The sequence below is a fragment of the Actinoplanes sp. NPDC051494 genome (assembly GCF_044454705.1).
Classification (GTDB): domain Bacteria; phylum Actinomycetota; class Actinomycetes; order Mycobacteriales; family Micromonosporaceae; genus Actinoplanes.
In genome coordinates this window covers 111,452-166,492 of record NZ_JBITDZ010000005.1, presented here as the reverse complement: position 1 = coordinate 166,492, position 55,041 = coordinate 111,452, and the positions used below count along the sequence as shown (strand labels likewise).

Below are 55,041 nucleotides of genomic sequence, written 5' to 3'. Positions count from 1 at the left end.
GGAGACCGCCGAGCTGCTGTACGGCACGGCGCTGCTGGCCGAGGGCGGCGACCTGACCGACCCGGCCCGCTTCGCGAAACTGCTCGCGGACCGGCTCGCCCGCACGGTCTGACCGTCAGGACTGGCGGGTGACGGCCGTCCGGAACGCTTCCCGGACGGCCGTCGCCCCGGCGACCACCACGGCCGCGGCGCCGCGCACGGTGGCGGCGACCGGGCCGTGCGGTGGGACGCGTTCCTCGACGGCCTCCCACTCGGCGGGGGTCACCGGGAACGGATTGCCCCCACCGGACATGCGCAGCACCAGGGTGGTGGCGAACCGGGGGTCCTCGGACAGGGTCGCGCGCGCGATGGTCGTACCCGGGAACGTCTGGTCGAAGCGCACCGGGAGCAACCACCGGTCGTCCACGCCGCCGGGCCAGAACCGGTCGTCGGCCGCGCCGCGGCGGGGGACGCCGGTGATGACGCCGACCGCGACCACACCGCCGTCCCCGCCGCTGGTCCAGAGCGCGACCTGGTCGCCGGCGGTGATCGCGTCCCGGTGCCGGCGGATCGGCCAGGCGTCGGTGTGCCCGCCCGCGGCGAGGAAATCGTCGAGCGGCCACTTCTTCGGGTTCACCTGCAGCAACCAATGCGCCATGATCATGATTGTGGTCGCCCGGCGGGCACCGTGGGTGATGTTCCGGCAACGCCCACCTAGGGTGGACGGTATGAGTGTCCAGTCCACCGAGATCCACCTCGCCGCCCGCCCGCACGGCGCCCCCACCCTCGACGACTTCGCGACCGTGCGCACCGAGGTGCCCGATCCGGGCCCCGGTCAGATCCTCGTGCGCAATGCCCTGATGAGCGTCGACCCGTACATGCGGGGCCGGATGGACGACCGCAAGTCCTATGTGGCGCCGTTCGCGCTGGGTGCGCCGCTGGAGGGCGGCGCGGTCGGTGAGGTGGTGGCGTCCGGGGCGGACGGTTTCCGGGCCGGCGACCACGTGCTGCACGGTCTCGGCTGGCGGGAGTACGCCCTGCTCGACGCGCGCGGCGCCACCAAGGTCGACACCGGGGTGGCCCCGCTCGGGGCGTACCTGGGGATTCTCGGCATGATCGGCACGACCGCGTACGCCTGCCTGATGCGCACCGCCGAGTTCCGCAAGGGTGACGCGGTCTTCGTGTCCAGTGCGGCCGGCGCGGTCGGCTCGGTCGCCGGGCAGCTGGCCCGGATCAAGGGCGCGAGCCGGGTGATCGGCAGCGCCGGCTCCGCCGCCAAGGTCTCCTACCTGCTCGACGAGCTCGGCTTCGACGCCGCGTTCAACTATAGGGACGGCCCGGTCCGCGACCAGCTGGCGGCGGCCGCCCCCGACGGTATCGACGTGTACTTCGACAACGTCGGCGGCGACCACCTCGAAGCGGCCATCGCCCGGCTCAACGTGCACGGCAGGATCGGCGTCTGCGGCATGATCAGCGTCTACAACGCCACCGAGCCGGTGCCGGCGCCGCGCAACCTCGCCCAGGTCATCGGCAAACGCCTGACGCTGCGCGGCATGCTGGTCGCCGACCACCGCGACCTGCGCGACGAGTACCTCGCCGAGGCCGCCCCGCTGGTCGCCGACGGCACCCTCAAGCTGCGCGAGACGGTCCACGAGGGCATCGGCGATGCTCCGGCCGCGTTCCTGTCGATGCTCGGCGGCCAGGACACCGGCAAGGTCCTCGTGAGGCTTTAACCGGCGGCGATGTGCAGGACGGCGTCGGCCCCCTCGACCGTTGCCCGGTCGAGGGGGAAGTAGCCCTGCTCGGGGCGGGTGTCGGTGCGGGTGTCGCCGGGCTCGACCTCGGGTGCCGGGGTCAGGCCCCAGCCGGTGGTGCGGCGTTGCAGCCGGCCCTCGTACGTCCCGGGGTGGGGATCGGGCAGGCCGATCGTGTCGCCGCGGCCGAGGCTGCCGGCGATGAAGACGTAGCCGTCGTCCTGCATCGAGCTGAGGATGGCGCCCGCGCCGGCGAAGACGACGTCCTGGCCGGCGTTGCTCCAGCCGCTCGGGTTCCGCTGCAGGTGCAGGTTGTGGGCGAAGACCAGGGTGGGTCCGCGGCCGGCCTCGGCCGCCCGGATGTCGAGCAGGTTCCCGGCCATCAGCACGTCGCGGACCCCGGACAGGCGGGCGATCCGGTCGCTCTGCTCGGGCAGTGGCTCGGCGGCCTGCTTGTGGTACTGCAGCAGGCCGATCCCGGCGGTGAGGTGGGTCCGGGCCCGCCGCCACGCGTCGCGGGAGGTCGTCGCGATCAGCTGCGGCGCCCGCGCGTGCAGCGCGATCAGCAGGTCGTCGGCGACCGAGCGGAGCCGCGCGGCCTCGGCCGACGCGCCGATGGACGCGCGGTGGTCCAGGATCGCCTCGGTACGCTCCCACAGCGCGTCGTCCCCGGCGAGGTCCACGTCGGCGCCGAGGTAGTCGCGGGCGTGCTCCAGATAGGTCCGGGGGCTGGGTGCGGTCATGGTCTCGGTGGGGGCGTCGAAGCCGTGGAACGTCAGCCGTTCGTCGGCCGGCAGCCCGTCGTTGTGCTCGCGCATCCACGCGACGAGCTCCTGGTTGCCGTCCAGGTCGCCGAAGCCGTGCGAGAAGGCGGTGCGGTCGCCGGCTCCGGTCTGGACGAAGTCGTCGACGGCCAGCGCGGCGACCCGGTCGGTCTCGAGGGCGATCGACCGGAACCCCCGCTCCGCCAGCGTGGCGAACAGGTCGTTGCGGATCCGCGCGAACGCGGGCACCTGGTGGGTCGGTTCCCCGAGGGCGAGCAGGGAACACGAGGCGGGCACGAAGTCACGGATGTCCTGGTTCATGTCCGCCAAGCGTATCGTTGAAAGAACGGTTGAGGCTTCCGGAGCCGCTACCGTGGCAGCGTGACGGAAAGCTTCAAACCGGTCGACCTCGCGCGAGAGCACGGCCTGTCGGCCCAGGCGGTCCGCAACTACGAACGCGACGGTTTCCTGCCCGCCGCGGGACGCACGGCGAACGGCTACCGGGTCTACACGGCGGTGCACGCGGCGGCGTTGCGGGCGTTCCTGGCGCTGATCCCGGCGTACGGGCACGCGGCCGCCGGCCGGATCATGAACGCGCTGCACGACGACGATCTCGACGGCGCCCTGGACCTCATCGACCGGGGACACCAGCAGCTGAGCCGGGACCGCGCGACGCTGGCCGCGGTCCACGACGCGAGGCCGGGTGAGGCCGGGCCGCTGAGCATCGGCGAGCTCACCCGGCGGCTCGGGGTGAACCCGGCGACGGTGCGCGGCTGGGAGCGGGCCGGCATCCTCGTCCCGGTCCGGGACCCGGCCACCGGCTACCGGGTGTTCGGCCCGGCCGGGGTGCACGACGCGGAGCTGACGCACCTGCTGCGGCGCGGGGGATACCCGCTCGGCCGGATCGCCGCGGTGCTCGGGCGGATCCGCGCGGGGGGCGGGCGGGAAGCGGTGCTCGACTGGCACCGCAGGCTGACCGGGCGGGGCGTGGCCATGCTGCGCGCGGCCGCCGCGCTCAGCGCGTACCTGGAACTATTTGTCCCAGGCGGCCCGGACCGCGTCGATCTCCGCGCGGTGGCTGATCTCCCAGGGGCCGATCCGCGGCGCGAGCAGCTTCATCGCGGCTAGGTAGGCGGGCCGGCGGCAGTCGGTGTCCGCCTTGTAGGCCGCCCGGATCTGCTTGATCCCACGCTTCCAGGCCTTGCCGGGCCGGGCGCCGTCGACCGGGGCGTCGGCCCGCTGGAGCCGCGGGGTGAACAGGAAATCGGTGCGCTCGTCGACGTCGTAGCCGTAGCGGCTCTTCATGCAGCCCCGGTAGGGCCGCATCGCCGCGCGGACGGTGGGGTCGGCGAGGACCGGGCCGAGCAGGTCCGGGAAGCCGGAGAGCCGCTCGGCGCCGGCGGGCATGTCGAAGTCGTGGTAGAGCCGGTAGTCGTACCGCGACGAGCAGGCGTTGTAGGCCGCGACGTCCGCCGCGGGCACCGAGGGCTCGATGGCTCCCGCCCGTTCGAGCCGGGCGAACGCGAGCTCGTTGAGGATCTGCCGGCGCCCGCGGTCGGTGATGTCGTCGACCGTGGACCCGTATCCGCTGCCGTAGCCGAGATCCGCGTCGGTGAAGTCCGCGTAGAAACTCGTGAACGGCATCTTCCGGTACGGGTGACCGGCCGCCCGCATGCACGCCGCCTTGCCACCCTCGATGCGCCGGTAGTTGCGGCGTTCCGCCCGGCGCCGCTGGGTGACCGTGCCGGTGATCTCGATCGTCAGCCGGTCGAGCCGCGCCGCCGTGTCCGTGACCGAGGGGGCGCTGACCGAGGCGGTGGGCTGGGTGCCGGCCACTCCCGCGGCCGGCACGGCGAGAACGATCATGCCCCAGGCCAGCACCATCACGCGACGCATCATGACCCGTTGAACGAGCACGACGCGTCGCGGTGACGGATCAGCCGCTGCGCCGGTTGCCGTACTGCCGGGGGCTCTGGACGGAACCGCGGCCGACCGGCGGCTGGCCCTTGGCGAACGCCTCGGACCTGGTGCTGGTCTTGCCCTTCGCCCGGCGGGCGGCCCGGTTGGTGAAGACCTCGGTCTCCTCGCCGGCCTCAGGTTCTTCGGCGGGGGCACTTGATTCAGGCATCGGGTCTCCTGGCATGTGGATGGTGTTCCAGGCTATCTCACCGGCGGCCGGCCCCGCGCCGGATCACCTCCCCGCGGTAGGCCCGCGCCCGCACCAGAATGGTCACCGCCGCACCGGTGACAGCCGTACCCGCGGCGGCGGCCAGCACCGCGGCGGCGGCGCCCGAGCGGGTGGCGGCGAGAACCACCGAACCGGCCGTGACCAGGCCGGTGAAGCCCGTCGCCAGCCACCCGGCGACCACCCGGTCCAGGGCGAACAGCGGCCGGCGGGCGAGGGTCCAGGCCGCGAAGCCGGTCCAGCCCAGACCGATCAGGATCAGGACGGCGAACGCGATCGCGGTACGCGCCGCAAGTGGCCCGGGCTCGGTCGCCCACAGCAGGGTGAGCGTGGCGGCGGCGCCGAGCCCGGCGAGCCCCACCGCGACCGTGCCCAGCCGGCGGCGCAGCGACAGCCCGCGCACGATCGTCTCAGGGGTGTATCCGGGCCGGTCGGTCATGAGTCGTATCCCTTCGCGACGAGGTGGTCCCGCAGCAGCAGCCGGGCCCGGTGCAACCGGGACTTGACCGTGCCGGCCGGCACCCCGAGGATCTGCGCGCAGTCGTCCAGGGCCAGGTCGTGCAGGTAGAACAGCACCAGCACCTCACGTTCGCGCGGCGGCACCCCGGCGAGGCCGTCCTCCACCTCGGCCCGGTCCAGGGCCAGGTGCGCACTGTCCACGGTGCCCTCGTCCGGGGGTGGTGGCTCGGCCGGGGCGTACCTGCGGCGCAGGTGGTTCATCAAGGATCGCCGGACGATCGTGAACAACCAGGGGGCGAAGCGGTCCGGCTCCCGCAGGCGCGGCAGTGCCCGCAGCACCGCCGCCCAGGCTTCCTGGCTCACGTCGTCGGCCGGTCCGGGGGCGTCGAGCATCCGCCGCACGTACCGCCACACGGGCAGGTGCCAGCGCTCGACCAGGGCGGTCAGGGCCCGGCGGTCGCCGAGCTGGGCGCGGACCACCAGATCCGCGTCGTCGATCTGCATGACTGTTCAGTCGCGGGGGAGCCCGGCGAGGTTCACGCGTGCCATCGTTGAGAACCTGGTGCCCCGTCAACGAGAGTGAGTGTGCCGCTGTGCCGACGATCTTCACCCGCATCATCACCGGCGAGCTGCCCGGCCGGATCGTGTGGTCCGACGAGCGGGTCGCCGCGTTCCTCACCATCGCGCCGCTCACCCCCGGGCACACCCTGGTCGTGCCCCGGGCCGAGGTGGACGAATGGACCGACCTGGAGCCGGAGCTGGCCACCCACGTGCTGACGGTGAGCCACACGGTCGGCCGGGCGCTGAAGCGCGCGTTCGACGCGCCGCGGGTCGGGCTGGTGGTGGCCGGGTTCGAGGTGCCGCACGCGCACGTGCACGTCTTCCCGGCCACCGAGATGGCGGACTTCGACTTCGCCCGGGCGAACCCGGACGTGAGCCCCGAGGATCTGGACGCCAGCCACAAGCGCATCCTCGAGGCTCTGGAGCGTGACGTCTAGCGGTTCCGGCCCGGGCGGTGCTCACCGCCCGGGCCGCCGATCCGGGTGAACGTCATACCGCGTGCTGCAGCGCCCACTCGAGGGCCTTGTCGGCGACCTGTTCCCAGCCGGGCTCGGCGCAGGTCCAGTGTGAGCGGCCGTCGAACTCGAAGTATTCGGTGACGGTCGTCGTGCCCTTGTAGTGCTTGGCGTTGGACCGGTTCACCGACGGCGGCATGATGTGGTCCGCGCCGCCCGCGATGAACAGCAGCGGGGCCCGCTGTTCGTTGTGGAAGTTCACCCACGTCTCCTGCTTGCCCGGGGTGAAGTTCGCGAGCAGCCCGTAACTCCACACCCAGCTGCCCGGTGCCGCGATCGCATAGCGGTCGTAGGCCGCACGCGAGTCCTGCTCGGACAGCGTGTTGGTGAACGCGTAACGGAACTGTTCGGCGGTGAACCCGGCCGCCTGGTGCCGTTTCGCCGGGTTGTTCAGCACCGGGAACAGCGACTTGATCTGCGACGGCGGGTTGACCCGGATGCCCTCCGGCGGTGCCGAGTCGATCACCACGCCCGCCGCGCCGAGCCCGCGGTCGAGCAGCAGCTGGGTCAGGGTGCCACCGAACGAGTGCCCGATGATGATCGGCTTCTCGTCCAGCCCGGTGATGAGCTTCTCCAGGTGCGCCACGGTCTCGGGAACGGTGACGGTCGCGATCGGGGTCGGGTCGGCGCGCAGCGCCTCCACCTCCACCTCGAAGCCCGGGTACGCCGGGGTCAGCACCGTGTGCCCCTTGCCCTCGTAGTAGGGGACCCAGTGTTCCCAGCTGCGCGGGGTCATCCAGAGTCCGTGGACCAGAACGATCGTGCTCATGCGGTGTACTCCTCCACAAAGGCCAGCAGGTCCGTGCCGAGTTGCTGCTTGTGCGTGTCGGTGATGCCGTGCGGTGCTCCCGGGTACACGAGCAGTCGAGCATCCTTGATACGTGTCGCGGAAGCCTCCGCACCCACTGCGAAAGGAACGACCCGGTAGCCGTTCCCGGCGAGGAACAGCGCCTGCGCCTGCCAGCTGTCGGCGTTGAGCGGCCACCCGTGGCTGAGCACGACCGGGCGCCCGGCGCCTCAGTCCTCGTAGCGGATCTCGGCACCGTCTCCGGTGGTCACGAAAGGTATGCGCCGGTCGTCAGGCGGTGTTGCCGGTGGGGGTCAGCTCGACGGCCGGGTCGAGGTGCAGGATGCCGCCGAGGATCTGCCACACCTGGCCGGCCAGCCAGCCGGTCAGCGCGTCGAGGCCGGTCTCGTCGCGGTGGTCGAGCCACCACAGGACGCTGCCGTCGACCAGCCCGGCGATCCCGGCGATGACGTGGGCCGGCGGCCGGGCGTCGTGCCCGGCCGTGCCGAGGTACGACGTGACCGCGGCGAGCAACTCGTCGACGGCCGCGGGGGAGTCGAGCCCGGCCCGGAAACGGTAGAGGTTGGGATGGGCGACCGCCCACCCCAGCACCCGGCCGATGAGCCCGTGAATCACCTGCGGCGGGGTGCCCCGGGCGGTCAGCGACGGCCGGATCCACTCGCTGAGCAGCCGCGCGGCGTGCCGGCCGACCGCCCGGTCGAGGTCGTCCTTGCCGGTGAAGTGGCGGTAGACGTGTGGCCGGGGCAGCCCCGCCTGGTCGGCGATCGAGCCCAGCCCGGCGCCGGCGCCGTGTTCCTCGATGGCCCGGACCGCCGCCTCGACGATCCGTTGCCGCCGGTGCGCGCGCTCGTCCGCGGCTCCGGCGGCCCGTCGCGCGGCGATGGTGTCACGCATTCCGCAACATTAGCGGGGTACAGTCCGTACCCACGCCTGGGTACAGCCTGTACCCACCCGCTCGCCGGTGGAGGACCCCATGCCCGACCCCGCCCTGCTCCAAGACGTTCTCGACGGTCGCTGGGCCCACGTCCGGCAGGCCGCGCGCACCGAGCTCGCCGGCGCCCACTTCGCGACCGTGCACGGCGAGACCCTCGAGCAGGCCCGCGACCGGGTCTCCCGGCTGATCACCGAACTGCCCGCCGACCCGGGCGTGGCGGCCGGCTTCCCCGTCGAGTACGGCGGCAGCTCCGACCCCGGCGGCTCGGTGGTGGCCGCCGAGATGCTCGCCCAGCTCAACCTGTCGCTCATGGTCAAGGCCGGCGTGCAGTGGGGCCTGTTCGGCGGCGCTGTGGTGGCGCTCGGCACCCGGTACCACCACGACCGGTACCTGCGCGACATCATCTCCGCCGACCTCATGGGCTGTTTCGCGATGACCGAGACCGGCCACGGCTCCGACGTGCAGCAACTGCGCACCACCTGCGAGTACGACCCGGAGACCAAGACGTTCGACCTGCACACCCCGCACGACGCCGCCCGCAAGGACTATATCGGCAACGCGGCCCGCGACGGCCGGATGGCGGTCGTGTTCGCCCAGCTGATCACCGGTGGCCGGCGCTACGGCGTACACGCGTGGCTGGTCCCGATCCGCGACGGGGCCGGCCGCCCGCTGCCCGGTGTCACGCTCGGCGACGACGGGCACAAGGCCGGCCTGCCCGGCGTCGACAACGGCCGGATCGGCTTCGACCACGTACGGGTGCCCCGCGAGATGCTGCTCGACCGCTACGGCCAGGTCGCGCCGGACGGGACGTACTCCAGTTCGATCGAGAACGACACCCGGCGTTTCTTCACCATGCTCGGCACCCTCGTCCGCGGCCGCGTCGTGGTCGGCGGCTCGGCGGCCGCGGCGGCCAAGAACGCGCTCACCATCGCGGTGCGTTACGGCGAGACCCGCCGCCAGTTCACCGCGCCCGGCGGGAAGCGCGAGGTCGCCCTCAACGACTACCTCGCCCACCAGCGCATCCTGCTGACCGCGCTGGCCACCACGTACGCGCTGACGTTCGCCCAGGAGGAGCTGGTCGGCACCCTGCACGACGTCCAGACCGGCGCGGAACCGGCCGGCGAGCACCGCCAGCGCGAGCTCGAGTCCCGCGCGGCCGGTCTCAAGGCGGTGCAGACCTGGCACGCCACCCGCACCATCCAGGCCTGCCGGGAGGCCTGTGGCGGCGCCGGCTACCTCGCCGAGAACGCCCTGCCCGGGCTCAAGGCCGACACCGACGTGTTCACCACGTTCGAGGGTGACAACACCGTCCTGCTGCAACTGGTCGCCAAGGGCCTGCTCACCGGGTACCGCGACGCGTTCGGCTCCCTCGACGGCTGGGGCCGGGCCACGTTCGTCGCCGAGCAGGTCCGCGCCATGGTCCTGGAACGCACCGCGGCCCGTACGCTGATCCAGCGCCTCGTCGACGCCGTCCCCGGCCGCACCGAGGAGGTCGCGCTCACCGACCGCGGCTGGCACCTGGCCATGTTCGAGGACCGTGAGAAGCACCTGCTCGACGGCGCCATCCGCCGCCTGCGCAAAGGCGCGGCCACCAAGAAGGACCGGCCGTTCGACATCTTCAACGACGTCCAGGACCACGTGCTGCGCACCGCGTCGGCCCACATCGACCGGGTCGTCCTGGAGGCCTTCGTCGCCGGCGTCGACCGCGCGGCCGACCCCGCGGTCAAGGCCCTGCTGTCCAAGGTCTGCGACCTGTACGCGCTGACCACCATCGAGGCGGACAAAGGCTGGTTCCTGGAGCACCAGCGCCTCACCCCGGCCCGCTCCAAAGCGGTCACCGCCATGGTCAACGACCTGCTGCGCCAGCTCCGCCCGCACCTGCGGACCCTGGTCGACGCGTTCGCCGTCCCCGAGGAGTGGCTCAACGCCGCGATCCTGCGCGAGGAGCCGGCCCGCCAGCAGGCGATGGCCACCGAGGACGACACCCTGGTCGACGCCACCGCCACGGACCTGGCGGTGGCCCCGGCCCAGTGAGGTCGGGCCCAGTGAGGTCGGGCCCAGTGAGGGTGGGTCAGTTGGCGAGTTCGGAGAAGAAGACGCCGATGTTGCGGAACATGTCGACGACGCCGTCACCGATGCCGCGGGCGATGTCCGCCGCCGGGCCCGGATTGGTGCCGATATAGAAGACGACCAGGGCAAGGAGCACCCAGCCGAGGACCTTCTTCATGACTCACCTGTTCCATGATCTCGACATGACCCGGTGATCGTGACACATGTGAGCACGCCTCACCTGCAAACACGCGCGCTACCGGTCGGGGCCGAGCGCTGTGCGGGCCGCGGTGAGGATGCGCTGCGACAGGTCGGTGCCGGTGGTCGCGCGGGACAGCAGCAGCGCGCCCACCATCGTGGCGAGCGTGACGAGGTCCTCGTCGGTGGCGCCCGGGTCCTCGCCGGTGTGGTCCGGGTCCTCGTCGCTGTCGTCCGGGCCGAGCCAGCGGGCGAAGTCCTCGACGCCGCGCGCGAACGGCTCCCGGGCCGGGCTGTCCGGCCCCTCACGGGCGACGTCCGGCCCGAAGCCGGTGGTGGGGCAGCCGTTGCCGGGGTCGTCGCGGTGGGCGGGGGACAGGTAGTAGTCGAGCAGTTCGCGCCGGGCCGCGTCGTGGTCACCCGGGTGCCGCGCGTCCGCGCCGTGCAGACGGCCGGCCATGCCCGCGTACGCGTCCCCGACCGCCTCGGCGACCAGGGCCTCCTTGGACGCGAACCGCTTGTAGAACCCGCCGTGCGTCAGCCCGGCCGCTGCCATGAGGTCGGCGACGCTGACGCCCTGGACGCCGCGCTCGCGGAAGAGCCGAGCGGCGGTCTCGACCACGCGCTGCCGGTTCGCCTGTGCCTGTGCCTGCGATACCCGTGCCATGCCGACCATTGTATGACGCTCGTCATCTAACCTTGCGGCCATTAGATGTCGACCATAATCTAAACGCATGGACATCACGAACTCCGTAGCAGTCGTCACCGGCGCCAACCGTGGCCTCGGCCGCCGCTTCGCCGAACAGCTCATCGCCCGCGGCGCCAAGGTCTACGCGGCCGCCCGCAACCCCGAGGCGATCGACCTGGCGGGCGCCGTCGCCCTCCAGCTCGACGTGACCGACCCCGGGTCGGTGGCCCGGGCCGCCACGATCGCCTCGGACGCCACCCTCGTGGTCAACAACGCCGGCTCCGCGACCGGCGCCGACCTGCTCACCGGCGACCTCGACAAGATCCGCCTGGAGATGGAGACGCACTATTTCGGCACCCTCGCGGTCAGCCGGGCGTTCGCCCCCGTCCTCGAGGCGAACGGCGGCGGTGCGTACCTCAACGTCCTGTCCGTGCTGTCCTGGCTGCACCCGGGCGCGCTCGGCGGCTACACCGCGGCCAAGGCGGCCGAGTGGGCGCTGAGCGACGCCCTGCGCGACCAGCTCGCCCCGAAGGGCATCACGGTCACCTCCCTGCACGTCGGTTACATGGACACCGACATGGCCGCCGGCATCCCCGCCGACCAGAAGATCGACCCGGCGCTGGTGGCGGCCCTCGCGCTGGACGCGGTCGAGCAGGGCCGGCCGGAGATCCTCGCCGACGACCTGACCCGGCAGGTCAAGGTGGGCCTGGCCACGGCGCTCCAGTCCTGAGACCGGATCATGGATACGGTTGGGGCTCACCCGTTCGGGGTACGCCACCGCCATGTCCGTCTACGCCGCTGAGGCGATCACATCCGCAGGCTCCGGCCAACTGGTCCTCGCCGCGGTGCTCGGTATCGCCGTCGTCGTCCTGTTGATCGCCTGGGCCAAATGGCACCCGTTCCTCGCGCTGATCGTCGGGGCCGCCGTGCTCGGGCTCACCGCCGGGGCCGCCGCCGGCGCCACCGTCAAGTCGTTCACCGCCGGGGTCGGCAGCACCGTCGGCAGCGTCGGGTTGCTGATCGCGCTCGGTTCGATGATCGGGGCGCTGCTGGCCGAGTCCGGCGGGGCCGACGGCATCGTCAACGCGATCGTGCGGCGGTTCCACGGCAGTGCGCTGCCGTGGGCCATGGCCGGGGTGGCCGCGCTGATCGGCCTGCCGTTGTTCTTCGAGGTCGGCGTCGTGCTGCTGGTGCCGATCGTGCTGCTGGTCGCACAGCGCACCGGGGTCTCGCTGCTCAAGATCGGGATCCCGGCGCTGGCCGGGCTGTCGGTGCTGCACGGGCTGGTCCCGCCGCACCCGGGGCCGCTGGTCGCGGTGGCCAGCCTCAACGCCGACCTCGGCCTGACGCTGGCGTTCGGCCTGATCTGCGCGATCCCCACGGTGATCATCGCGGGCCCGGTGTTCGGCACGTTCATCGCCAAGCGGGTGCCGATCGCGATCCCCGCCGCGCGGGTCCCGGCGGCGCCGGTCGAGCCGGGCGGCGCGAGCCCGGCCGGCGACGACGCCGACGCCCCGGTGCGGGACCGGCGCAACCCGGGCGTCGTGCCGGCGGTGCTCACGATCCTGCTGCCCATCGTGCTGATGCTGCTGCGGGCCGTCGCGGAGCTGACCCTGGACGAGGGCACCACCGTCCGTACCGTGTTCGAGAACCTCGGTGAGCCGGTCGTGGCGCTGCTGTTCGGTGTGCTGCTCGCCATGTGGACGCTCGGCAAGCGGGCCGGCTTCGACCGGGCACAGACCTCGTCCGTGCTGGGTGGTGCGCTGCCGCCGATCGCCGGGATCCTGCTCATCGTGGCCGCGGGCGGCGGGTTCAAGCAGGTGCTGGTGGACGCCGGGGTCGGCAACGTGGTCGCCGACGCGGCCAAGGACGCGAACATCTCGGCGCTGGTGCTGGGCTTCCTGGTGGCGGTCGGCATCCGGGTCGCGACCGGTTCGGCGACCGTGGCCACGATCACCGCGGCCGGCATCGTCGCGCCGCTGGCCGCAACCCTGGACAAGCCCGAGGTCGCGCTGCTCGCGCTGGCCATCGGCAGCGGGTCACTGTTCTTCTCGCACGTCAACGACGCCGGGTTCTGGCTCGTCAAGGAGTACTTCGGGATGACCGTCGGGCAGACCATCAAGACGTGGTCGGTGATGGAGACGATCATCTCGGTGGTCGGTTTCGGCTGCGTGATGCTGCTGAGCCTCGTCGTGTAAAAGTGATCTTCGGCTCGCCCGTTTCTCAAGGTCGTCACAGGTCCGCGGGGAAACATGATGACCATGCGTAGACGGACTCTGTTGCTCGCCCTGGCGGGCGTCGCGGGCGGCGGGAGCCTCGCCGCCTGCACCGCGGAGACCGACATCGGTATGGCGGGGGCCACCACGGCGTCGGCGACCGCCGTGCCGATCCTCGCCTCCACCACGGCGTCGTCGCTGGCGCCGCAGTCCATCCGGACGGTGTACACGCCGCCGCCGGGCAGCGCGCCCGCCACGGCGTACGCGCTGGGCCGGCGGGTCCTGGCGTTCAGCCGCGGCGACCGGTCCCTGCCGACCACGGTCTGGTACCCGGCGGCCGGCACCGCGCCGGCGAACCCGGCCGCCGTCGACAACGCCGAACCGGCGGCGGGCCGGTTCCCGCTGGTGCTGTTCAGCCACGGCCTGACGTCGCAGCCGGACGACTACGCCGACATGCTGATGCGGTGGGCGCAGGCCGGGTTCGTGGTGGCCGGCCCGACGTATCCGAACACGTGGTACGGCGCGACCGCCTTCGACGCGAACGACATCGTGAACCAGCCGGCGGACGCCTCGCACGTCATCGACCTGCTGCTGGCGTCCGCGGGGGCGGTGACCGCGGCGATCGACCCGAACCGGATCGCCGCGGCCGGGCACTCGGCGGGTGGCATCACCACCGTCGGCCTGTTCAGCGCGCGCCGTGACGAGCGGCTCAAGGCCGGGATCGTGTTCGCCGGCACCGACTTCCAGGCGACGCCGTTGACCGGTCCCGCGGCGGCGATGATGTTCGTGCACGGCCGCAAGGACACCACCGTCACGTACGGCGCCGGTCACACCGTGTACGCGGCGGTCCCGTGGTCGCGGGCCATGCTGTCGATCACCGACGGCGGCCATGTGACCGGGAGCGACGACTTCGAGGCGACCACTGCCACCACGACGGAGTTCCTGCGCTACGCGCTGTACGGCGACGCCGCCGCGCGGACCCGGCTCCCCGGGGCGGCGGCGGTCGGCGACGTCGCCACGTTCGAGAACCAACTCTGATCCCGGTGTGTGATGTGCGCCGCGTCCGGGCGGTCCCGGACGCGAGTATCCGGGCGCCCGAGTGGGCATAACGGGCGCACAGGGCCAGGTCACGACCGCGTCCGACATGTAAGCAATTGGGGTGACCCTCGAAAGGCGGTGCCAGATCTCCGTGGCTAACGTTAAGCGGGTGACTTTCTGGACCCGAAAACGCGAACGCTCCCTTTTTGCCAACTCTGGATCGTTGGTGATCTGCGGTCTGCTGGCCGGCGTGGTGGTCGCGGCCGCCTCGTTCCCGGCCGTCGCGATGTCGGGCCTCGCGGCCAAGGCCGGTTCCGAGGGTTTCGCGGAGCTGCCGGACACGCTGGAGACGCTGTCCGCCCCGCAGGTCACCCGGATCTTCGCGTCCGACGGCAAGACCCAGATCGCGGTCATGTACGACGAGTTCCGCAGCGACGTGCCGCTCGACGAGATCTCGGTCAACATGCAGAACGCGATCGTGGCGGCCGAGGACCACCAGTTCTACGAGCACAACGGCGTCGACCTCAAGGGTGTGGCGCGCGCGTTCGTCAACAACAAGAACGGTGGCGCGCAGCAGGGCGCCTCGACGCTGACGATGCAGACCGTGCGGATGACGCTGGCCTACACGGCCAAGACGCCGAGCGAGGCGGTCAACGCCACGAAGGACTCCCCGGAGCGCAAGCTCACCGAGATGAAGTACGCGCTGCAGCTCGAGAAGGAGCTGACCAAGCAGGAGATCCTGGAGCGCTACCTGAACGTGGCGCCCTACGGCAACGGCGCCTACGGGGTGTACGCCGGCAGTCAGGTGTACTTCAAGAAGAAGCCGAAGGACCTGACGATCGGTGAGGCCGCGCTGCTGGCCGGCATGGTCAAGGCGCCCACCGCGTTCGACCCGACCACGCCCAGCGGCTACCCGCAGGCGCTGGACCGGCGCAACTACATCATCGACAACATGCTCGAGATGAAGTACATCACCGCGGACCAGGCGGCCGCGGCCAAAAAGGAGAAGCTGGCCCGTACCGCCAACCACCCCGGCAACGGCTGCACCCAGGTCGCCAAGAACAACTGGGGCTTCTTCTGCGACTACTTCTACCGCTGGTGGCTGGGTCAGGAGGAGTTCGGTGCCAACACGTACGAGCGTGAGCGCCAGCTCAAGAGCGGTGGCTACCGGGTCGTGACCTCACTGGACGTCAAGGCCCAGGCCTCGGCGCGCAAGGAGATCACCGATGTCATCGGCGACAACAACCGCAACGCGCTGATGCTGGCCGCGGTGCAGCCGGGCACCGGCCGGGTCCAGGCGCTCGCCGCGAACCGTAAGTACAAGCTGGACAACGAGAACAAGAACAAACTGAGCTCCAACCCGGACCTCGCCGAGCAGGGCATCCGCGGCACGTACCCGAACACCACCAACCCGATCATCACCGGTGGTGGCGACATCACCGGTTACCAGGCGGGTTCGGTGTTCAAGATGTTCACGATGGTCGCGGCGCTGGAGAACGGGTACGGCCTGGACCACTCGATCACCTCCGGTTCCACGTACAAGTCCGGGTACGTGATCGATCCGAGCTCGGACGCGGCCTGCCCGGGCACGCACTTCTACTGCCCGAAGAACGCCTCGGCGAGCGAGCAGGGCACCTTCAACATGTGGACCGGTTTCGGCAAGTCGGTGAACACCTATTTCGTGCCGCTGCAGGAGCAGGTCGGCGCGGACAAGGTGGTCGACGTGGCCAAGCGGTTCGGCATCCAGTTCCGGGCCGCCTCCGATGCGAAGCTGGTGGCCGACCCGGCCACGGCGCGCACGTTCGGCGCGTTCACGCTGGGCGTCACGTCGTCGACGCCGCTGGACATCGCGAACGCGTACGCCACGCTGGCCGGGGACGGCATGTACTGCAAGCCGACCCCGATCCAGAAGATCACCGCGGCCGACGGCAGCACGGTGAAAGCCGGCCAGCCGGAGTGCTCCCGGGTGACGTCGAAGGACGTGGCCCGTGAGGCGCTCGACGCGGCCCGCTGCCCGGTCGGCGACCAGGCCCAGCTCGGCACCTGCAACGGCTCGACCGAGCGCAACGCCCGCTCGGTCGTGGGTCACCCGGTCTTCGGCAAGACCGGCACCACCGACGCCGACAAGACCGCCGCCCTGGTGGTCGGCACCCGCTCCACGGTCGTGGCCGGCTACCTGGTCAACCCGGACTGGTCGAACCACACCGACAAGATGGACCACGACATCGTGAATCCGGCGGTCTACCGCACGGTGGCGGACTTCATGGAGGGCAAGCCTTCGGAGGAGTTCAAGAAACCGGGGGAGTGAAACTTCCGGTGGTCAACCGGGACGGGCCGGCAGCTGTACAGCTGCCGGCCCGTTTTTCTGTCTTGCGCGGCGCTCATGACCCGGGAGAGACTGCGGTAGCCCGTCCGGAACATGCCCGGAAGTTTCGGCCGGACGGGACAGGACTGACTGGAGGAGTCATGACCGTGCTGCACCCTGTTCCCGGCGGTTCGGTCGGCCGTTCCCGGTGGAGCGACCGCGACCTGGAGCCCGCCGAGCGGGCCGGCGCGCTGCTCGCCGAACTGACCCTCGAGGAGAAGATCGCGCAGCTCGGCAGCGTGTGGCACGGCTTCGCCGCGGACAACACCGGCGACGTGGCCCCCATGCAGGAGGTCTTCGCCGCCGGGTCGCGCTCGTTCGCCGACGCCGTCCGGGGCGGCATCGGGCACCTGACCCGGCCGTTCGGCACCGCCCCGGTCACCGCCGAGCAGGGCCGGCAGCGTGTCGCCGAGATGCAGACCGAGGTCGTCGCGGCGTCCCGGCTCGGCGTCCCGGCGATCGTGCACGAGGAGTGCCTCACCGGGTTCACCACGCTGGGCGCGACCGTGTACCCGTCGGCGCTGGCCTGGGCCGCCACGTTCGACCCGGAGCTGGTCGAGCGGATGGCGGCCGCGATCGCCGCGGACATGCGCGCGGTCGGCGTGCACCAGGGCCTGTCACCCGTGCTCGACGTGGTGCGCGACTACCGGTGGGGCCGGGTCGAGGAGACGCTCGGCGAGGACCCCTACCTGGTGGCGACGCTCGGCACCGCGTACGTGAAGGGCCTGGAACGTCAGGGTGTCGTCGCGACGCTCAAGCACTTCGCCGGGTATTCCGCGTCCCGGGCGGCCCGCAACCACGGCCCGGTCGCGATGGGCCCGCGGGAGCTGCGCGAGATCATCCTGCCGTCGTTCGAGACGGCGCTGCGCGCCGGCGGGGCCCGGTCGGTGATGAACTCGTACGCGGAGATCGACGGTATCCCGGTCGGCGCCGACCCGGCCCTGCTCACCGGCGTGCTGCGCGACGAGTGGGGCTTCGAGGGCGTGGTGGTCTCCGACTACTCCTCCATCGCGTTCCTCAAGAACATGCACCGGGTCGCGGACACCTTCCCCGAGGCCGGCGCGCTCGCCCTGGCCGCGGGCATCGACGTCGAACTGCCCGACACCCTCTGTTACGGCGAGGGCCTGGCGGATCTGGTGCGCTCGGGTCGCGTACCGGAGGAACTGGTCGACCGGGCCGCCCTGCGAGTGCTCCGGCAGAAGGCCGAGCTGGGTCTGCTGGACCCGGACTGGACCCCGCAGGGGTCCGTCGCATCGGGCGAGGGCATCGACTTCGACGCGCCGGCGAACCGGGAGATCGCCCGGGAACTGGCCGAACGCTCGGTGATCCTGCTGGCCGACGAGGGCGGCGTGCTGCCGCTCGCGCCGGATGCCCCGCCCCGGCGGATCGCCGTGATCGGGCCGTGCGCGGACGACCCGCAGGCGTTCATGGGCTGCTACTCGTACCCCAACCACGTGCTGGGTGACTACCCGGAGCTCGGTATCGGGCTCGAGGCCGACTCGCTCTGGACCGCCCTGCGCGCGGAGTTCCCCGGTGACACGTTCACGCTGAACGCCGGATGCCCGATCCGCGACGAGGACCGGTCCGGCTTCCCCGCGGCCCTGCGCGCCGCCGCGGACGCCGACCTGTGCGTCGTGGTGGTCGGCGACCGGGCCGGGCTGTTCGGCCGGGGCACCTCCGGCGAGGGCTGCGACGTGCCCGACCTGACCCTGCCCGGCGTCCAGTCGGAGCTGGTCACCGAGCTGCTGGACGGGGGCACCCCGGTGATCGTGGTGGTCGTCTCCGGCCGGCCGTACGCACTGGGCGCCTACGAGTCGGCCGCCGCGCTGGTCCAGGCGTTCATGCCGGGGGAAGAGGGCGGCGCGGCGATCGCCGGCGTGCTCTCCGGGCGGATCAACCCCAGCGGCAAGCTCCCGGTCCAGGTCCCGCGCCTGCCGGGGGGCCAGCCGGGCACGTATCTGCAGCCGCCGCTCGGCGCGTTCAGCGAGGGGGTCAGCAACCTGGATCCGACGGCGATGTTCGGTTTCGGTCACGGACTCTCCTACACCAGCTTCGCGTACGACGAGTTCGTGGTCAGCGCCCCGACCCTGGCGACCGACGGCTCGGTGCGGGTGTCGGTGCGGATCCGCAACACCGGTACCCGCGACGGCGCCGAGATCGTCCAGCTGTACCTGCACGACGTGCAGGCCGAGGTGACCCGCCCGTTGCAGCAGCTCACCGGGTTCGCCCGGGTCCCGCTCGCGGCCGGTGCGGCGGCCCGGGTCACGTTCACCCTGCACGCCGACCGCACCGCGTTCGTGGGCCGTGACCTGCGCCGGGTCGTCGATCCGGGGGAGATCGAGCTGTCCGCGGGCCCGTCGGTGACCGAGCTGCCCTGCCGGGCGACGGTGACCCTGACCGGTGAGCGCCGGGTCGTCGGCACCGACCGGGTCCTGCACACCCCGGTGGTCATCGACCCCGCCTGATCCGTCCCACGGGAGCGGCGGTGCGGTGCGCACCGCCGCTCCCGTGTGTCCGAACTGGAATCGTTGTGAGGCCGAGTCCCGCGATGCATTGACGCGTGCCGGTGCCAGCTGATGATCTGCAGGGACGGCCATGCCTCCCACCTGCCCCGCGGCGCCTTCCGTTCAGACCGCGGACGTCTGATCGTCTTCCGCCACTCTTCCGGCGGCTATCCGGCACTCCCATGATCCACACAGCGGCGGCGCCTTTCCGGTGTCCGCCGATGAGATGGAGGATTCAAGTGCGGACCCTGGCACGTACGACCGTCGCCCTGCTGGCGGTCACGACTTTCGCGGGCCTGACGGCCTGCGCCCCGCCCGAGAAGGAGAGCGCCTCGGCCGGCACCGGCGCGGCCACCGCGGCGAGCGCCGCCGACCTGGGCGGCCTGGACGCGCTGGTCGCCGCCGCGAAGAAGGAAGGCCAGCTCAACGTCATCGCGCTGCCGCCGACCTGGGCCAACTACGGCGCGATCATCAAGGCGTTCGGCGACAAGTACGGCATCACCGTCAACTCCGCCCAGCCGGACGCGTCGAGCCAGGACGAGATCAACGCCGCCGACCAGCTCAAGGGTCAGGACAAGGCGCCGGACGTGTTCGACCTCGGCGCTGCCGTGGCCAGCGCCAACGTGGCGAAGTTCGCCCCCTACAAGGTCGCCACCTGGGCCGACATCCCGGACGCGCTCAAGGATGCCAACGGCACCTGGACCAACGACTACGGCGGCTACATGTCGATCGGCTACGACAGTGCCAAGGTGCCCGCCCCGGCCTCCTTCGCCGACCTGCTCAAGGCCGAGTACAAGGGCAAGGTCGCGCTCAACGGCGACCCGACCCAGGCCGGTGCCGCGTTCTCCGGTGTCGTGGCGGCCTCGCTGGGCAACGGCGGCTCCGCCGACGACATCGCCCCGGGCGTCGAGTTCTTCGGCAAGCTCAAGAAGGCCGGCAACTTCCTGCCCGTCGACCCGACCCCGGCGACGATCGAGTCCGGGCAGACCTCGGTCGTGCTCGACTGGGACTACCTCAACGTCGCCCAGGGCACCAAGACCACCACGTGGAAGACCGTCGTGCCGGCCGGTGCGGTCGTCGGCTCCTACTACGTGCAGGCCATCAGCAAGGACGCGCCGCACCCCGCCGCCGCCCGGCTCTGGCAGGAGTTCCTCTACTCCGACGAGGGCCAGAACCTGTGGCTCGCCGGTGGCGCCCGCCCGGTGCGTGCCGAGGCGATGGTGAAGGCCGCGACGATCGACTCGGCAGCCTTCGCGGCGCTGCCCCCGGTCGAGGGCACCCCGGTGTTCCAGACCGAGGAGCAGACCACCAAGGCCAAGGAATACCTGACCGCCAACTGGGCCAAGGCCATCGGTTGAGAGCGGCGGCCCGCCTCCTCGGCACCGTGCCGTTCTTCGCGTACGTGGTGATCTTCCTGGTCATCCCCACCCTGGTGGTGGTGATCGGGGCGTTCACCGGCGACGGCGGCTTCACCCTGGACAACGTGACCGCGCTCGGGGACTCCTACATCCTCGAGGCGTTCGGGCGCAGCATCCTGCTCTCCGCGGTCACCGCGATCATCGGCGCGGTGCTGGGGGCGGTCCTCGCGTACGTCATCGCCACCGCGAAGCCCGGCGGCCCGCTGCGCCGGCTCGTCACGTCGGCGGCCGGGGTGCTGGCCCAGTTCGGCGGCGTCACCCTGGCGTTCGCGTTCCTGGCCACCATCGGTCTGTCCGGCTTCGTCACGGTGTTCCTGCGTGACCACCTGGGCACCGACATCTACTCCGGCGGGGTGTGGCTGTTCGAGCTGCCGGGGCTGATGCTCGTCTACACGTACTTCCAGATCCCGCTCATGGTCATCGTGTTCCTGCCCGCGCTCGACGGCATCAAACCGCAGTGGCGCGAGGCGACCGAGAGCCTCGGCGGCTCCACCTGGCACTACTGGACCCGGGTGGCCGGCCCGCTGCTGGCCCCGGCGTTCCTCGGGTCCACCTTGCTGCTGTTCGCCAACGCGTTCTCGGCGTACGCGACCGCGGCCGCCCTGGTCAGCCAGGGCGCCCCGATCGTGCCGCTGCAGATCCGCAGCGCGCTGACCAGCGAGGTCGTGCTCGGCCAGCAGAACCTCGGCAAGGCGATGGCGCTCGGCATGGTCGTCGTCGTAGCCGTGGTGATGACCCTGTACGCCGTGCTGCAGAAGAGGACCGCGCGATGGCTGGGGTGAGGGCCCGTGCCGCTACCCAAGCCTGGACTATCAGTCGGCGGAGCCGGCTACGCCGTCAGCGCGCGTTCCGCTGGGCCGTACTGATCGTGCTGGGGTTGTTCTTCCTGCTCCCGCTCGCCGCGATGCTGGAGTTCAGCACCCGCGGTGCCGGCGGCACCTGGTCCCTGCTGGTCGACTGGCCGCGACTGTCCACGACGTACCCGGACCTGGCCGACGGCATCGTCGCGTCGCTGGGCCAGGCGGTGCTGACCGCGCTGCTGATGCTGGTGCTGCTGGTGCCGACCGCGGTGTGGGTGCGGCTGCGACTGCCGAGACTGCGGCCGCTGATCGAGTTCCTCTGCCTGCTGCCGCTGACCATCCCGGCGATCGTGCTGGTGGTCGGGCTGGCCCCGGTGTACGCCTGGGTCAACTATTTCCTCGGCGGCTCGTCGCTGACGCTGACGTTCGCGTACACGATCCTGGTGCTGCCGTACGCGTACCGGGCGATCGACGCCGGGCTGTCCGCGATCGACGTGAAGACGCTCGCCGAGGCCGCCCGTGGCCTGGGCGCGAGCTGGTTCACCGTGATCGCCCGGGTGGTGCTGCCCAACATCCGCTCGGCGGTGCTGTCGGCGTCGTTCCTGACCGTCGCCCTGGTCCTCGGCGAGTTCACCATCGCGTCGCTGCTGAACCGCACCAACCTGCAGGTGGCGATCAACCTGCTCGGCAAGAGCAGCGCCACGATGTCGGTCGCGGTGTCGCTGGCGGCGCTGCTGCTGGCGTTCGTACTCCTCATGCTGTTGTCCCTGTTCGGCGACCGACGGAAGGCCTCCCGATGACGGGCGTGGCAGTGCACCTGAACGACCTGCGCCGCAGTTTCGGCCAGGTGGCGGCCCTGGACGGGCTCGACCTGCACATCGAGCCGGGCGAGCTGATCGCCCTGCTCGGCCCGTCCGGCTGCGGCAAGACCACCGCGCTGCGGATCCTCGCCGGCCTGGAGGACGCCGACACCGGCCGGGTCCTGGTCGGCGGCAAGGACATCACCGCGCTGCCGGCCAGCCGGCGCGACATGGGCATGGTGTTCCAGGCGTACAGCCTGTTCCCGCACCTGACCGCGCTGGAGAACGTCCAGTTCGGCCTCAAGCTGCGCAAGCGCGCGGCCGGGGGCCGGGCCGCCGAGATGCTCGACCTGGTCGGCATCGGCTCGCACGGCGCCCGATACCCGCACCAGCTCTCCGGCGGCCAGCAGCAGCGGGTCGCGCTGGCCCGGGCCCTCGCCATCGAGCCGCAGGTGCTGCTGCTCGACGAGCCGCTGTCCGCCCTGGACGCCAAGGTCCGGGTCCAGCTGCGCGACGAGATCCGCCGGATCCAGACCGAGGTCGGCACCACCACGCTGTTCGTCACCCACGACCAGGAGGAGGCGCTCGCGATCGCGGACCGGGTCGGCGTCATGCGCGCCGGGCGTCTCGAACAGCTCGCCGCGCCGCCGGAGGTCTACCTGCGCCCGGCGACCGCGTTCGTCGCGGACTTCGTCGGTCTCAGCAACCGCCTGCCGGGCCGCCTCGACGGCGACGCCGTCTCGGTGCTGGGCACCCGCCTTCCCCTGGTCCGGCCGGCGTCCGGCGGGCCCGGGGTCACCGCTCTGGTACGCCCGGAGTCCGTCGTCGTGGTGCCGGACGCCGACGGTGACGCCCGCGTGCTGACCACGGCGTTCCTGGGTGCGACCAGTCGCGTCACGGTGACCCGCGGCGACGACGTGATCGTCGCGCAGATCGGCGGCGACCTGCTCGCCGACCTCCCGCCCGGCGCCCCGGTCCGCGTCGAGCTGCGTCCGGTCCCGGTGGCCCTGCTGCAATAGTGGCCCTGCTGGAGTAAAGATCCATTTTCATCTATATGCTCTCCCTCTTCGAGCGGTGCTGCGGAGGTGGGGCGGATGATCGGTTCGACCGAGAGCGACCAGGCCACGGCGGGCTGGTTCGAGGTGATGCACGCGTTCGCGACGGCGACCGGGGGCGGGCACAGCGACACCGCCGCGGGCGGCACCCGCCTGTTCGTCACCGCGAACGACATCTCCCTGGAGAACGGCGTGTTCAGCCCGGCCGCGCCCGACGAGCGGGAGATCGCCGGGCTCGCCCGGCGGATGCCCGGTTTCGGGTGGGACTTCTGCCTGCAGGTGCGCGGCGAGCCCACCCCCGGCGTGCTGCGCATCGCGGCGGAGCACAAGCTGGGCGAACGTGAGGTGCTGCCGCTGATGGTCTGCCCGGCGACCGACGTCCGGTACGCGGACGCCCCGGCCGCCGGGGTGAGGATCAGCAGGGCGGACCCGGTCGACGGTGACCGCTACGCCGCGACCATGGCGGCGGCGTTCGAGGCACCCCGGGCGGTGTTCGGCACGCTGCTGGAAAGCCAGCTGAGGGCCACCGGCTGCACCGGTTACCTCGTCGAGCGGGACGGGGTCGCGATCGGCACCGGCCTGGGCGCCCGGACCGGGGACCAGGTCGGCGTCTACAACGTCGGCATCCGGCCGGAGCACCGCCGGCGGGGGCTCGGCCGGGCGGTCACCGAGCGGATCCTGCGGGACGGCTTCGCCGACGGCGCCACCACGGCCTTCCTGCAGTCCAGCGACACCGCCGTGACCCTGTACGAGGCGATGGGCTTCCACACCGTCGAACACTGGACCTACCTGTACTAAGTGGCCGGGCGGTACTCCACCTCCGGGCGGCCCGGGCTGCCGTAGCGGGGGGTGCGCAGCACCCGGCCCGCGTCGGCGAGGTGTTCGAGGTACCGGCGGGCGGTCACCCGGGACGTGCCGATGCGGGCCGCGACCTCGGCCGCCGAGAACCCGGCCGGGGCGGTCAGCCCGCGCAGCGCGGCGAGCACCAGGTCCAGGGTGTGCTCGTCGAGCCCCTTGGGCAGGCTGTCGTGCGGGGAGCCGCGCAACGTGGCGAACGCCCGGTCGATCTCGTGCTGGGCCGCGATCTCGCCGCTGCCCGGCAGCTGGTCGCGGTACAGCGCGTACCGGTCGAGCTTGTCGCGGAACGCCGCGAACGTGAACGGCTTCAGCAGGTAGTGGGTGACCCCCAGGGCGACCGCCTGGCGGACCGTGGCTACGTCGCGCGCCGAGGTCACCGCCAGCACGTCGGTGCCGCTGCCCGCGGTGCGCAGCGCGCGGGCCACCTCGAGCCCGTGCTTGTCCGGCAGGTTGAGGTCGAGCAGGATCAGGTCCACCGGCCCGGCGCGCAACGCCGCCATCGCGTCCCGCGCGGTGTGGGCCACCCCGACGACCTCGAAACCCGGGACCTTCTGGGTGTACGCCCGGTGCGCCTCGGCGATCAGCGGTTCGTCGTCGACCACGAGGACCCGGATCGGGTTCATGACGGCACTGGCAGACGCACCGTCAGCACGGCGCCCCGCCCGTCCGGCCCGGCCGTGATCGCGTAACTGCCGCCGTACCGGTCGGCGACCTGCCGGACCAGCGACAGGCCGACGCCGCGTCCCTCGCCCGGTTTGGTCGACCAGCCCCGGCGGAACGCCGCGGCGGCCTGCTCGGGGGTCAGCCCCGGTCCCGTGTCGCTCACCCTGACCAGCACCTCGTCCTCCTCCTGGCGCACCAGCACGCGCACCCGCCGCGGCGGGGCGGCCAGCGCCACCGCCTCGAGCGCGTTGTCCACCAGATTGCCGACCACCGTGAGCAGATCGCGGCTGGGCAGCCGTTCCCCGGTGATCCGTGACTCCTTCACCACGGTCAGTTCGACCCCGCGTTCACCGGCCTGCGCGGATTTCCCGAGCAGCAGCGCCGCCAGGGCCGGCTCGCCGACCGCGCCCATCACCTGGTCGGTCAGCTGCTGGGCCAGGGCCAGCTCGGCGGTCGCGAGCTCGATGGCGTCGTCGGGGCGGCCGAGCTCGACCATGGTGAGCACGGTGTGCAGCCGGTTCGCCGCCTCGTGGGCCTGGGCCTGCAGGGCCGCGGTCAGCCCGCGCACCGAGTCGAGCTCGCCGGTCAGCTCCCGCAGCTCGGTGTGGTCGCGCAGGGTGAGCACGGTGCCGACCACGCGGCCCTCGAAGCGGGTCTCGCGCTGGCTGGCCACCAGCACCCGGTCACCGGCCAGGACCGGCTCGTCCACCGTGGCGCGCCGCGACGCGATCAGGTCGGCCGCCTCACGGGGCAGACCCAGGTCCGCCGCCGGGCCGTCCGTGTCAGCATTCTCCGGTACGCCGAGAAGTCGCCGTCCCTCGTCGTTGATCAGGGCCACCCGGCCGTCGCGGTCGATCACCAGGAGCCCCTCGCGCACGGAGTGCAGCACCGCGTCGTAGTACTCGTACATCCGGGTGATCTCGGCCGGGCCGAGCCCGCGGGTCTGGCGCCGCAGCCGGCGGCTCAGCAGCCAGGAACCGGCGCCGGCGAGCAGCATCGCGACGGCGGTCGCGGCGGCCACCACCGGGATCTGGCGCAGCAGGCTGTCGTTGATCGCCTTCGTGGTGATCCCGACCGAGACGAGCCCGACGATCCGGCCGTCCGCGGCGCGGATCGGCACGACGGTGCGCACCGAGTCACCGAGGCTGCCCCGGAACTCCTCCACGACGACACCCCCGGCCAGCGCCGCGTCGACCGAGCCGGCGAACTTCTGCCCGATCAGCGCGGTGGTCCGGTGCGTGTAGCGGGTGCGGTCCGGTGCCATCACCACGATGAAGTCGGTGCCGGTGGCCCGGCGGGTGGCCTCGGCGTACGGCTGCAGCACGGCCGTCGGGTCGCTGGTGCGCAGCGCGTCGGCGACCGCGGGGGAGCGGGCCATCGTCTCGGCCACGGCGCCCACCTGCAGGACCGCCGCGGTGCGCGCGTCACGGCGGGCGAGCAGAAAAGCGCCGGCGGCACCGCTGACCACGAGCAGTGTCACCACCATGACCTGCAGTGCGAACAGCTGACCCGCGATGCTCCACGATTTCCGGTCTGACATAGCCGCGTTTCCGGTCGATGAACAGAATGAACGCAATGGTGCTCTCCGATGAGACCCAGACCACAGTCTGCGGCATGGCAATCCAGACCACCGCTCCGGCCAGGCGGGACCGCACACACTTCCTCTACGTGGCGGTGATCGCCGCGGTCGCGCTCGGCATCGCCGTCGGTTTCCTCTTTCCCGACGTCGCCAAAGAGCTCAAGCCGATCGGTACCGGCTTCGTCAACCTGATCAAGATGATGATCGGCCCGGTCATCTTCTGCACGATCGTGCTGGGCGTCGGCTCGGTGCGCCAGGCCGCCCGGGTCGGCAAGGTCGGCGGCCTCGCGCTCGGCTACTTCCTGACCATGTCCACGGTGGCGCTGATCATCGGCCTGATCGTCGGTAACATCGTGCACCCCGGCTCCGGCCTGCACCTGACCCCCGACGCCGCGGCGGCCGGGCAGAAGGCCGTCGGCACCGCCGGCGGGGAGGGCACGGCCGACTTCCTGCTCGGCATCATCCCCACCACGCTGGTCTCGTCGCTCACCGAGGGCCAGGTCCTGCAGGCGTTGCTGGTCGCGCTGCTGGTCGGCTTCGCCGTGCAGACGATGGGTACGCGCGGCGAGCCCATCCTGCGGGCCATCGGCCTGTTCCAGCGGCTGGTGTTCAAGATCCTGTCCATGATCATGTGGCTGGCCCCGATCGGCGCGTTCGGCGCGATCGCGGCGGTGGTCGGCGAGACCGGCGTCGACGCGCTCAAGAGCCTCGCGCAGATCATGCTCGGCTTCTATGCCACCTGCGCCATCTTCGTGTTCGGCATCCTCGCCGCGATGCTCTGGCTGTTCGCCCGGATCAACCTGTTCGCGCTGCTCAAGTACCTCGGCCGCGAGTTCCTGCTGATCCTGTCGACATCGTCGTCGGAGTCGGCGCTGCCCCGGCTCATCGCCAAGATGGAACACTTCGGCGTCAGCAAGCCGGTCGTCGGCATCACCGTCCCGACCGGCTACTCGTTCAACCTGGACGGGACGGCGATCTACCTGACGATGGCGTCGTTGTTCATCGCCCAGGCCCTCGACAAGCCGCTCGCGATCGGTGAGCAGATCTCCCTGCTGCTCTTCATGATCATCGCCTCCAAGGGCGCGGCGGGCGTCACCGGCGCCGGCATCGCCACCCTCGCCGGCGGCCTGCAGAGCCACCGCCCCGAACTCCTCGACGGCGTCGGCCTGATCGTCGGCATCGACCGCTTCATGTCCGAGGCCCGGGCCCTGACGAACTTCGCCGGCAACGCGGTCGCCACGGTCCTGATCGGCAACTGGACCGGCGAATTCGACCGGGCCAAGGCCCACGCGGTCCTCGCCGGCGACGACCCCTTCGACGAATCCACCATGGTCGACGACGACCACGGCACCCCCGCCGACCCGGACCCCAGCCAGGCGACCGCGGTCAGCACTCCCGCGGCCACCCCGGTGCCACCCGGCAGCGACCCGGTCCGCTGACGTCCGCCCACCCATCCTCCGGCCCTCTTACCGTTCCTTTCCCGCCGCCCGTCGGCAGGACCGCCCCTCGGCAGGACTGCCCCGCCCGCCCGGACCTCCCGGCGCGGCGGGGCGGGCCCGTGAGACGGTCCGGTGCCGGGTGGGAACCCGGTTGCCGTGGCCGGGGGTGCGGGCAGGATGGTGGCATGAAGCTTCATGACGCTATCACCGGCCGGCTGCGAGACTTCGTCGAGGCGCAGCCGATGTTCTTCGTGGCCACCGCCCCGGCCGGCCCCGGGGGCCACGTGAACGTCTCGCCGAAGGGCATGGGCGGCACGTTCGTGGTGTTGGACGAGCACCGGGTCGCCTACCTCGATTACCACGGCAGCGGCGCGGAGACCACGGCCCACCTCGCCGAGAACGGCCGGATCACCATCATGTTCTGCGCGTTCCAGGGCCCGCCGAACATCGTCCGGCTGCACGGCACCGGCCGCGTCGTGCCCCGCACCGACGACGCGTTCCCAGCGAAGCTGGCATTGTTCCCGGACGCACCGGACACGCACGGTGCCCGCGCGGTCGTCGAGATCGACGTCCACCGGGTCAGCGACTCGTGCGGTTACTCGGTGCCGCTGATGGCGTACGAGGGCGACCGCGACACCCTGCTGCGCTGGAGCGGACGCAGGACCGACGACGACCTGGCGGCCTACCGGGCGAAGAAGAACACCACCAGCATCGACGGCCTCCCGGCGTTCCGGGGCTGACCGTCACAGGTACAGATCGACGCCGGTGCTGTTCGAGAGCTGAGCGGCCGCGACCGCTGGCAGGCGCGAGCCCATCAGCTGCTGGAGCAGGTCGGCCTGAGCGCTGACCTGGGTCTGCTCGGCCGGCGCGGAGGGCGTGGCGGCCCCCGTGGCGACCCGGAAGGCGAACATCGCGCCCGCACCGACGGAACTGATCGCTGTCATGGAGGCGACCATCGGCCGGCCCCGGCCCGATGTGAGGAATATCGCCGTCCGGCCCGTCGACCTGGTGGAACACCGAATGACCCGCCCTGCCACGCCGGCCCTCTCACAGCCCCGGCGTGGCAGGACGGGCCGTCTACTTGCCGAACCCGGCGGTCAGGCCGCTGAGGAGCTGGCGGCGGCCGATGGCGTATAGCGCCAGGATCGGGACGGTGCTGAGCACGACCGAGGCGAGGACCGCCGGGACGTTGACGCCGTACTGGTCCTGGAAGGCCCAGAGGGCGAGCGGCATCGTGCGCTGGTCGGGGCTCTGGGTGAGGATCAGCGGGAGCAGGAAGCCGTTCCAGATGCCCAGGCCGTTGTAGATGATCACGGTGACCAGGGCCGGGCGGGTCAGCGGGAGGGCGAGGTGCCACAGCGTGCCCCACTCGGTGGCGCCGTCCATCCGCATGCTCTCGAACAGTTCACGGGGCACGTCGCGGATGAAGTTCGCGAGCACCAGCACCGACAGCGGGATCGCGAACGCAATCGAGGGCAGGATGATCGCGAGCAGGGTGTCGTACATCTGCAGTTTGATGATGATCAGATAGACCGGGATGATCACCGCTTGCAGCGGGATGGCGAGACCCAGCAGGAACAGCGAGTTGGTCAGCCGCAGGAAGCGGCTGCGGGCCCCGGCCCGGATGATCGCGTACGCGGCCATGAACGAGACCGCCACGGCCGGCAGGACCGCGCCGAGGGTGACGATCGCGCTGTTGGTGAAGTACCGCAGGAAGTTGGCCTCGATGACGCTGCGGTAGTTCTCGAGCGTCGGCTCGCTCGGCGGGACGAGCGGGTTCTCCACGAAGTACGTGCTCTGGGTCTTGAAGCTGGTGATGACGATCCAGTAGATCGGCAGCAGCACGATGATCAGCCACAGCCAGCCGGCGGCACCGCCGATCCAGTTCCGCTGCTTGCGGCGTCGTGGCCGTCCGGGGGGTGCGGTGCCGGGTCCGGGCGCCACGGTCACCGGCGGGGTGGTCATGGTCGCCACGTCAGGCTCCTTCCAGCTGGCTGTCGTCGCCGCTGCCCCCGCCGAGGCGGCGCAGGGCCAGGGCGAGGCCGAGACCGATGAACACCAGGATCACCGCGATGGCGCTGGCCGGGCCCATGAGGCTGGCCTTGAAACCGCTGCGGTACATCTCCAGGGCCAGGACCCGGGTCGCGTCGCCGGGGCCGCCGGCGGTGAGGACGAAGATGAGGTCGAAGAACGTCAGCGAGCCGACGACCATCAGCGTGGACGACGTGATGATCGTGTACTTGAGCTGCGGCAGCGTGATGCTGAAGAACTGGCGCAGCCGTCCGGCGCCGTCGATCTGGGCCGCTTCGTACAGCGAGACCGGGATCTGGCGTACCCCGCCCTGGTAGATCAGCGAGTGGAACGGGATGAACTGCCAGGAGACCACGAAGATGACCACGCCGACGGCGAGTTTGCTCTCGCCCAGCCAGTCCTGCGCGAGGATCGGCAGGCCGAGCCCGGCGCCGAGGCCGAAGTTCGGGTCGAGCAGGGCCTTGAACGTCAGCGCGATCGCGGCGGAGCTGAGCAGCAGCGGGATGAAGTACAGCACCGCCAGGAACTCCCGGTAGCGCTGGTGGCCGGCGAGGAACACGCCGATCAGCAGGCTGAGCGGGGTCTGGGCGAGCCACGACAGCCCCATGATGAGGAAGGTGACGGTGAGGGCGTGCGGCAGGCCCGGGTCGGAGAGCACCGCGTGCCAGCTGTCCAGCCCGGACGGCTGGATGGTGCCGATGCCGTCCCAGGTGGTGAAGCTGAGCGCCAGCACACCGAGCAGCGGGACCACGCCGAACCCCAGGAACATGAGCAGCGCGGGTATCGCCATCCAGGCGACGGGGCCGCTCCGCCCGCCGCTGTCAGGGGTGGGCGTGGCCACCCGTACGGGGGGCGGAGCGAGCGTCGTCATTTCCCGATGACCCCGTTCATGGCGGCGATGAACTGGTCGGGGCCGATGTCGAGCTGGAAGAGCTTGGCGATCTGGTCCAGCAGGGTCTCGGCGGCGGTCGGGGTGAGGGCCTGGTCCCAGGACTGGGCGAAGACCTTCGCGTTGACCGACGTGTCGTAGACGAACTTGAGGAACTCCGGGTCCTTCGAGGAGGCGATGGCCGCCTCGCTGCCCTTGACGACCGGCACGGAGCCGGTGTCGACGAACGACTTGATCTCGGTCTCGTCGAGCACCGCGGTGGTGAAGAACTTCTTGGCGGTCTCCTTCTGCTCCGCGGTGGCCTTGGAGGAGATGGCGAGATACTGCCCGGGGTTGCCGACGGTGTCGCTCGGGTCGCCCTTGCCGCCCTCGACCGGCGGGAACGTCATGTAGCCGAGCTTGCCGTCCTTGACGAAGTTGCCGCCGTCGGCGGCCATGCTGCCGTAGGTCCAGGTGCCGTGCACCATCATCGCGGCCTTGCCGGTGTAGAGCAGCGCCTGGTCGGCGTTGGCGTCGGCGGCGATCGAGGAGAAGCCCTTGATGAAGCCGCCGGCCTTGATGAGGTCCTGCATCTTGGTGAGGGCGTCCTTGGCGGCCGGGTTGGACCACGCGTTGGCCTCACCGTTGTAGGCCGCCTCGAACACCTCGGGGCCGCCGATGCGGTCGAAGAGGAACTCCAGCCACATCATGTTGGTCCAGCGGGACTGCCCGGCCAGCGAGAACGGCGCGACGTTCTTGGCCTTGAAGACCTCGACGAGGTTCATGACGTCGCCCCACGACTGCGGCGGCTGCGCCCCGGCGTTCGCGAAGACTTCCTTGTTGTAGAAGAGCACGATCGGCGCGACGGTTTCGGCCGGCATCGCGTAGATCTTGCCGTCGATGGTCGCCGGGCCGAACGAGGACGGGAACAGCTTCTCCTTGACCGCGGCGTTCTCGGTGAACCACGAGGTGAGGTCCTCGACCTGGCCGGCCTCGACCCAGCTCTTGAGGCCACCGCCGCCCCAGCCCCAGATCAGCGTCGGGGCCTGGCCGGCGCCGATCGCCGTCTTGATCTTCGCCTTGTACGCGTCGTTGGCGAACGCGGTCGGGGTGATCTTGTTGTCCGGGTTGGCCTTGTTGAACCGCTCGACGGTGGCACCCCGGATGCCCTCGTTGGGCTGGCCGGTGAGGTACCAGAAGCTGGTACCGCTGCCCTTGTCCCCACCGCCGGAGGTGCCGGGGCCGGAGCTGCCGCAGGCGGCGAGTGCCGCCGCGGCGCTGGTCCCGGCGACGAGGCTGAGGAAGTTACGTCGGTTTATCGGTGAGCGTTCCACGCTTTGTCTCCATGCTCGCGGAGCCGCGGTTTCTGCGGCGATCGGCCACTGGAAGTTTCGAAAAGAACTCGTAAGTTATCGAGAGATTTCGTTAACGTAGGGTTTCGGCCGGGGTGTGTCAAGGGTCTCAGTGGGCTTCGTTACGGACCGCGAAAAGGCGACTTGAGACGGGGTGGGATCGCTCCCATCCGGAACGCCCCGAAGATCACGGGGAGGTTACCGGTAACGGCGACCCGGATCCCGGAAGTTTCAGCGGCCGGTGGTGCTACTGCGCGTAATCAGTTCGGTGGGCAGTTCCACCCCGTGCGCGGGCAGGCCGGTGTCCCCGGTCAGCCGTAACACCGTGCGGGCGGCCAGTGCGCCCATCTCCAGCAGGGGCTGACGCACCGTGGTCAACGGGGGCGACGCCCACCGGGCCTCCGGGACGTCGTCGAAGCCGACCACACTCACGTCGTCCGGGACGCGCAACCCGCGCCGGCGGACCGCCTCGCAGGCCCCCAGCGCCATCTGGTCGCTGGCCGCGAAGATCGCCGTCGGCGGGTCGGCGAGAGCCAGCAGCCCGGCCGCCGCGGTGTATCCGGACTCGTGGTAGAAATCGCCCTGCCGCACCAGTGCCGGGTCCGCCACCAGGCCCGCCGCCTCGACGGCGGCCCGGTAACCGTCGAAGCGCGCCCGGCTGCACAGCACGTGCGGCGGGCCGCCGACGAACCCGATCCGCCGGTGCCCCAGGCGCAGCAGGTGCTCGGTCGCGCTCAGCGCGCCGGCCCAGTTCGTCGCCCCGATCGTCGGCACCCCCGCCCCGGCGGTCGCCACCGGGTCGACCACCACCAGCGGCACCCGCAGCCGGGAGAGCTCGGCGAGGACCCCGATGCTCAGCTCGGCGTTGGCGGCGATCACCCCGGCCGCCGACCGGGTACGCAGATTGCCCAGCCAGCGCTGCCACGCGGCGGGGGCACGGTGCACCGCCGAGACGACCGTGCCCACCCCGGCCGCCCGGGCGACGTCCTCGACGCCCCGGATCACCTCGATCGACCAGGGGCAGTAGAGATCATCGAAGACGATGTCCACCAGTGCCGTACGCCCGGAGCGGCGCGCGTCCCGGCGCCGGTAGCCGTGCTCGCGCAGCGCCGCCTCGACCCGGATCCGGGTCGGCGCCGCCACGTCGGGGTGCCCGTTGAGCACCCGGGAGACGGTCGGCACCGACACCCCGGCCGCCCGCGCCACCGCCGCCATGGTGACCCGGCGCATGTCGTCCACTGTGCATCCCCCGCCTCCGGAAGTTTCGGGTGGGTGGAAGTTCTTCCGGAACATAGGCGGGGAATCGATGACGGTCAAGCACGTCGCGGATATCCGAAACTATCGACGGTCGCGGATCACCCCGGCCCGTGGCGGTGAGCTGACCGCGGTTACCGGTCGCGGGGCGGGGCGGTGCTGTCGCGGACGATCAGCTCGGTCGCCAGCTCGACCCGGGGCGCCTCGATCTCGGCGCCCTGGGCCAGGCGCAGTGCGGTCCGGGCCGCCAGTGCGCCCATCTCGGCCAGCGGCTGGCGCACCGTGGTCAGCGGGGGAGAGGCCCAGCGTGCCTCCGGCAGGTCGTCGAAGCCGATCACGCTCAGATCGTCCGGCACGCGCAGTCCCTTGTGCCGGGCGGCCTCGTAGACCCCCAGCGCCATGGTGTCGCTGGACGCGAAGACGGCCGTCGGCGGCTCGGCCATCTCCAGCAGTGACATGCCACAGGTGTAGCCGGACTCGTACAGGAAATCGCCCTGCCGGATGAGGCTCTCGTCGGCGTGCTCGAGGCCGGCGCGGAATCCGTCCAGCCGGGCCCGGCTGCACAGCAGCTGTTTCGGTCCGGAGACGAAACCGATCCGGCGGTGCCCGAGCGACGTCAGGTGCTGGGTCGCGGACAGGCCACCGGCCCAGTTGGTCGCGCCGATCACCGGGATGTCCAGCGGGGCGCCGCCGGCCGGGTCGACCACCACCACCGGGATGTTGAGGCGCTGCAGCTCGGCGTAGACCGGTGTGGTCAGGTCCGAGGTCACGAAGATGACCCCGTCGGACTGGCGCGCGTACAGGTTCTGCAGCCACTGCCGGGTGGCGGCCGAGCGCCGGTGCACCGCCGAGACGACCGTGCCGACCCCGGCGGCGTGCATGACGTCCTCGACCCCGCGGATCAGTTCGACCGCCCACGGGCTGTCGAGGTCGTTGAAGACCAGATCGACCAGGGCCGCCCGGCCGGCCTGCTGGCGGGACGCGCGGCGCCGGTAGCCGTGCTGCTTGAGCAGCTTCTCGACCAGCTCACGAGTCTGCGGTGCGACGTCCGCGCGTCCGTTGAGGACCCGGGAGACGGTCGGGACCGAGACCCCGGCCTCGGTTGCGATCGCGGCGATGGTGACGCGGGCCACGGGTCAACTCCTCGTAAGTTTCGGTACCAAGTCCCGGAAGTATTCCGCACCGTCACCCGGCCCGCCACCTCCACCCGGCAACTCCGTGCGGAAACCCGTTACGTCGTCCGGACCGGTCAGGAATCGAGAAGCGACCGGCCGGGTGCCGGCCCTAGCGTGATCGCCATGAACAAACTGATCCGGCAGAGCCACCGCTGGCTGTCCCTGACCTTCGCGATCCTCGTCGTCATCGTCACGGTCGCGGTCGTGACCCAGGAGGAGCCGGCCCCGTGGGTCCTGCTGCTCCCGGTGCCGCCGCTCCTGCTGCTGCTCGCCAGTGGCCTGTACCTGTTCGTGCTGCCCTGCACCGGGAAACGGCGCGTGGCCGTCACGAAGTGAGCTCGGCCCACACGGCCAGGGAGACCTCCTCGGTGGGCAGGTTGCACCCGGCGAACGCGCTCGGCATCGGCTCCTCCTCGAGGAGCCGGTGCTTGACCGCGAGCTCGACCAGCTCCCGCTGCTCTCCGGTGAGGTCGGCGAAGCGCACCGGGTCGGCCGGCGGGCCGTCCGGGAACAGCAGGCCGATCAGCAACTCGACGATGTTGTAGTAGAAGCCCTCCGACCGGTGGTGCCGCAGCTTGTCGAACAGGATCCCGGTCAGCCGCGGGTTGTCGGCCGGGGACAGCGTCTCAAGCGCCCAGCAGGCGCCGTAGGAGGCCTCCCCGTGGAACGGCCAGTCGTCGATCCAGTCGTCCGGCTCGACGACGCAGGTGGTGAGCTCGGTGAGGATGTCGTCGTCCGGGGTGTCGGTGAGCTGGGCCAGCGCCATCAGCGCCGACAGGTGGGCGAGGCGGTGCGGGGCGTCGCGCCACAGGGCGAGCACGCGGTGCAGGGCCGGGTCGCCGACCTCGCCGCACTGCCCCGCCGCGATGCAGAGCGACGCGGCGGCCATCGGGCTGCTCTCGACGGTCAGCTGGGCCAGCAGTGCCGGCACGGCCGCCGGCGAGGGGTGCGCGGAGATCAGGTGTGCGGCGGCGGCGCGCAGGCGGGGGTCGGGGTCGTCCAGGAGCGTCACGTACGCCGTGAGCCCGGCCCCGACCGCCGTATAGGCCCGGACCTGCCAGCTGTGATCCGCGGTCGCGGGCGGATCCAGCTCCCCGGTGTGCCACGAGTAGTGCTCGGCCGGATCCGCAGGCCGGCGCGACAGCCGCCACTCGAACCGGCGCCGGGTCAGCTGCCACAGCGCCGGCCCGGAGGCGCGGGTCCGTTGCAGCGGGAACCGGTCGTTGTCGGAGATGAGCGCGAGCAGCTCGTAGGCCTCGTGGCGCCCGGCCGAACCGGGATCGGTCATGATCTCGATCAGGAACGGCACCGCGGCGACGCTGGCCTCATACTTCGCACCCTGGTGGGCGAGCATGTGCCCCAGCTCGGACCGCCCGAACGCACGCCGCTCGTCGTCGGGCGACCGCAGGGCCGCCAGCATCTCGGGGACATCGGTCGCCGGACCGTACGCACACGTGAGCGAATCGAACACCGGCCGAACCTAACAGCCGGGTACGACAGAAACGGCCCCTCACCGCCAGAGGTGATCATCGCCCCTGGTCGTCCGGGTCACCGTCCCGGGGCTCCCGAGGTCCCCGGGACGGGCGGTGCGGGTCAGCCGGGGCGGCGGGGGAGCCAGAGGGCGACCACCCCTCCGGCGGCGATGACCGCCGCGCCGACCAGGACGGCCGGGACGATGCCGTCGACGAAGGACTGGCTGGAGGTGTAGTCGCCGTTGGAGGTGAAGACCGAGGCCAGGACCGCCACGCCGACCGCGACGCCGAGTTCGCGGATGGTGTTGTTGGTGCCGGAGGCCACGCCGCGCTGCTGTTCGGTGACGCTGGACAGGGCCATGGTGCTGATCGGGGCGAACGTCAGGCCCATGCCGATGCCGGCCAGCGCGAACGCGACCACCAGGTCGCCGTAGGTCACCGTGGTGCTGGTGGCGAGCGCGATCCAGAGCACGCCCGCGGCGAGGGAGACCTGGCCCGCCACGATCAGGTTCCGCAGGCCGAGGCGGTCGGCGAAGATGCCCGCGAGCGGGGCCACCACCATCGGGGCCATGGTCCAGGGCAGCGTGCGCAGGCCGGCTTCGAGCGGGCTGAGGCCCTGGACGACCTGGAAGAACTGGGCGAGCAGGAAGACCGAGCCGAACGCGCCCGCCGAGAACGTCAGCGTGACGAGGGTGACCAGGCTGAAGCCGCGGGAGCGGAACAGTGACAGCGGCAGCATCGGGGCCGGGTTGCGCCACTGCCACAGCAGGAAACCGGCGATGAGGGCGGTGCCGCCGGCGAGCATGCCGAGCACCCGGCCGGAGGCCCAGCCGTGATCGGGTCCGTCGACGACGCCCCAGACGAGCAGCAGCATGCCGGCCGCGGACAGCACGAGGCCGAGCGGGTCGAGCCGGCGGGCGCCGCCGCGGGACTCGCGCAGGACGGTGGTGGCGAGGATGACCGCGATGACGCCGACCGGCACGTTGAGCCAGAAGATGTAGGACCAGTCGAGGCCCTCGACGACCGCGCCGCCGACGACCGGGCCGACCGCGACGCCGAGGCCGCTGATGCCGCCCCAGATGCCGACCGCGGCGTTGCGCATCCGGTCGGGGACGGCCTGGGCGAGCAGGGTCAGTGACAGCGGTGCCACGGCGGCGCCGCCGAGGCCCTGCACGGCGCGGGCGGCGGTGAGCATCCACGGCTCGGTGGCCAGGGCGGCCGCCGCCGAGGCCAGGGTGAACAGCACGATGCCGCCGACGAACATCCGCCGCCGGCCGATCCGGTCGCCGAGCGCGGCCGCGGTGAGCAGGAACGCGGCGAACGGCAGCGTGTACGCGTTGACGAACCACTGCAGGTCGGTGAGCGAGGCGCCGAGCTCGCTCTTGATGACCGGCAGTGCCGTGGTCACCACGAGGTTGTCGAGCGTGACCATGAAGATCGGGATGCCGACCGCGGCGAGGACCGCGGCGAGGGGCCGGTCGCCGCGCTGGGCGGCGGCCGGCGCCGGTGTGGCGAGCGTGGTCATAGGAGTTCCCAACAACTTGTTATCGACTGATAACTAGGAAGATAGTTATCCACTGATAACTTGTCAATGACAGGTTGTTATCGACTGATAAGCTCGTTCGGTGCCCAAGCAACGACTCACCGCCGAAGAGCGTCACGACCAGCTGATCAGGGCGGCCGTCACCGCGTTCACCACCGGGGGATACGCCGGAACCACCACCGACCAGGTCGCCCGTCTCGCCGGGGTCTCCCAGCCGTACGTGATCCGGCTCTTCGGCAGTAAGCAGGCCCTGTTCCTGGCCACCGTCCGGTATGCCGCCGACCGGGTCGAGGAGCGTTTCCACGAGGCGGCGCGCACCGACCCGACCATTCCCGGCCTGGGCAGGGCCTACGAGGACCTGCTCTCCGAACGGGACCTGATCACCGTCCTGCTGCACGGTTTCGCCGCGGGCGGGGACCCGGCCATCGGGCCGGCGGTGCGCACCTGTTACGGCGGGATCTACCGCACGGTCCAGGCGCTGACCGGGGCGTCCGCCGGCGAGATCCGCGGCTTCCTGGCCCAGGGCATGCTGCTCACGGTGCTCGGTGCCATGCGCGTCATCGGCCCCGACGCGGTGGTCCAGGAGTCGTGGATGACGGAGCTGCTGACGTACGAACAGGGTCCGGGGTCAGATGTTGTGCCGTAGGTAGGCGGGCTCGCGGAAACCGAGCATGGCCTCGGTCATCCGCACCGCGTCCACCGTGGCCGCGACGTCGTGCACGCGCACGATCCGCGCCCCGTTCAGGACACAGAAGACCACCGCGGCCAGGGTGCCGGACAGGCGTTCGCCCTGGCCAGCGTCGAGGGTCTCGCCGATGAAGTCCTTGTTGCTCACCGCCGCCAGCAGGGGATGGCCGATGTCCGCGATCTCCGGCAAACGGCGGGTGATGTCGAGGGTGTGCCGGGTGTTCTTGTTCAGATCGGGCCCGGGGTCGACGATGATCTGCTCCGGGCGCACCCCGTGCTCCAGGGCGAGCGCCACCCGCGACCGCAGGAAAGCGGCGACCTCGGCCACCACGTCGCCGTAGCGCGGACTCGGGTACGCCGTCCGCGGCGCCGCCAGGCTGTGCGTGATCACCAGCGTGGCGTCCGTGCCCGCGACCGCCTCGGCCATCCGCACGTCCCGCAGACCCGACGTGTCGTTCACGACGCCGGCGCCGGCCCGGATCGCCTCCCGGGCCACCTCGGGGCGGTAGGTGTCCACGGAGACCACCGCGAGACCCTGGGCCGCCTGCACCACCGGCAGCACCCGGTCGAGCTCCTCGGCGACGGACACCTCCGGCCCGGGGGCGAACGGCACCCCGCCGATGTCGATCCAGTCCGCGCCGGCCTCCGCCGCCGCGGTGACCGCCTCCTTCGCCTTCGCCAGCGCGAACGTACGCCCCCGGTCGTGGAACGAGTCCGGGGTCCGGTTGACGATCGCCATCACCGCGACCTGGCGGGAGAAGTCGTACGACCGGCCGCCGATGACCCGGTGCGCGCTGATCAGCGGGGGTTCGTAGTGGCTCACGTCGCGAGACTAACCCGCGCCCGGAGGTCCGGGATGCGGGGGTTCCCCACGATGATCCGGGAGCAATAGGCTGCAGGGCGTGACGGAGACGGGACTCGCGGTTGCCGATCTACGAGGCCCGTGGTGGTACCTGTGGTGGCTCGCCGGGCGGCAGAAGACCCGTATCCTGGCCGGGGCGCTGATCGGGTCCGCATGGATGGCCGGGCTGACGCTGCCGCCGTACCTGCTGGCCCAGGCGGTGGACCGTGGCCTGCAACGGCGTGACCTGCCGGTGCTCGCCGCGTGGGTGGCCGCCCTGCTGGTCGCCGGGCTGGTCAACGCCGGGCTCGGGCTGCTGCGGCACCGCACCATGACGCGGATCCGGCACGACGCCGCGTTCCGGACGATCCGCGCGGTGCTCGGTCACGCCGCCGGGCTGGGCTCCGCGCTGCCGCGGCGGGTCGGCGCGGGCGAGGTCGTCACGATCGGGGTGGCCGACGTGTGGGTGCTCGCGCAGGCGCTGACCGTCACCGGCCCGGGGATCGGGGCCGGCGTCGCGTACGGGATCGTCGCCGTCCTGCTCCTGCGGATCTCCCCGGTGCTGGCGGTGACGGTGCTGGCCGGCGTACCCGTGCTCGCGCTCGTGGTCGGACCCATGCTGCACCGCCTGCAGCGCACCGGGTTCCGCTACCGCGAGCATCAGGGCGCGCTCGCGGACCGGCTGGTCGACGTCGTCGGCGGCCTGCGGGTGCTCAACGGGCTCGGCGGCAAGGAGGGCTTCGCCGCCCGCTACCACCGGCAGTCGCGGGCGGTGACCCGGGAGGGCTACCGGGTGGGGGCGGTGACCAGCTGGATCCAGGCGCTCGGTGTCGGCCTGCCCGCGCTGTTCCTGGCCGTGGTGATCTGGCTGGCCGCCCGGATGGCCGTGGCCGGCACCATCACCGCCGGTGACCTGATCGCGGTCTGGGGATACGCCGCGATCCTCGTCGTCCCGGTCGCGTTCTTCATCGAGGGTGGTTTCGACATCGGCCACGCGCTGGTCGCCGGCCGCCGGGTCCTCGGCTTCCTGCGGCTGCCCGCCGAGGCCCCCCCGCGAGGGGCCGCCGCCGCGCTGCCCGTCATCACTGGCCGACCCGCGCTCCGGGGTGGTGGTCACGCCCGGGCTGTTCGCGGTGCTCGCCACCGCCCGCACCGCGGACGCGGCCGCGATCGTGGACCGGCTCGGCGGGTACGGGGCCACCGACGTCACGTGGGGCGGCGAGCGGGTCGACACCCTCGCGGTGCGGGACCGGGTGCTGGTCGCCGACCCGGAGGCGTACCTGTTCACCGGCACCCTGGGCGATGTCGTCGCGGGCCGGTTCGCCACCGACTTCGCCGAGGTGGAGTGGGCCCTGGCCGCCGCCTCGGCCGGCGACCTCCTGCGCGGGCTGCCCGACGGGGCCGCGTCGGTCGTCGCCGACCGGGGCAGCAACCTGTCCGGCGGCCAGCGTCAGCGGGTCCGGCTGGCCCGCGCCCTGCTCGCCGACCCGGAGATCCTGCTCGCGGTCGAACCGACGTCCGCGGTCGACGCGCACACCGAGGCGGCGATGGCCGAGCGGCTGCGCGCGGTGCGGGCCGGGCGGACCACACTGGTCACCACGACCTCGCCGGCGATGCTGGACCGCGCCGACGTCGTCTACTACCTCGTCGACGGCCGGGTCGCCGCCGCCGGCACGCACCGCGAGCTGCTGGGTGCCGAACCCGGGTACCGCGCCCTGGTCACCCGGACGGCGGGTGCGGCCGCGACCACCGGGGCCGCGTGGTGACCCCACTGCCGGTCGCCGGGCGGGGCCGGGCCCGGTCGGCCGCGTTCGCCCTGCTGCGCGACGACGGGCGGGCGGTCACCGGGGTGGTCGTGCTCAACATGGTCGCCGCGACCGCCGCGCTGGCCGGGCCGTGGCTGCTCGGCCACATCGTCGACGTGGTCGTGCGCGGCGGCGCCTCGGTCCGGGTGGTGGACCGGCTCGCCCTGGCGATCCTGCTGTGCACCGCCGTGCAGCTGCTGCTGTCCCGCTCGGCACTGGCCGCCGGCTACCGCTTCGGGGAACGTACGGCGGCCCGGGTCCGGGAACGGTTCCTCGACCGGATCCTGGCCCTGCCGCCCGCGGTGGCCGAGCGGGTGCCCGCCGGTGACCTCGCCGCCCGGGGCACCGTCGACGTGGGCACGGTGGCCACCACGTTGCGCGACGCGGTGCCGGAGGTGCTCATCGCCGCCGGGCAGGGCGTGCTCATCCTGGCGGCGGTGTTCCTCGTGGACCCGGTGCTGGGACTGGCCGGGACGCTGTGCCTGTCCGGGATCGGTTTCGCCACCCGCTGGTACCTGCGCCGGGCGCCCGCCGCGTACCTCGACGAGGGCGAGGCCGGGTCCGCGCTGGCGGACGAGCTCACGGCGGCGGTCGCGGGTGCCCGTACGGTCGAGGCCCTGGGCCTGCGGGAACGCCGCGCCGACGCGGGCCGGGTCGCGCTGGACCGGGCCGGCACCACCCGCCTGCGTACGTTGTTCCTGCGCAACGTGTTCTATCCCGCGGTGGACGTGTCGTTCGTACTGCCGGTCGTGGCGGTGCTGCTGCTCGGCGGTGTCATGTACATGCACGGCCAGCTCACGCTGGGTCAGGTCGCGGCCGCCGCGCTGTACCTGCGCCAGCTCGCCATCCCGATGGACACCGTGCTGATCTGGCTGGAACAGCTGCAGGCCAGCGGTGCGTCGTTCGCGCGCCTGGAAGGTCTCGCGGGCCTGCGGCCGGCCCCGGGAACCGGCGGTGAGCACGGCCCGCTCCCGGCCGGGGACCGGATCGAGGTACGCGACGTGCGGTACGCGTACGACGACGGCGACGTCCTGCGCGGGGTGGACCTGACCGTGCGCCCGGGGGAACGCCTCGCCCTCGTCGGCCCGTCCGGTGCCGGCAAGTCGACGCTGGGCCGGCTGCTCGCCGGAGTGGACCGCCCGCGCGCCGGCACGGTGACCGCGGGGGGTGTCCCGGTCGCGGCGCTGCCCCCGGACGTGCTGCGCCGCCAGGTCGTGCTGGTCACCCAGGAGCACCACGTGTTCCGGGAGACGTTGCGTGACAACCTCGTGCTGGCCGCGCCCGACGCCACCGACACGGAGCTGCTGGCGGCGCTGGAGGTGGTGGGGGCGGACTGGGTGGACGACCTGCCGGACGGGCTGGACACCGTGCTGGGCGGCGACGGCTTCACCCTCGGCGGTGCCGGGGCGCAGCAGCTCGCCCTGGCCCGGGTGGTGCTGGCGAACCCGCACACGGTGGTGCTCGACGAGGCGACGGCGTTGCTCGACCCGGCGAAGGCCCGGGCCACGGAGCGGGCGCTGGGCGCGGTGCTGCACGGCCGTACGGTGATCGCGATCGCGCACCGCCTGCAGACCGCGCACGACGCGGACCGGGTCGCGGTGCTGGCGGCGGGCCGGCTCGTCGAGCTGGGCACGCACGACGAGCTGGTGGCCGCCGGCGGCACCTACGCGGCGCTGTGGCGCACCTGGCACGGTTGACGCCGGCTCAGACCGCGACCACCGGGTGCCGCACCACGGCGTCGAACAGGTAGCCGAGGGTGTTGTGGACGGCCACGTCGGGCTGGGTGTTGCCGCGCCGGTCGGTGGCCCGGGCGAGGAGTTCGTGCTCGCCCGCCGTAGGCCGCCAGTCCACCTCCCAGCGCTGCCACGCGGCGCCCTCGCTGCCGCCCACCGGCCGGGCGCGGCGCCAGTTCGTGCCGCCGTCGGTGCTGACGTCGACGTGCCGGATCGCCCCGCCGGCCGACCAGGACCGCCCGCGCAGCCGGGTGTGCCGCCCGGCGACCACCTGCGCGCCGCGGTCCAGTTCGAACGCGCTCTTGACGACCTGCCGGTCGAACGGCTGTCCCTCGGCCGGGAAGCCGGGCCCGAACAGCCGGTAGAACTGCGTGTTCCAGGGCGAGAACAGCGGCTCGTCGGCGACCTCGATGCTGCCCAGCCACTTGATCGACGCGATACCGATCCAGTGCGGCACGATCAGGCGGACCGGTCCGCCGTGGTCGGCCGGCAGGGCTTCCCCGTTCATCTCGTACGCGACGAGCACGTCACGCAGCGCCTTGCGCACCGGCAACGGGCGGCGCACCGGGCCGAGGTCGACGCCCCCGGTCACGTAGTTCGGGTCGAGGCCGGCCGGCATGACGTCGACCGCGTTGCCGCCCAGCCCGGCGTGACGCAGCAGTGTGGACAGCCGCACGCCCCGCCAGCGGGCGACGCCGACGGCGCCGAGCTGCCAGGCCGTACCCGAGACGGTCCGGCCCTGCTGGGTGGTGAAGAAACTGCGACCGTTGCCGGCGCACTCGACCGCGGCGGTCACCGTGTGCGCGGGGAGACGGCGCAGGTCACGGTACGAGTAGTCGACCGGTCCCCGGGTCAGCCCGGCGCCGGTGAGGTGCAGCCGCCAGGTGTCCGGGTCGATGATCGGGGTGCTGGTGTGGTTGCGGACGAAGAACCGGTCGATCGGTACGAGGTAGCCCTGCCCGGCCATCGCGGACCAGCGCATCTCCGCGTTCGTGCCGAGCACGGTGAACAGCTCCGGCGGCAGCGGCTTGACGATCGGCCCGGCGGCGGCCGCGGGGGTGCCGTCCACCGTGGCGATCGTGGCGGTGCCGACGCCGGCCGCGGCGGTCAGCTTGAGCAGGTCGCGCCGGGAGAAACCGCGGGCCCGGCCGTCGAGCCATTGCCGCAGACGCCGCAGATCGTAGCTCGCTTCATCCATCATGGACACTCCTTTGTGCACGGGTTGTGACGGGTTCCAGTATCCTAATTCGATAGGTGCGATAGGAGAAGGTGCCGCGGTCGCGCGTACCCGTGAAAGATGTTTCTAAGCAGGAATAACTGGCATGTTTGCGCTATGGCAAACACGTGTGGCGGGTGGGACGGCGGGTAGCTGATCGGTCGTAGAACGAAGCGGACGAACCCCCTGGAGGTAACAATGAGTGACCCCTATCCGGTCCGGACCCATCCGGCCGGGACCACGTCGGACACCGGTGGTGTCACGGAGCAGGCGAAGCAGGTCGCCGGCGAGAGCGCTCGCGCCGCCGGCGAGGCCGCGGGTGACGTCAAGGACACCGCCCGGCACCAGGCGCAGCGCGTCACGCACGAGGCGAAGACCCAGGCCCGGGGCGTCGCCTCGGACGTGAAGCAGCGCGTCTCCACGGAAGCGCGCACGCAGAGCGACCGTCTCTCCGGGAGCATCCGCGATCTCGCGGGCCAGCTCGACGAGATGCGCGGCGACCGGTCCGGCACCCCCGCCGCGGCCGTGGTCGGCCGGGTCGCCGACGGTGGCCGCCAGGTCGCCGACTACCTCGACCACCACGGCCCCGACGGCGTGCTGCGCGAGGTCGGCGCGTTCGCCCGCCGCCGCCCCGGTGCCTTCCTGGCCGGCGCGCTGGCCGCCGGGTTCGTCATCGGCCGGCTCGGCAAGGGCGTCATGCAGGCCGACGAGGCCGGCAAGCCCGGGACCGACGCGTTCACCAGCACGAACCCGGCGCCGGCACCCCGCGCCGAGTATGTCCGCCCGGCGTACGACACCCCGGGCTACGACAGCCCCGGCTACCTCACGCCCGGCTACAACACGGCCGGCACCGATTACGCCTCGACCGGGACCGGTACGCCCGTGGTGGTCACCGAGGAGTACCCGCGATGACAGCGCCCTCCAACGACCGTACCGACGTGTCCGACACCTCGGTCGGTGACCTGATCGGCAACGTCACGCAGGACGTCTCCACGCTGTTCCGCCAGGAGGTCGCGCTGGCCAAGGCCGAACTCAAGCAGGAGGCGGCCAAGGCCGGCAAGGGCGCCGGCATGCTCGGCGGGGCCGGGTTCGCCGGCTACCTCGCCGTGGTGCTGCTCAGCTTCGCCGTCGTGTTCGGGCTCGGCAACGTCATGGACCCGGGCTGGGCCGCGCTCATCGTCGCGGTCGTCTGGGGCGTCATCGGCGCCGTCCTGTACACCACCGGGCGCAAGCAGCTGAAGACCGTGGACCCCGTACCGCACCGCACCGTCGACACGATCAAGGAGGACGCCCAATGGCTCAAGAACCCGACAGGCTGAAGCAGGAGATCGAGCAGACCCGGGCGTCGCTGACGCGCGACGTCGACCTGCTCGCCGAGAAGACCAGCCCCAAGCAGGTCGCGCGCCGTCGCCTGACCTCGGTGAAGGAGAAAGTCATGGGCACCACCGATCACGCCACCGACGGTCTGCACTCCGCGGCCGGCACCGTCCAGGACAAGGCCTCCGACCTCGGCGACCTCGCGTCCGAGAAGGCGCACGACGTCGCCGGTGCGGTCAAGGGCGCGCCCCGGGCGGTCACCCGCAAGGCGCAGGGCAACCCGCTCGCCGTGGGCCTGATCGCGTTCGGCGTCGGGCTGCTGGCCGCGACGCTGATGCCGGTCACCGACGCCGAGAAGCAGGCCGGCCTGCAGCTCAAGGAGCACAGCGGCGACCTGACCGACAAGGCCAAGGAGGTCGTCACCGAGATGAAGGACGACCTGACCGGCACGGTGCGCGAGGCCGCCACCGAGGTCAAGAACACCGCGACCGACGCGGCGCAGACGACCCGGGACCAGGCACAGTCGTCGGCCGCCGACGTCAAGGACCAGAGCAGGCACGCCGTGGGTGAAGCCCGCTCCTGAGCGGCACCGCGGGATCCGCGGACGCCGGGCCGCCACCAGGCCCGGCGTTCGCCGTTTGTCCCGCTTCCCGGCGGGAACCCTGCAGCTCATGACCATCAAGTTCGGATACAAGCTGTCCGCGGAGGGTTTCGGGCCCCAGGAACTGATCCGCCAGGCCGTGGCCGCGGAGCGGGCCGGGTTCGACTTCGTCGAGATCAGCGACCATTACCACCCCTGGCTGGACGTGCAGGGCCACTCGCCGTTCGCCTGGACCGTGCTCGGCGCCATCGCCGCGAAGACCGACCGGATCGGGCTCGCCACCGGCGTCACCTGCCCCAGCGTGCGGTACCACCCGGCGATCATCGCCCAGGCGGCAGCGACGCTGGCCATCGTCTCGGACAACCGGTTCACGCTCGGTGTGGGTGCGGGGGAGCGGCTCAACGAGCACGTCGTCGGCCAGGGGTTCCCGAGCGTCCGCGGCCGGCACGAGCGGCTGCGCGAGGCCCTCGAGATCATCAAACTGCTGTGGCAGGGCGGCTACCAGTCGTACGAGGGCAAGCATCTGCAGCTGGAGGACGCGCGGGTCTTCGACCTGCCGGACGAACTCCCGCTGATCGCGGTCGCCGCCGGTGGCAAGAATGCCGCGGCCATGGCCGCCGAGCTGGGCGACGGCCTGTTCGCCACCGAGCCGCGGGCCGACCTGGTCGAGACCTACCGGGACGGTGGCGGTGCCGGCCCGCGGTACGCCGAGGTGCCGATGGCCTGGGCCACGACCGAGCAGGCCGGGGTCGAGGAGGCGCTGCGGACCACCCGCTGGGCGCTGACCGGCTGGAAGGTGATGAGCGAGCTGCCCAACCCGGCCAACTTCGAGGCCGCGTCGCGGACGGTCCGGGCCGAGGACATCCGCGAGCAGTTCACGGTCGGCCCGGATCCCGAGCCGTACGTCGAAGCGGTGCGGACCTACACCGAGGCCGGCTTCGACCACATCGTGTTGCAGAACGCCGGACCGGACCCGGACGGATTCCTCGGCTTCTTCGAGAAGACGTTGAGCAAGATGCTGTGACCGGCTCGTCGGTGGCGGGCATCCGCGCGGTCGAGGCGGTCCGGGGGTGTGACACGATCTGACGGGTGACAGATCGGGAGTCCTTGTACGCGACGCTGCCGGCCGTGGCCGATCCCTGGCAGCTCGCCGACCACGACGTCGTGCTTGACGCGACGGGTCTTTTCCGTACCGTGTCGCAGGCCTGGCACGGCCCGGACGGCGTCGAGCCGCACTGCCTGCCGGGGGCGCTGCCGCTGAGCCTGTTCGGCGACGCGGGGTACGGTACCGATCTGCCGGACGTCGTCCTGGTGCCCCCGATCGTGCTTCTCGGCCGGCTCGGTGACGGCTTCCACCTGACGTTGCGTCGCGACGGCACGACGGTTGACGCCTTCGGTGGGAACGGGCGCTTCCGCACCGCCGAGCTGATCGAACCAGCCGACGTCCACGCCGGTGATGTCCTGGTGCTGGAGGACGGCCGCGCTCATCGCGTCGCCGCCGGCCGCATGCTGCGGGCGCTGCGGACCGAGGACTGGTCGGATACGCCGGGCACCGCCCCGGTCCCGCTCGACCGGTACCTGGATGAACGCGACCTGGACACGTTGCCGCTGACCGTCCTGCGGTGAGACACCGGTGGGGGCACACTCGCCGAACGTGCCCCCACCGGATCAGCCGGAGCTGCGAGCCACCCAGGAGATGGTCGCCTCCGCCGGCTCGGTGCCGTCGGCCGGCGTGGCCAGCCAGGTCGCCTGGATGGTGAGGTAGCCGATCGTCGCGGGTGCGGTCACCCGTACGACGTATTCGCCGTTCCCCGGTTCCACCTGGCAGCTCAGCTCCGTCGTCGCCGGCTTTCCGCACCGGGCGTCGACCGACGGCGCGTCGTCGGGGATGCCGTCGGCGCCGACACGCTGGAATCCGATCACGTTGACCGAGTCGGGCGCGACCGGTGTCCGGAGCCGTACCTGGTCGGTGACCGGGACGGTATTCCACTGCAGGCGACGCGGCGGCGCCAGGTCGGTGCCCATCCCGAACCTTTTCCACCCGGTGGCGACCACCGGGTCGAGTTCCGTCGTTCCGATCAGCCCGATCGGGCGTTGCCCGCCGAATTCCGACACGTCCGGCACGCGCACGAAGCCCGCGGGTGGACGCGAGGAGGAACTCGGCGTGGTGGGGCCGGGCGCCGCCGGTCCGCCGCCTTCGCAGCCGGAGAGCGCCACCGTCAGCGCCAGCAGAGCTGTTACCGCCGGCCCGCGACCTGCCGTCACGACGAGGCGCCCGGGGTACGGACGCACTTGATCTCCTTCGCGTTCTCGTTGTAGAAGCTGCGCGACCACGACGTCTTGCCGACGAGTGCGTAGAACCGGCCGCTACCGCGGTACCGGAACAGCGCGCCCCCATCGCAGCCCTTGTTCAACGGCAGGCGGAGCTTGCGGGCGGTCGGCTTGGTGACGCTACCGGACCGCAGGTGCTCCCAGCCGTACCAGCGGTGCCGGTACAGGCTGCCGGAGATGTTGTGCTGCGTCGGCGTCGTGCGGCACGACCCGTCGAAGTGGACGCTGATCGTGTATGTGACGCCGCTGGTGCCCGAGATGTGCGGGTAGTCGATCCCGCCGGTGCAGACGCTGATGGCCGCCGCGGAGACATCCGACCCGGAAGAGCCCGTCTGGCCGGATACGAGGGGCAGGTCGCTCCCCGCGGGCCCGGCCTCGGCCGGCACCAGCGGAGTGTCGGTGTCCGCGGCGACCGCGGCCGGCGCCGGTGCGGCGAGCAGTGTGACCAGCGTGGCCGCGATGAGGGTCGGCGCACTCCATCGGTTCAATTTCAACATGGTCCCCGTTTCATAAACTTCCTGAGTGTTATCTCAGGGAATGGCTCGGGGATTCTATGGCGCCACGGCTGTATTCTCAGAAATTGTGAGGCGTATAACACTGCGTACCGGCCCATCTGGTGATTGAGTCTGTCCAGTTCAGCAGCAATAGCAAGGAGCAATGAGCAATGAGCTCGTTCGGTCGTGGGATTGGCGTCCGACCGGTATGAAATGGTCATTACGGCCCGGCGATCGCCCTATCGTACGTAAACCCGCAGTGAGCCCTCGCCGCTTTCTTGGGTCAATCCTGTGATGGTCATCGGCAGGCTGGCAGAATCCGGAAAATTGGCGCACGGCTGTCACCGGGCAGCACCCCGGCGAGCGCCTCGATCAGGTGTTGCCGGGCGCTACGAAGTGGCAGTTCAGGGGCGAGGGTCCTGGACCAGTTTGCGCAGGAGGGCGGGGATGCGGGCGACGATCGCCCGCTCCTCGGGGTCCAGGCTCTCCAGGGCCGCCTCGATCCGCTCGGCGCGGCTGTGGCGTTCGGCGGTGAGCCGCTCGGTGCCCGTCGTGGTGAGGGAGACGACGACCCGGCGGCGGTCGTGGCCGGCCGCGCCGAGCGTGACCAGGCCCTGATCGGCGAGCAGGCCAACCGTACGCGTCATGGACTGATGCTTCACCTGTTCGTGGCGGGCCAGGTCGGCGATCGACAGGTCCCCGGCCCGGCTCAGGTGCCCGAGTGCGGCGGCCTGACCGGGCGGCATCGTGTCGTGCGCCCGGATGCCCCGGACGAAGTCGCCGACGGCTGATCGCAGGTCCTCCGCGAGGTCGCTCATTGACAGAACAATACAGCACTGCTGTACATTCGAGTTGTACAGCAAGACTGTAGATTCGGAGTCTGTGCCCATGAGTTACGACCCGTACGCCCTCGCGTTCCCCGCCGCGCCGTTCACGCTGAGCAGCAAGGACTTCGAACCCGGTGGCGCGTTGCCGGCGTCCGCCTACGCCACGGCCGACGGGCCGGGGGAGTCGCCGGAGCTGTCCTGGGGCCCGCTGCCGGCGGGCACCCGCAGCCTCGTGGTGACCGCGTTCGACGCGGACGCCCCGATCCCCGGCGGGCTCTGGCACTGGGTGGTCAAGGACATCCCGGCCACCGTGCCCGGGCTCGCCCACGGCGCCGGGGCCGGCCTGCCGCCCGGTGCCGTCCACCTGGTCAACGACCTCGGCGCGGCGGCCTGGTCGGGCGTGAAGCCGCCGCCCGGCACCGGCACCCACCGTCTGGTCGTCTGCGCCACCGCGCTGTCGGTGGCGTCCCTCGACGTCCCGGCCGGCGCGAGTCTCGCCATGCTCAACATCCTGCTGATCCCGCACACCGTCGGCCGCGCCGTCCTCGTCGGCACCAGCACGGCCGGGGTCTAGGCCCGGGCGTCGCGCAGGTCCGCCGCGGGGGCATGACCGGGCAGTGCGGCGGGCGCACTCCGTCCGGGGGCACCCGGGTGCAGGATCGCGTCGACCCGCTCCAGCAGCTGCGCGGCGGCGAACGGCTTCTCGATGAGCGACACCCCGGCCTGCAGCGTGCCGTGCTCGGTGAGGACCGGCTGGGCGTAGCCGGACATGTACAGCACCGGGACCCCCGGGCGCAGCGCGTGCACCCGCGCGGCGACGTCGTTGCCCATCATCCGGGGCATGATGACGTCGGTGAGCAGCAGGTGCACCGGCCCCGGGTGGTGCCCGGCCAGCTCGATCGCGGCCGCGCCGTCGTCGGCCGCGAGCACCTGGTAACCGGCCCGGGCCAGGATGCGGGTGGTCACGTCGCGCAGCGGCTCCTCGTCCTCGACCAGCAGGATCGTCTCGTTGCCCCGCGCGGGTGCGGACGGCCCGGCCGCCGCGCCGCCGTAACCGGGGTTGGCGGCCCCGGCGGTGACATCGGTCGCGGGCAGCAGGATCGTGATGGTGGTACCCGCCCCGGCCGCGGACCGGATCCGGACGTCGCCGCCCGCGCCGGTGGCGATGCCGTACACGGTGGCCAGGCCGAGCCCGGTTCCGGCGCCCTGCGGCTTGGTCGTGTAGAACGGCTCGAACGCGCGCTCCACGACCTCCGGCGGCATGCCGGTGCCGCTGTCGCCGACCCGGACCTCGACGTACCGGCCCGGTGCGGGAACCGCCTCGGACCCGGTGAGCTCGGTGTTGCCGGTGCCGATGCTCAGGGTGCCGCCGCCGGGCATCGCGTCGCGCGCGTTGACCGCGAGGTTGACGAGGATCTGCTCCAGCTGGCTCGGGTCGGCCTGGACCCGCCACAGCTCCGGGTCCAGCTCGGTGACCAGGGTGATGTGCTCACCGATCGCGCGCCGCAACAGCTGCTCCACCTCGCCGATCACGTCGTTGAGCGACAGCACCTCGACCTGCGTGATGGTGCGCCGGCCGAACGCGAGCAGCTGCCGGGTCAGCCGGGTGGCCCGCTCGGTGGCCCGGCTGATCTGCAGCAGGTCCGCGCGCAGGCCGATCAGCTCGTCGCGGTTCGGGGCGGGCGCGTCGAGCGTCTCGATGCCCAGCTCCGTGTAGCTGCCGATGACCGCGAGGATGTTGTTGAAGTCGTGCGCCACCCCGCCGGCGAGCTGGCCGAGGCTCTCCAGCCGCCGGGTGTGCTGCATCCGGCGTTCCTCGGCGTCCCGCTCGGCCTGGGCGGCGAGGTGTTCCCGTTCGGCCTGGGCGGCCAGGCGCTCGCTGACGTCGCGGATCGCCGCGGACACGATGACGCCCTGTTCGGTCTCCAGCGCCGACAGGCTGATCTCGGCCGGGAACTCGGAACCGTCCTTGCGGACCCCGGCCAGCGTCGCACCGGGCCCCTTCGGTCGCGTCGCGCGCGATTCCGTCGCCTGCGTCCCGGCCCGGGCGACGAAGTGCTCCCGGTGCCGGGGATGGGCGTCGCGGATCCCCTCCGGGACGAGGATGTCGACCGGCCGGCCGAGCAGCTCGTCGCGCGGGTAGCCGAACAGGTGCTCGGCCTGCGCGTTGATCAGTGTGATCGTCCCGTCCGCGGTCACCCCGATGATCGCGTCGGGTGCGCCTTCGAGCAGGTCGCGGAACATCGCGTCGGCCCGCTCCCGCTCGGCCACCACCGCGGCGCGCCCGGCCATCGTCTCGGCCAGCGTGGCCAGCTCCAGGAACAGGGCGATGTCGTCGTCGGCGAACAACGTCCGGCAGCGGTTGAGCAGCACCAGCGCGCCGTGCCGGCCGCCCACGGCCAGCGGCGCCGCGGTGACGAACCGGGCCCCGCTGCCGGCCGCCACGCCGTACATCACCGGCGGGGCGCCGGCCGGGGTCGCGTGCAGGTCCACGGTCCGCGGCGGGCCCAGCAGCCGGTCCATCTCGGCGTCGCTGTAGAGGTGGTCGCCGTCCCCGGTGATGCCGGCCGCCGCGATCGTCCCCACCCCGTCCGGCGGGGTGCCCAGCAGCACCGTCACCCCGTCGGCGCCGGCGACCGCCCGGGCCCCCTCGCAGTACAGCTGCCACGTCCGTTGCGGGGGTTCGTGCACCGGCGCCTCGAGCAGGCGGCGGGTCAGGGTGTATGCCGCGCTGCGCGACCAGAGCAGGCGCAATCGTCGCGGTGGCGCGAACGCCAGCACGTAGCACACCGCCGACACCACCAGCAGGCCCTGCGACAGCGCCGTCACCGGCTCGCCCCCGAGGGTGAGCAGGATCGCGATCCCGAACAGAGCGGTGCCGACGGCGGCACACCACAGCCGGGTCCGGGCCGCCCCACCGCGCCGCCGGGCCTCACGGGCCAGCAACCAGGCCGCGGTCACCTCCACCACCACGTACTCGGTGATGGCCGGCGCGACCAGCCACGCCGGGAACGGGTCCATCAGTACCACCGGGACCGCGCCGCAGAGCCACCCGGCGGTCGCCGCCCACAACGCCCACGCCGGCACCTGGCGCAACCGGCTGACCAGCCGCCACGTCCACACCGGCTGGGCCAGCAGCAACGCGGTCAGCACCCCGAGCACCACCCGGGGCAGCGCGCTGCCGAGCAGCACGGTCACCGCCTGCACGAACACCAGTGCGACGCTGGCGAACACCCACATCACGTCGCGCAGCAGCGGGTCCCGGCTCCGCAGATACCCCCGCGTCACCCGGATCAGCAGGGCCATGAACAGCGTCGTGATCAGCAGTAACGCCATGGGAATCCCCGTCCCGGCCGGCATCGGCCGCTCCTGCCGACCCTAGACCGGTGTGACGGGCCCGGTGTCCGTATCGCCGTGGCGGCGTTGATCAGGTGTGAGCGAAACAGCTGAGATGACCGTGCCCGGCTCGCGGCCGGTGACCATGGGCGCCGCGGGTCTGTTCGTCGTGGTGTGCGCGTCGGTGGCCGCGGTGGCCGCCGCCGTCCCGGGCCGCCCGCGGTGGGGCGCCGAGTGGAACTACTCCCCACGGATGTGGCCGCTGCTGGTCGCCCTGGTGATCGCCGGGGTGGTGATGACGCACGAGCGGTGGTCCCGCCCGGCGGCCGTGGTCACCGCGCTCGTGGCGCTCGAGGTGGCCGGCAACGGGGTGGTCGCGGTCCGCGACTGGTTCAACGTCAACGGCGCGCTGCGGATGGCACAGCACGACCTCGCCACGGTCGTCACGTTCGCCGCGGCGGTCGCCGTCGCCGCGACCGCCGCGGCCGCGGTGGCCGTCGCGGTGCTGTGGCGCGAACCGGCCGGTGGCGCGCGCGGCCTGGTTCCGGCCCGGCCCGGGTACGTGGTCCTCGGCGTGACCGTCGCCCTGGTGCTCCCATTCGTGTGGGCCACGGCGGTGCACGACCGCGACATCACCACCCTCGGCCAGTTCGCCCTGACCTCCTCGCTGCCCTGGGGAGCCGGTCTGGCCGCCTCGGGCTGGCTCCGGGGCCGCACCGCGCTCGCCGCCCGGGTGAGCGTCACCTGCTCCGTGCTCCTGTGCGCGGCCCTGGTGGCACTGCCACTGATCAGCGCGTTGCTGAACCCGGCCCCGCCCGACTGAGCGGTTTGGCGGTCGCCGCGGTGGGCATTCCGTCGGTCCGGTCCGGGACAGAGGGGGAGACGCCATGCGGTTACGGCGCAGCAAGCTCACCGGGCCCGGGTTCTCCCGCCGGCGCAGCGGCCGGGGGTTCCGCTACCTCGACGAGGCGGGCGCGGCACTCACCGACGCCGCGGCGGTCGAGCGGATCAAGGCGCTGGCCGTCCCGCCGGCCTGGACCGGGGTGTGGATCAGTGCCGACCCGCGCGGGCACATCCAGGCCACCGGCACGGACGCCGCCGGGCGCAAGCAGTACGTGTACCACCCGCAGTGGCGCGCCGAGCGGGACAGCGAGAAGTTCGAGCACGCCGTGGAGGTCGCCGGCAAGCTCCCCGAGCTGCGCGAGCGCCTGCACGAGGATCTCGCCGGCCGGGGGCTGAGCCGGGAGCGGGTGCTCGCGGCGATCGTACGGCTGCTCGACATGGGCATGTTCCGGGTCGGCGGTGACCGGTACGCCCGGCGTGACGACGATCCGACGTACGGGTTGTCGACCCTGCGCCCGGACCACGTCCGGACCCGGGGCGGCTGCGTGCTGCTGGAGTTCGTCGGCAAGTCGGGCAAGGAGCACGCCGCCCCGGTCGGCGACGGTGAGGTCTGCCAGGTGCTGCGTGACCTGCGCCGCCGGCGCCGGGGCGAGGAGCGGCTGTTCGCCTACTGGGACCCGCACCGGCGCACCTGGCGGGAGGTGCACGCCGAGGAGATCAACGAGTACCTGCGCGGGATCAGCGGGGAACGGATGAGCGCCAAGGACTTCCGGACGTGGCACGGCACGGTGAAGGCGGCCCAGGAGCTCGCCGCGGCGGGACCGGGTCGCCGTGGGGCGGTGCCGCACGCGATGCGCCAGGTCGCGGACCTGCTCGGCAACACCCCGGCGGTGGCCCGGGCCGCGTACGTCGACCCGCGGGTGGTCGAGGCGTACGAGCACGGCAAGGTCATCGACCGGCCCACCGAACGGGCCGTGCTCGACCTGCTGACCGACGCACCCCAGCCGGTCCTGCCGCGCTGAGCTGCGAATATTTCGGCCGCTACGGGGAAGGAACCGGTCATGCCTGCACGCGAGAATCTCCCCAGCACCATCGCCCGGTCACCGGAGAAGGCCCAGGACACGTACGCGGCGACGCTGGACAGTGCGATCGAGCAGTACGGCGACGGCGAGCGGGCCCACCGCACGGCGCTGGCGTCGCTGAAGCACTCGTTCGAGAAGGTCGGCGACCACTGGGAGCCGAAGGAACGCCGTGGCCCCAGCGATGCCCAGGCCGAGGGCGGCCGCGACACCGACCGGCCCACCGCCGGCGGCGTCGACGCCAACGCGAGCAAGAAGCACCTGCTCGACGTCGCGAAGCGCCTCGACGTCACCGGCCGCAGCACCATGACCAAGGACGAGCTGGTCGAGGCGATCCGCAAGGCCAACGACACGGCGAGCCGCCGGGCGCTGGACGCCGAACGCGACGGCTGAGATCGGTCAGGTCCGGTCCGTGGCGGCCGATCCTAGGTTGAACCACCTGTCGGGCTGGGCGGAGGATCGGCGTGCGAGCACGGTCGTGGCGCGGTCGCGTCACCGGGGCGCTGGTCGCGTTCGTGCTGGCCGGGCAGCTGCTGGTGCTGACCGGCGGCGACGTCCAGCCGTACGTCCTGGCCCCCACCGTCTTCGTGCTGGACATCGCCGGGCT

Annotated in this window: 57 protein-coding genes and 2 pseudogenes (2 of these 59 only partly in view); 32 read left to right on the top strand and 27 right to left on the bottom strand. The window is 71.9% G+C overall.

Features of this window, described 5'->3' with window-relative positions:
* On the top strand, positions 1–112 hold the 3' end of the coding sequence (htpG, locus tag ACIA6A_RS19920) for a molecular chaperone HtpG (protein WP_396099188.1). 1,745 nt of this gene lie to the left of the window's left edge; the window shows 112 of its 1,857 coding nt (coding positions 1,746–1,857); its start codon lies beyond the left edge, outside the window; it ends in the stop codon at positions 110–112.
* Between the two features lie 3 nt (positions 113–115).
* On the opposite strand, the gene ACIA6A_RS19915 is transcribed toward htpG, so the two are convergent.
* A complete protein-coding gene (locus ACIA6A_RS19915) occupies positions 116–637 on the bottom strand; it encodes an EVE domain-containing protein (protein ID WP_396099187.1) in 522 nt (173 codons plus the stop codon).
* Positions 638–707: 70 nt separating this feature from the next.
* Here ACIA6A_RS19915 and ACIA6A_RS19910 point away from each other — a divergent pair, with 70 nt between their 5' ends.
* On the top strand, positions 708–1,712 hold the full coding sequence (locus tag ACIA6A_RS19910) for an NADP-dependent oxidoreductase (RefSeq protein WP_396099186.1): 1,005 nt from the start codon (positions 708–710) through the stop codon (positions 1,710–1,712).
* Here the strand turns inward: ACIA6A_RS19910 and ACIA6A_RS19905 are convergent.
* Positions 1,709–2,818, bottom strand: coding sequence for an erythromycin esterase family protein (locus tag ACIA6A_RS19905; protein ID WP_396099185.1), 1,110 nt, complete (start codon positions 2,816–2,818; stop codon positions 1,709–1,711). The genes ACIA6A_RS19910 and ACIA6A_RS19905 overlap by 4 nt on opposite strands.
* 60 nt (positions 2,819–2,878) lie before the next feature.
* On the opposite strand from ACIA6A_RS19905, the gene ACIA6A_RS19900 reads away from it, so the two are divergent.
* Positions 2,879–3,625, top strand: a complete 747-nt coding sequence (locus ACIA6A_RS19900) for a MerR family DNA-binding transcriptional regulator (RefSeq protein WP_396099184.1) — start codon at positions 2,879–2,881, stop codon at positions 3,623–3,625.
* On the opposite strand, the gene ACIA6A_RS19895 is transcribed toward ACIA6A_RS19900, so the two are convergent.
* Genes ACIA6A_RS19895 through ACIA6A_RS19880 form a run of 4 tightly spaced genes read right to left on the bottom strand, consistent with a single transcriptional unit; the run spans position 3,530 to position 5,645 of the window.
* Positions 3,530–4,384: a hypothetical protein gene (locus ACIA6A_RS19895; protein ID WP_396099183.1), complete on the bottom strand. Its 855-nt coding sequence runs from the start codon at positions 4,382–4,384 to the stop codon at positions 3,530–3,532. The genes ACIA6A_RS19900 and ACIA6A_RS19895 overlap by 96 nt on opposite strands.
* 49 nt (positions 4,385–4,433) lie before the next feature.
* Positions 4,434–4,625, bottom strand: a complete 192-nt coding sequence (locus tag ACIA6A_RS19890; protein ID WP_396099182.1) for a hypothetical protein — start codon at positions 4,623–4,625, stop codon at positions 4,434–4,436.
* Between the two features lie 37 nt (positions 4,626–4,662).
* The gene (locus ACIA6A_RS19885) at positions 4,663–5,121 is read right to left on the bottom strand and encodes a hypothetical protein (protein WP_396099181.1); all 459 of its coding nucleotides are present in this window, start codon (positions 5,119–5,121) and stop codon (positions 4,663–4,665) included.
* The gene (locus ACIA6A_RS19880; protein WP_396099180.1) at positions 5,118–5,645 is read right to left on the bottom strand and encodes an RNA polymerase sigma factor; all 528 of its coding nucleotides are present in this window, start codon (positions 5,643–5,645) and stop codon (positions 5,118–5,120) included. The genes ACIA6A_RS19885 and ACIA6A_RS19880 overlap by 4 nt, the downstream gene beginning before the upstream one ends.
* An 89-nt stretch (positions 5,646–5,734) precedes the next feature.
* Here ACIA6A_RS19880 and ACIA6A_RS19875 point away from each other — a divergent pair, with 89 nt between their 5' ends.
* Positions 5,735–6,139, top strand: a complete 405-nt coding sequence (locus ACIA6A_RS19875) for an HIT family protein (RefSeq protein ID WP_396099179.1) — start codon at positions 5,735–5,737, stop codon at positions 6,137–6,139.
* A 52-nt stretch (positions 6,140–6,191) separates the two neighbouring features.
* Here the strand turns inward: ACIA6A_RS19875 and ACIA6A_RS19870 are convergent, their stop codons facing one another.
* From ACIA6A_RS19870 to ACIA6A_RS19860, 3 genes and pseudogenes are all read right to left on the bottom strand, one after another.
* Positions 6,192–6,986 carry an alpha/beta hydrolase gene (locus ACIA6A_RS19870; RefSeq protein ID WP_396099178.1) on the bottom strand — a complete coding sequence of 265 codons (795 nt, stop codon included), beginning with the start codon at positions 6,984–6,986 and terminating at the stop codon, positions 6,192–6,194.
* A 146-nt stretch (positions 6,987–7,132) separates the two neighbouring features.
* Positions 7,133–7,285: pseudogene (locus ACIA6A_RS19865) on the bottom strand (alpha/beta fold hydrolase); the annotation flags it as partial.
* A 10-nt stretch (positions 7,286–7,295) separates the two neighbouring features.
* Complete coding sequence (locus ACIA6A_RS19860; RefSeq protein ID WP_396099177.1) at positions 7,296–7,919, bottom strand: TetR/AcrR family transcriptional regulator; 624 nt, start codon at positions 7,917–7,919, stop codon at positions 7,296–7,298.
* 79 nt (positions 7,920–7,998) lie between these two features.
* Between ACIA6A_RS19860 and ACIA6A_RS19855 the strand changes: the two genes are divergently transcribed.
* A complete protein-coding gene (locus ACIA6A_RS19855) occupies positions 7,999–9,993 on the top strand; it encodes an acyl-CoA dehydrogenase (RefSeq protein WP_396099176.1) in 1,995 nt (664 codons plus the stop codon).
* Positions 9,994–10,030: 37 nt separating this feature from the next.
* Here ACIA6A_RS19855 and ACIA6A_RS19850 read toward each other — a convergent pair whose 3' ends face one another.
* Entirely contained in the window at positions 10,031–10,186 is a 156-nt protein-coding gene (locus ACIA6A_RS19850; protein WP_396099175.1) for a hypothetical protein, read from the bottom strand.
* Between the two features lie 78 nt (positions 10,187–10,264).
* Positions 10,265–10,873 carry a TetR/AcrR family transcriptional regulator gene (locus tag ACIA6A_RS19845; protein ID WP_396099174.1) on the bottom strand — a complete coding sequence of 203 codons (609 nt, stop codon included), beginning with the start codon at positions 10,871–10,873 and terminating at the stop codon, positions 10,265–10,267.
* Positions 10,874–10,940: 67 nt separating this feature from the next.
* Between ACIA6A_RS19845 and ACIA6A_RS19840 the strand changes: the two genes are divergently transcribed.
* From ACIA6A_RS19840 to ACIA6A_RS19795, 10 genes are all read left to right on the top strand, one after another.
* Entirely contained in the window at positions 10,941–11,624 is a 684-nt protein-coding gene (locus ACIA6A_RS19840; protein WP_396099173.1) for an SDR family oxidoreductase, read from the top strand.
* Between the two features lie 52 nt (positions 11,625–11,676).
* Positions 11,677–13,092, top strand: a complete 1,416-nt coding sequence (locus ACIA6A_RS19835) for a gluconate:H+ symporter (RefSeq protein WP_396099172.1) — start codon at positions 11,677–11,679, stop codon at positions 13,090–13,092.
* A 63-nt stretch (positions 13,093–13,155) separates the two neighbouring features.
* Positions 13,156–14,148, top strand: a complete 993-nt coding sequence (locus ACIA6A_RS19830) for an alpha/beta hydrolase family protein (protein ID WP_396099171.1) — start codon at positions 13,156–13,158, stop codon at positions 14,146–14,148.
* Between the two features lie 169 nt (positions 14,149–14,317).
* Positions 14,318–16,456, top strand: a complete 2,139-nt coding sequence (locus ACIA6A_RS19825; RefSeq protein WP_396099170.1) for a transglycosylase domain-containing protein — start codon at positions 14,318–14,320, stop codon at positions 16,454–16,456.
* Positions 16,457–16,614: 158 nt separating this feature from the next.
* A complete protein-coding gene (locus ACIA6A_RS19820) occupies positions 16,615–18,978 on the top strand; it encodes a glycoside hydrolase family 3 N-terminal domain-containing protein (protein WP_396099169.1) in 2,364 nt (787 codons plus the stop codon).
* Positions 18,979–19,256: 278 nt separating this feature from the next.
* Positions 19,257–20,375, top strand: a complete 1,119-nt coding sequence (locus ACIA6A_RS19815; protein ID WP_396099167.1) for an ABC transporter substrate-binding protein — start codon at positions 19,257–19,259, stop codon at positions 20,373–20,375.
* Positions 20,372–21,217 (top strand): ABC transporter permease, encoded by an 846-nt coding sequence (locus tag ACIA6A_RS19810; protein WP_396099166.1) that lies wholly within the window; start codon positions 20,372–20,374, stop codon positions 21,215–21,217. Before ACIA6A_RS19815 ends, ACIA6A_RS19810 begins: the two co-directional genes overlap by 4 nt.
* An 86-nt stretch (positions 21,218–21,303) precedes the next feature.
* Positions 21,304–22,035, top strand: a complete 732-nt coding sequence (locus ACIA6A_RS19805) for an ABC transporter permease (protein ID WP_396099164.1) — start codon at positions 21,304–21,306, stop codon at positions 22,033–22,035.
* On the top strand, positions 22,032–23,054 hold the full coding sequence (locus ACIA6A_RS19800; protein ID WP_396099163.1) for an ABC transporter ATP-binding protein: 1,023 nt from the start codon (positions 22,032–22,034) through the stop codon (positions 23,052–23,054). The genes ACIA6A_RS19805 and ACIA6A_RS19800 overlap by 4 nt, the downstream gene beginning before the upstream one ends.
* A gap of 75 nt (positions 23,055–23,129) precedes the next feature.
* The gene (locus tag ACIA6A_RS19795; RefSeq protein ID WP_396099162.1) at positions 23,130–23,888 is read left to right on the top strand and encodes a GNAT family N-acetyltransferase; all 759 of its coding nucleotides are present in this window, start codon (positions 23,130–23,132) and stop codon (positions 23,886–23,888) included.
* On the opposite strand, the gene ACIA6A_RS19790 is transcribed toward ACIA6A_RS19795, so the two are convergent.
* Together ACIA6A_RS19790 and ACIA6A_RS19785 are read right to left on the bottom strand one after the other, a co-directional pair.
* The gene (locus tag ACIA6A_RS19790) at positions 23,885–24,571 is read right to left on the bottom strand and encodes a response regulator (RefSeq protein ID WP_396099161.1); all 687 of its coding nucleotides are present in this window, start codon (positions 24,569–24,571) and stop codon (positions 23,885–23,887) included. The genes ACIA6A_RS19795 and ACIA6A_RS19790 overlap by 4 nt on opposite strands.
* Positions 24,568–26,151 (bottom strand): ATP-binding protein, encoded by a 1,584-nt coding sequence (locus ACIA6A_RS19785; RefSeq protein ID WP_396099159.1) that lies wholly within the window; start codon positions 26,149–26,151, stop codon positions 24,568–24,570. The genes ACIA6A_RS19790 and ACIA6A_RS19785 overlap by 4 nt, the downstream gene beginning before the upstream one ends.
* A 74-nt stretch (positions 26,152–26,225) precedes the next feature.
* Here ACIA6A_RS19785 and ACIA6A_RS19780 point away from each other — a divergent pair, with 74 nt between their 5' ends.
* A complete protein-coding gene (locus ACIA6A_RS19780) occupies positions 26,226–27,629 on the top strand; it encodes a cation:dicarboxylate symporter family transporter (RefSeq protein ID WP_396099157.1) in 1,404 nt (467 codons plus the stop codon).
* A gap of 185 nt (positions 27,630–27,814) precedes the next feature.
* Positions 27,815–28,369: a pyridoxamine 5'-phosphate oxidase family protein gene (locus ACIA6A_RS19775; RefSeq protein WP_396099156.1), complete on the top strand. Its 555-nt coding sequence runs from the start codon at positions 27,815–27,817 to the stop codon at positions 28,367–28,369.
* Positions 28,370–28,372: 3 nt separating this feature from the next.
* On the opposite strand, the gene ACIA6A_RS19770 is transcribed toward ACIA6A_RS19775, so the two are convergent.
* The 6 genes from ACIA6A_RS19770 to ACIA6A_RS19745 all read right to left on the bottom strand — a co-directional run bounded on the left by ACIA6A_RS19770 (position 28,373) and on the right by ACIA6A_RS19745 (position 34,267).
* Positions 28,373–28,573 (bottom strand): hypothetical protein, encoded by a 201-nt coding sequence (locus ACIA6A_RS19770; RefSeq protein WP_396099155.1) that lies wholly within the window; start codon positions 28,571–28,573, stop codon positions 28,373–28,375.
* Positions 28,574–28,706: 133 nt separating this feature from the next.
* Entirely contained in the window at positions 28,707–29,594 is an 888-nt protein-coding gene (locus ACIA6A_RS19765) for a carbohydrate ABC transporter permease (protein WP_396099540.1), read from the bottom strand.
* Between the two features lie 10 nt (positions 29,595–29,604).
* Positions 29,605–30,531, bottom strand: a complete 927-nt coding sequence (locus ACIA6A_RS19760; RefSeq protein WP_396099154.1) for a carbohydrate ABC transporter permease — start codon at positions 30,529–30,531, stop codon at positions 29,605–29,607.
* Positions 30,528–31,862, bottom strand: coding sequence for an extracellular solute-binding protein (locus ACIA6A_RS19755; protein WP_396099153.1), 1,335 nt, complete (start codon positions 31,860–31,862; stop codon positions 30,528–30,530). Before ACIA6A_RS19755 ends, ACIA6A_RS19760 begins: the two co-directional genes overlap by 4 nt.
* Before the next feature lie 249 nt (positions 31,863–32,111).
* On the bottom strand, positions 32,112–33,110 hold the full coding sequence (locus ACIA6A_RS19750) for a LacI family DNA-binding transcriptional regulator (protein ID WP_396099539.1): 999 nt from the start codon (positions 33,108–33,110) through the stop codon (positions 32,112–32,114).
* Positions 33,111–33,268: 158 nt separating this feature from the next.
* Positions 33,269–34,267: a LacI family DNA-binding transcriptional regulator gene (locus ACIA6A_RS19745; protein WP_396099152.1), complete on the bottom strand. Its 999-nt coding sequence runs from the start codon at positions 34,265–34,267 to the stop codon at positions 33,269–33,271.
* 165 nt (positions 34,268–34,432) lie between these two features.
* On the opposite strand from ACIA6A_RS19745, the gene ACIA6A_RS19740 reads away from it, so the two are divergent.
* On the top strand, positions 34,433–34,645 hold the full coding sequence (locus ACIA6A_RS19740; protein ID WP_396099151.1) for a hypothetical protein: 213 nt from the start codon (positions 34,433–34,435) through the stop codon (positions 34,643–34,645).
* Here the strand turns inward: ACIA6A_RS19740 and ACIA6A_RS19735 are convergent.
* On the bottom strand, positions 34,635–35,780 hold the full coding sequence (locus ACIA6A_RS19735; RefSeq protein WP_396099150.1) for a HEAT repeat domain-containing protein: 1,146 nt from the start codon (positions 35,778–35,780) through the stop codon (positions 34,635–34,637). The two genes, ACIA6A_RS19740 and ACIA6A_RS19735, sit on opposite strands and share 11 nt — an antisense overlap.
* Positions 35,781–35,902: 122 nt before the next feature.
* Positions 35,903–37,306, bottom strand: a complete 1,404-nt coding sequence (locus ACIA6A_RS19730) for an MFS transporter (RefSeq protein ID WP_396099149.1) — start codon at positions 37,304–37,306, stop codon at positions 35,903–35,905.
* A 100-nt stretch (positions 37,307–37,406) separates the two neighbouring features.
* Between ACIA6A_RS19730 and ACIA6A_RS19725 the strand changes: the two genes are divergently transcribed.
* Positions 37,407–37,970 carry a TetR/AcrR family transcriptional regulator gene (locus ACIA6A_RS19725; protein ID WP_396099148.1) on the top strand — a complete coding sequence of 188 codons (564 nt, stop codon included), beginning with the start codon at positions 37,407–37,409 and terminating at the stop codon, positions 37,968–37,970.
* Here the strand turns inward: ACIA6A_RS19725 and folP are convergent.
* Complete coding sequence (gene folP, locus ACIA6A_RS19720) at positions 37,953–38,834, bottom strand: dihydropteroate synthase (RefSeq protein WP_396099147.1); 882 nt, start codon at positions 38,832–38,834, stop codon at positions 37,953–37,955. The two genes, ACIA6A_RS19725 and folP, sit on opposite strands and share 18 nt — an antisense overlap.
* Positions 38,835–39,030: 196 nt before the next feature.
* Here folP and ACIA6A_RS19715 point away from each other — a divergent pair.
* The 3 genes and pseudogenes from ACIA6A_RS19715 to ACIA6A_RS19705 all read left to right on the top strand — a co-directional run.
* Positions 39,031–39,750: pseudogene (locus ACIA6A_RS19715) on the top strand (ABC transporter transmembrane domain-containing protein); the annotation flags it as partial.
* 211 nt (positions 39,751–39,961) lie between these two features.
* Positions 39,962–40,618, top strand: coding sequence for an ATP-binding cassette domain-containing protein (locus ACIA6A_RS19710; protein ID WP_396099537.1), 657 nt, complete (start codon positions 39,962–39,964; stop codon positions 40,616–40,618).
* Positions 40,612–42,354: an ABC transporter ATP-binding protein gene (locus ACIA6A_RS19705; protein WP_396099535.1), complete on the top strand. Its 1,743-nt coding sequence runs from the start codon at positions 40,612–40,614 to the stop codon at positions 42,352–42,354. Before ACIA6A_RS19710 ends, ACIA6A_RS19705 begins: the two co-directional genes overlap by 7 nt.
* Before the next feature lie 7 nt (positions 42,355–42,361).
* On the opposite strand, the gene ACIA6A_RS19700 is transcribed toward ACIA6A_RS19705, so the two are convergent.
* Entirely contained in the window at positions 42,362–43,591 is a 1,230-nt protein-coding gene (locus tag ACIA6A_RS19700; protein ID WP_396099146.1) for a sulfite oxidase, read from the bottom strand.
* Between the two features lie 213 nt (positions 43,592–43,804).
* Between ACIA6A_RS19700 and ACIA6A_RS19695 the strand changes: the two genes are divergently transcribed.
* The 5 genes from ACIA6A_RS19695 to ACIA6A_RS19675 all read left to right on the top strand — a co-directional run bounded on the left by ACIA6A_RS19695 (position 43,805) and on the right by ACIA6A_RS19675 (position 47,150).
* A complete protein-coding gene (locus ACIA6A_RS19695; RefSeq protein ID WP_396099145.1) occupies positions 43,805–44,518 on the top strand; it encodes a hypothetical protein in 714 nt (237 codons plus the stop codon).
* The gene (locus ACIA6A_RS19690) at positions 44,515–44,925 is read left to right on the top strand and encodes a phage holin family protein (RefSeq protein ID WP_396099144.1); all 411 of its coding nucleotides are present in this window, start codon (positions 44,515–44,517) and stop codon (positions 44,923–44,925) included. Before ACIA6A_RS19695 ends, ACIA6A_RS19690 begins: the two co-directional genes overlap by 4 nt.
* Entirely contained in the window at positions 44,901–45,506 is a 606-nt protein-coding gene (locus tag ACIA6A_RS19685; protein ID WP_396099143.1) for a DUF3618 domain-containing protein, read from the top strand. The genes ACIA6A_RS19690 and ACIA6A_RS19685 overlap by 25 nt, the downstream gene beginning before the upstream one ends.
* A gap of 94 nt (positions 45,507–45,600) precedes the next feature.
* A complete protein-coding gene (locus ACIA6A_RS19680; protein ID WP_396099533.1) occupies positions 45,601–46,548 on the top strand; it encodes a TIGR03557 family F420-dependent LLM class oxidoreductase in 948 nt (315 codons plus the stop codon).
* A 65-nt stretch (positions 46,549–46,613) separates the two neighbouring features.
* On the top strand, positions 46,614–47,150 hold the full coding sequence (locus ACIA6A_RS19675) for a hypothetical protein (protein ID WP_396099142.1): 537 nt from the start codon (positions 46,614–46,616) through the stop codon (positions 47,148–47,150).
* Positions 47,151–47,192: 42 nt separating this feature from the next.
* Here ACIA6A_RS19675 and ACIA6A_RS19670 read toward each other — a convergent pair whose 3' ends face one another.
* The 3 genes from ACIA6A_RS19670 to ACIA6A_RS19660 all read right to left on the bottom strand — a co-directional run bounded on the left by ACIA6A_RS19670 (position 47,193) and on the right by ACIA6A_RS19660 (position 49,167).
* Positions 47,193–47,816, bottom strand: coding sequence for a hypothetical protein (locus ACIA6A_RS19670; protein WP_396099140.1), 624 nt, complete (start codon positions 47,814–47,816; stop codon positions 47,193–47,195).
* Positions 47,786–48,343, bottom strand: a complete 558-nt coding sequence (locus ACIA6A_RS19665; protein ID WP_396099139.1) for a hypothetical protein — start codon at positions 48,341–48,343, stop codon at positions 47,786–47,788. The genes ACIA6A_RS19670 and ACIA6A_RS19665 overlap by 31 nt, the downstream gene beginning before the upstream one ends.
* A 410-nt stretch (positions 48,344–48,753) precedes the next feature.
* A complete protein-coding gene (locus ACIA6A_RS19660; protein ID WP_396099138.1) occupies positions 48,754–49,167 on the bottom strand; it encodes a MarR family winged helix-turn-helix transcriptional regulator in 414 nt (137 codons plus the stop codon).
* 70 nt (positions 49,168–49,237) lie between these two features.
* On the opposite strand from ACIA6A_RS19660, the gene ACIA6A_RS19655 reads away from it, so the two are divergent.
* On the top strand, positions 49,238–49,750 hold the full coding sequence (locus tag ACIA6A_RS19655; protein WP_396099136.1) for a YbhB/YbcL family Raf kinase inhibitor-like protein: 513 nt from the start codon (positions 49,238–49,240) through the stop codon (positions 49,748–49,750).
* On the opposite strand, the gene ACIA6A_RS19650 is transcribed toward ACIA6A_RS19655, so the two are convergent.
* Positions 49,747–52,512 carry an ATP-binding protein gene (locus ACIA6A_RS19650; protein ID WP_396099135.1) on the bottom strand — a complete coding sequence of 922 codons (2,766 nt, stop codon included), beginning with the start codon at positions 52,510–52,512 and terminating at the stop codon, positions 49,747–49,749. The genes ACIA6A_RS19655 and ACIA6A_RS19650 overlap by 4 nt on opposite strands.
* 97 nt (positions 52,513–52,609) lie before the next feature.
* Here ACIA6A_RS19650 and ACIA6A_RS19645 point away from each other — a divergent pair, with 97 nt between their 5' ends.
* The 4 genes from ACIA6A_RS19645 to ACIA6A_RS19630 all read left to right on the top strand — a co-directional run.
* Positions 52,610–53,335 (top strand): hypothetical protein, encoded by a 726-nt coding sequence (locus tag ACIA6A_RS19645; RefSeq protein ID WP_396099134.1) that lies wholly within the window; start codon positions 52,610–52,612, stop codon positions 53,333–53,335.
* 64 nt (positions 53,336–53,399) lie between these two features.
* Positions 53,400–54,377, top strand: coding sequence for a DNA topoisomerase IB (locus ACIA6A_RS19640; protein WP_396099133.1), 978 nt, complete (start codon positions 53,400–53,402; stop codon positions 54,375–54,377).
* Between the two features lie 39 nt (positions 54,378–54,416).
* The gene (locus tag ACIA6A_RS19635) at positions 54,417–54,827 is read left to right on the top strand and encodes a ChaB family protein (RefSeq protein WP_396099132.1); all 411 of its coding nucleotides are present in this window, start codon (positions 54,417–54,419) and stop codon (positions 54,825–54,827) included.
* A 71-nt stretch (positions 54,828–54,898) separates the two neighbouring features.
* A protein-coding gene (locus tag ACIA6A_RS19630) for a putative bifunctional diguanylate cyclase/phosphodiesterase (protein WP_396099131.1) crosses the window boundary here: on the top strand, positions 54,899–55,041 show its beginning. 2,038 nt of this gene lie beyond the right edge of the window; 143 of the gene's 2,181 nt are visible here — the first part of the coding sequence; its start codon is at positions 54,899–54,901; the stop codon falls past the right edge of the window.

Coding starts and splice junctions, on each gene's coding strand:
- ACIA6A_RS19685 (WP_396099143.1), top strand. CDS start 44,901: ATGGCTCAAGAACCCGACAGGCTGAAGCAGGAGATCGAGCAGACCCGG.
- ACIA6A_RS19870 (WP_396099178.1), bottom strand. CDS start 6,986: ATGAGCACGATCGTTCTGGTCCACGGACTCTGGATGACCCCGCGCAGC.
- ACIA6A_RS19830 (WP_396099171.1), top strand. CDS start 13,156: ATGCGTAGACGGACTCTGTTGCTCGCCCTGGCGGGCGTCGCGGGCGGC.
- ACIA6A_RS19850 (WP_396099175.1), bottom strand. CDS start 10,186: ATGAAGAAGGTCCTCGGCTGGGTGCTCCTTGCCCTGGTCGTCTTCTAT.
- ACIA6A_RS19880 (WP_396099180.1), bottom strand. CDS start 5,645: ATGCAGATCGACGACGCGGATCTGGTGGTCCGCGCCCAGCTCGGCGAC.
- ACIA6A_RS19855 (WP_396099176.1), top strand. CDS start 7,999: ATGCCCGACCCCGCCCTGCTCCAAGACGTTCTCGACGGTCGCTGGGCC.
- ACIA6A_RS19910 (WP_396099186.1), top strand. CDS start 708: ATGAGTGTCCAGTCCACCGAGATCCACCTCGCCGCCCGCCCGCACGGC.
- ACIA6A_RS19840 (WP_396099173.1), top strand. CDS start 10,941: ATGGACATCACGAACTCCGTAGCAGTCGTCACCGGCGCCAACCGTGGC.
- ACIA6A_RS19785 (WP_396099159.1), bottom strand. CDS start 26,151: ATGTCAGACCGGAAATCGTGGAGCATCGCGGGTCAGCTGTTCGCACTG.
- ACIA6A_RS19690 (WP_396099144.1), top strand. CDS start 44,515: ATGACAGCGCCCTCCAACGACCGTACCGACGTGTCCGACACCTCGGTC.
- ACIA6A_RS19660 (WP_396099138.1), bottom strand. CDS start 49,167: ATGAGCGACCTCGCGGAGGACCTGCGATCAGCCGTCGGCGACTTCGTC.
- ACIA6A_RS19890 (WP_396099182.1), bottom strand. CDS start 4,625: ATGCCTGAATCAAGTGCCCCCGCCGAAGAACCTGAGGCCGGCGAGGAG.
- ACIA6A_RS19650 (WP_396099135.1), bottom strand. CDS start 52,512: ATGGCGTTACTGCTGATCACGACGCTGTTCATGGCCCTGCTGATCCGG.
- ACIA6A_RS19635 (WP_396099132.1), top strand. CDS start 54,417: ATGCCTGCACGCGAGAATCTCCCCAGCACCATCGCCCGGTCACCGGAG.
- ACIA6A_RS19915 (WP_396099187.1), bottom strand. CDS start 637: ATGGCGCATTGGTTGCTGCAGGTGAACCCGAAGAAGTGGCCGCTCGAC.
- ACIA6A_RS19820 (WP_396099169.1), top strand. CDS start 16,615: ATGACCGTGCTGCACCCTGTTCCCGGCGGTTCGGTCGGCCGTTCCCGG.
- ACIA6A_RS19775 (WP_396099156.1), top strand. CDS start 27,815: ATGAAGCTTCATGACGCTATCACCGGCCGGCTGCGAGACTTCGTCGAG.
- ACIA6A_RS19780 (WP_396099157.1), top strand. CDS start 26,226: ATGGCAATCCAGACCACCGCTCCGGCCAGGCGGGACCGCACACACTTC.
- ACIA6A_RS19905 (WP_396099185.1), bottom strand. CDS start 2,818: ATGAACCAGGACATCCGTGACTTCGTGCCCGCCTCGTGTTCCCTGCTC.
- ACIA6A_RS19695 (WP_396099145.1), top strand. CDS start 43,805: ATGAGTGACCCCTATCCGGTCCGGACCCATCCGGCCGGGACCACGTCG.
- ACIA6A_RS19790 (WP_396099161.1), bottom strand. CDS start 24,571: ATGAACCCGATCCGGGTCCTCGTGGTCGACGACGAACCGCTGATCGCC.
- ACIA6A_RS19765 (WP_396099540.1), bottom strand. CDS start 29,594: ATGACCACCCCGCCGGTGACCGTGGCGCCCGGACCCGGCACCGCACCC.
- ACIA6A_RS19730 (WP_396099149.1), bottom strand. CDS start 37,306: ATGACCACGCTCGCCACACCGGCGCCGGCCGCCGCCCAGCGCGGCGAC.
- ACIA6A_RS19800 (WP_396099163.1), top strand. CDS start 22,032: ATGACGGGCGTGGCAGTGCACCTGAACGACCTGCGCCGCAGTTTCGGC.
- ACIA6A_RS19655 (WP_396099136.1), top strand. CDS start 49,238: ATGAGTTACGACCCGTACGCCCTCGCGTTCCCCGCCGCGCCGTTCACG.
- ACIA6A_RS19835 (WP_396099172.1), top strand. CDS start 11,677: ATGTCCGTCTACGCCGCTGAGGCGATCACATCCGCAGGCTCCGGCCAA.
- ACIA6A_RS19770 (WP_396099155.1), bottom strand. CDS start 28,573: ATGACAGCGATCAGTTCCGTCGGTGCGGGCGCGATGTTCGCCTTCCGG.
- ACIA6A_RS19885 (WP_396099181.1), bottom strand. CDS start 5,121: ATGACCGACCGGCCCGGATACACCCCTGAGACGATCGTGCGCGGGCTG.
- ACIA6A_RS19700 (WP_396099146.1), bottom strand. CDS start 43,591: ATGATGGATGAAGCGAGCTACGATCTGCGGCGTCTGCGGCAATGGCTC.
- ACIA6A_RS19740 (WP_396099151.1), top strand. CDS start 34,433: ATGAACAAACTGATCCGGCAGAGCCACCGCTGGCTGTCCCTGACCTTC.
- ACIA6A_RS19760 (WP_396099154.1), bottom strand. CDS start 30,531: ATGACGACGCTCGCTCCGCCCCCCGTACGGGTGGCCACGCCCACCCCT.
- ACIA6A_RS19750 (WP_396099539.1), bottom strand. CDS start 33,110: ATGCGCCGGGTCACCATGGCGGCGGTGGCGCGGGCGGCCGGGGTGTCG.
- ACIA6A_RS19845 (WP_396099174.1), bottom strand. CDS start 10,873: ATGGCACGGGTATCGCAGGCACAGGCACAGGCGAACCGGCAGCGCGTG.
- ACIA6A_RS19860 (WP_396099177.1), bottom strand. CDS start 7,919: ATGCGTGACACCATCGCCGCGCGACGGGCCGCCGGAGCCGCGGACGAG.
- ACIA6A_RS19795 (WP_396099162.1), top strand. CDS start 23,130: ATGATCGGTTCGACCGAGAGCGACCAGGCCACGGCGGGCTGGTTCGAG.
- ACIA6A_RS19640 (WP_396099133.1), top strand. CDS start 53,400: ATGCGGTTACGGCGCAGCAAGCTCACCGGGCCCGGGTTCTCCCGCCGG.